Below are 57671 nucleotides of genomic sequence, written 5' to 3'. Positions count from 1 at the left end.
GGCAGTTGGCAGTTGGCAGTTGACTACTGACTACTGACTACTGACTACTGACTACTAACTAATGACTAATTACTAATGACTCAACGTACCTTAAAATCTGAATTTGAACTGTCGGGTATCGGTTTGCACAGCGGCGAACAAACTCGCGTCCGAGTTTTGCCTGCTGCGATTGGGGAAGGTCGCTATTTTGTCAGAATAGACTTGCCCGGTGCTCCGATAATTCCTGCAAAAATTGATGCGGTTTGTCAGACTGCACTTTCAACTGAACTGGCAGGTATGGATGCTCAAATTCGCACTGTAGAGCATCTATTAGCCGCTTTGGCGGGGATGGGAGCGGATAATGCTCGAATTGAGGTTGATGGGCCGGAATTGCCGCTGCTGGACGGTTCGGCTCTGGTTTGGGTAGAGGCGATCGCCCGTACCGGCTTAGTTCCTCAAGAACCGAAGCAAGACCCCACATCCTCCTGCGTCCTAGAACAGCCTATTTGGGTGCGTCACGGGGATGCTTTTGCAGCGGCTTTACCGTCAGTCGAAACTCGCTTTAGTTACGGAATTGATTTTGAGGAACAGGCGATCGGCAATCAATGGTACAGTTGGTCGCCAGAGGCAGAAAGTTTTGCTAGCGCGATCGCCCCAGCCCGCACTTTTGGACTTGCTCGCCAAGTTGACCAATTGCGACAAGCAGGTTTGATCAAAGGTGGTACCCTAGAAAACGCCCTAGTTTGCGATCGATCCGGCTGGCTCAACCCGCCTTTGAGATTTGCCAACGAACCGGTGCGCCATAAAATCTTAGACTTAGTAGGCGACCTCAGCCTGCTGGGAACTTGGCCAAAAGCTCACTACTTGGCTTACAAAGCCAGTCACAACTTGCACGTCCAACTCGCCTTAGCACTGAAATCCCAAGCTTGGGCCGTGAAGGAGACAAGTTAGAAAAGGTGGCAGCCAAGTCACCGTTACAATTCACAACCCAAGACGCGATCCCTCGCGTTTCTACCACACTCAAAAGTCTTCAAGCAATGTCCACGCTGACTGAAGTTAACACCCTCAATACTGCTAATTCTGAATCCGTTCCCAGCGATAACGGTGAGGATTCTCCAGCGGTTAAATCTACTTTTACTCTCGAAGAAATTCAAAAATTATTGCCTCATCGCTATCCTTTTGCACTGGTTGACAAAATTGTTGATTACGTGCCGTCCGAGAGGGCTGTAGGAATTAAAAATGTGACTTTCAACGAACCGCATTTTCAAGGGCATTTTCCCGGACGGCCGATTATGCCGGGGGTATTAATTGTTGAAGCGATGGCTCAAGTTGGCGGTATGGTTCTGGCTCAGTTGCCCGACATTGAGCAAGGATTGTGGATGTTTACGGGAATTGATAAAGTCAAGTTCCGCCGTCAGGTTGTACCGGGCGATCAGTTGCTGATGACTGTAGAATTGCTGTGGGTAAAACGCCGTCGCTTCGCAAAAATACAGGCTCTGGCTGAAGTAGACGGACAAAAAGTTTGTGAAGGAGAATTGATGTTTTCGATGGTAGATTAAATTGGGGAATTGGTGAGGGCTTGCGCGTAGTTTTGAGTTGTGAGTTTTGAATTTCAATTAAAACCGCGAAGCGTTCCGAGGAACGAAGTAATCTTAAAATTGGAAAAATTCCCTCTTCCCTCTTCCTTCTTCCTTCTTCCTTCTTCCTTCTTCCTTCTTCCCTCTTCCGTCAACATCCATCCGTTAAATCCGTTAAATCGGTTCAATCCCTTACACTGCGCGTTGCCGAACTTCCTTCCCACTTACCAGCAAAAAACTGACAAATGCTTACTTTGATTCACCCAACTGCTGTGATTCATCCCGGTGCTGAACTTCACCCGACTGTAGAAGTGGGAGCTTATGCTGTAATTGGAGAAAGAGTGAAAATCGGGCCGGAGACTAAGATTGGTGCTCATGCAATTATCGACGGGCTAACAGAAATAGGTGCTCGAAATCAAATTTTCCCCGGTGCGGCGATTGGTTTGGAACCTCAAGATTTGAAATACGAGGGTTCTCAGACTAGGGTGAAAATTGGCGACAGCAATCAGATTCGGGAATACGTGACAATTAACCGCGCTACAGGAGCGGGGGAAAGCACGACAATTGGCAATCATAATCTATTGATGGCTTATGTTCATGTGGGGCACAATTGCGCGATCGCCGATCGAGTAATTATAGCGAATGCTGTAGCCTTAGCCGGACACGTTAAAATCGAGTCTCAAGCCCGATTGAGCGGTGTTTTGGGCGTTCATCAGTTTGTCCACATCGGCCGCTTGTCTATGGTGGGCGGCTTGAGCAGGATCGATCGAGATGTGCCTCCTTATATGCTAGTCGAGGGGAATCCTTCGAGAGTGCGAGCAATCAACAAAATAGGCCTCGAACGCGCCGGTTTTACCGCAGAAGATTTGCTAGTTTTGAAGAAAAGTTTTCGTATTTTATACCGTTCTGGCTACACTCTAAATCAAGCTTTGGAAGAGTTAGATTTGTTGCAGGAAAACCCCCATTTGCAGCACCTGCGGAGATTTGTGCAGCAGTCTATAACGAAAGGGCGGCGCGGTTTGATTCCAGGGAAAAAATGAATCAGGTAGAATAAACCTAATGAACTTAGCAATTCTTGCCCTATGAATTTATCTACTTTAGCCAAATCTATATCTCCCGATGCAGGAAAAGATGGCTGCATGACTTTCAACGGCGTTAGCTGGGAGCAGTTTGAAGCGATAGAAGCAGCTTTTGAAGATATCGGCGGTGTGAAATTTTTCTATCTCGATCGAATACTGCAAATTATGACTGTCTCGCCCGAACACGAAATCATCAAAAAAACTCTCTGTATGCTCCTAGAGGCATATATGAGAGCAAATGGGATTCGATTTTACGGTAAGGGCGGGCCGACTCTGGGTAACAGAGAATTAGGCGGTAGAAAAGAGCCGGATGATTCCTATGACATAGGAACCCCAAAAACATTCCCAGATATTGCTATTGAAGTCGTAATTACCAGTGGGGGGATAAATACTCTAGAATTATACAAAAGGTTGGGCGTTCGGGAAGTATGGTTTTGGCAAAATAGTCAGTTATCTCTCTATTGCTTAACAGGTGAAAATTACGAGCAGATTGCCCGGAGTACATTCCTTCCCGCTCTGGACTTAGAATTACTGCTACGCTGTGCTAATATGCCCGATCAATATGATGCTGTTACCGAGTTATTAGCAAACATCTCACCTGTTTAAAGTCAGAATATGAAAATTTTTATCAGCACTGGTGAGGTTTCTGGCGATTTGCAAGGAGCATTGTTAGTTGCCGCCTTAAAACGTCACGCTGTCGCCGCTGGTTTGGAGTTAGAAATAACAGGATTGGGCGGGCCTCGTATGGCGGAAGCTGGGGCTACTATTTTAGGCGATACTGCGGGCATTGGTTCCATGGGCCTTATAGAATCTGTACCCTATATTTGGCCGACGATCAAAGTTCAGCAAAAAGCTAAACAATATCTAAAAAACTTCTCCCCTGATGCGGTTGTATTGATTGATTATTTGACTCCAAATCTCGGTATTGGCAGCTACATCCGCCGCTGTTTGCCGGATTTGCCGGTGGTTTGGTACATCGCACCTCAAGAATGGGTTTGGTCGATTTCTCCTCGCAATACCGATCTGATTGTCAATATTTGCGACAAACTTTTGGCAATTTTCCCCGAAGAAGCTTGTTATTATCAAAAAAAAGGAGCGGAAGTTAGTTGGGTTGGGCATCCTTTGGTGGATAGAATGCAATCTGCGCCCAGCCGGGAAGTTGCCCGCAAAACTTTGGGAATTGAGCCGGAACAGGTGTCGATCGCCCTAATTCCTGCTTCCAGACACCAAGAACTCAAGTACCTGATGCCGGTTATATTTGAGGCCGCTCAAATTATTCAAGCTAAATTGCCGGAAGTTCATTTTTGGATTCCGCTTGCTAACAAAGCTTTCCGCAGCAAAATCGAACAGGCGATCGAGAATTACGGTTTGCGGGCTACTTTGTTAGAAAATCAAACTCTGGAAATCTTGGCGGCTGCGGATCTGGCGATCGCTAAATCTGGTACTGTTAATCTGGAGCTAGCTTTGCTCGACGTTCCGCAAGTTGTCGCCTACCGCGTCAGTCCGATTACGGCGATTATTGCTCGCCACGTCCTGAAATTTTCGATTCCTTTTATGTCTCCGCCCAATTTGGTGCAAATGAAGCCGATCGTCCCAGAGTTGCTGCAAGACGACGCTACTGCGGAAAATATAGTGAACCACGCACTGGAATTGCTGCAAAATGCCGATCGACGCCAGCAAACTTTGGCAGGTTATCGGGAAATGCGCGAAAGTCTCGGAGATGTGGGTGTGTGCGATCGGGCCGCTGCGGAAATAATGAAAAATGTTAAATTAAATACAGCAAATTAAAGCAACTTTGTTATTGAAATGTTATGCCAAGCAATCGGAAAAAGCGACCGATCGCTGTTGATTTATTTGCAGGCGCGGGCGGCATGACACTGGGCTTTGAACAAGCAGGTTTTGACGTACTTGCATCAGTCGAAATTGACCCAATTCACTGCGCTACACACGAGTTTAATTTCCCGCTGTGCTCTATTGTGTGCAAAGATGTCGCAGACCTTACGGGATCGGAAATTCGGAAAAAATCGGCGATCGGGCGGCGCGAGATAGACGTAGTAATCAGCGGCTCCCCCTGTCAAGGATTCTCGATGATGGGCAAGCGCGATGTCGACGACCCGCGAAATTCTCTAATTTTTCACTTTCAGCGCTTAGTTTTGGAGCTAAAACCGAAGTTTTTTGTAATGGAAAATGTGCCGGGAATTGCATCAGGAGAACACAAAGAACTCCTGAAGCTTTTAATTAGCTCTTTTCTGGAAGCAGGCTATCAAGTAGAAGAAAACTATCAAGTTCTAAACGCCGTTCACTACGGAGTGCCGCAAGCTCGCAAACGCTTGTTTCTGATTGGCTGCAAAAAAGAGTATGAGCTGCCAAAATACCCTCAGCCAACGACTGTACTGCCAAAAATTAAAGTTCCTAAACGGTATAAAAAAGTTAATTTACCTGCTGTCCCGACAGTTTGGGATGCTATTGGAGATTTGCCGGAAGTGGAAAAATATAGCGAGTTGCTGCACCGAGATTGGGTAATGGCGGAGTACGGAAAGTGCAGCACTTATGCGAGTATAATGCGCGGAATTGATGATTTGGATGATGATTATTCCTACAATCGCGAGTACGATCGACAAATCCTCTCTTCTAGTTGGCGCACAAAACATTCTCTAGAATGTATGGAAAGGTTTGCTGTTGCCGCCTACGGCGAAAAAGAGCCGATCAGCCGTTTTTACAAGCTTCATCCCCAGGGAGTTTGCAACACTCTCAGGGCTGGAACCGACAGGGCGAGGGGGGCTTATACTTCGCCCAGACCAATTCACCCGATCGCGCCTCGGTGCATTACCGTCAGAGAAGCTGCGCGGCTGCATTCCTATCCTGACTGGTTTAGATTTCACGTCACAAAATGGCACGGTTTTCGCCAAGTCGGAAATTCTGTACCGCCGCTATTAGCGAAAGCTGTAGCAGCCCAGATTATTAGCGCTTTGGGCGTGACAGCAATTAAGCCGAATCTCAAGCTGAAATGGGGAGATGATTCGTTGCTTAAACTGAATTGGTCGGAAGCAGAACACTATTATCTAAAAAGTTAAGCATGAGATTTAACTATCTCTAATTGGGAATTGGTGAGTAGTAATTGGGACTTGAGAATTGCAGTCCTGGACGTATCGGGACCCAGAAACCGGGTTTTTTACCTTGAGTGCGGTCTACAGCGCGTATTTTCGTAAAAAAACCCGGTTTCTAAACAATCGTGCGTCAGTCCTAAATTGGTAATTGGTAATTGCTAATTGGTAAACAAGTAGTGATTTTTGCCTTTCATCTGCTTTTACAGACCGGGTTAGATCGAATCGCATCACTACTTATGCAGGACTACCCCCAATTAAGCGCGGGCTACCGTCCCCTGTATCAGTGGGCACAGTTCGACGATCGGCACGAGATGTCCCCGGTAATTAAACAAACCGGGAATGTATTCCGGCCCATTGTGCAGTTTTTTAAGGTGACAGTGGGGCAACTATTTCGACTACGCCTCTGCTATCCAAGGCGTAGCGATCGTCCTATACATCAAATAGCAACATCAACATCTAGATACTATTTAAGATTTTAGATTGTGAAAGTCTCCCGATAAAACATTTTGATAAATTTCGCTGAGTTTTGCAACAATTACGAGTCTTTTGGAATTCTAGAGCTATTGTGTAAAAAGTGTATTTTCAGGAGACTCAACTACTATGGGTTGGTTTAAAAGACTGTTCGGACTCGAAAAGCCTGAAGCCCCGGCTGAACCGATGGCACAAGTAGTACAGCAAGCTGCCCAAACGCAATCTATCGCTCCTGCTAAAGTCGGCCCAGACGGAAATTTTGACGAAAGTGGCTTAGCGAAGCGGGTTGCTTTAGCTTTTGACGGCGATGCCGAAGTTGCTGATATCGAGACTGTTTATGTGGCTCAGCTTAGCAGCACCGTTGTTCTCAAAGGTCAAGTTGCGAGTCAGGAAATTCTCGACAAGTTGGTGGCGATCGCCTCTGCTGAAGAAGGCGCAACAAACGTGCAAACCGATGGGGTGACAGTCGGCTAGAGCCTATTGGCTCACCTCTGCGATCCCTCCTCGCTTCCCTGTTTAAGGGGAGTTGAGAGGGGATGCCAGGGGCTGGTCAAAGCTGGGAAACTAGATCTCGAAAGTTTTTTAGCCATAACTTAGTTGCTGGAGTAGATCGAACTTGACCGCCAGCAAACCTTGAGATCCCGCTGTAGCGGGCTTTTTTGTGCGCTCTGACCGTGAAAATATTAATTTTTTTTAACTTGACTGGTTATTTGGTTAAATGGTAAAATAGAATACAGAAAGTAAAAAGTTTTTACTGACTAAAAAGCAAACCTGAGCTGACTGCCCTTTTTATCTCCATACATATAAGGATCAAAAAATATGAAACTTACTTATCGCGGCGTAAACTACGAGTACGACATTCCGACAGTAGATATGATCGAAGGCGAAGTCGCGGGCAAATATCGGGGTCAAAACTGGAACTATCGCTATCCGAGACACATTCCGGTGCCCCAAAAATCCGGCGGCCCAAACTATACCACAAAGGGAGATTCTCAAGCTGGCGATCGGGATGTCGCCGCAGCTAGCGCCCCAGCGGCGGTTAATTCTTACCCAACAGTTGTGGAAGTGGCGCAAGTGCACCGGGCGAATATTTGCAATATTCTCGATCGCAGAACGCAAGCAGCCAAAGCCAATGGCGATGAAAGACTGCTGCGCTTGCTAGAAATTGAGTGGAGACAAATGGTCTGTTAGAGAAAAGCTTCAGAAAACAAAGCGTTTGTCAAGAGGGGGAAGTTGAGTTAAGCTCAATTTCCCCCTTTTGATGCTGTTTGTGCGAGCGAATTCTCCTTTCCCCACAGCGCGCACGGCGATGTATTATTTATTTAGTTGCCCCTTAATTTTCAAACAAAACTTTATAAATTCTTGAAAACTAAGTAAGTGATCGGAATTGGCCTCAATTCTCGCTCTCAGTTGTTTAAGATAATGTTTTTCTTGTACTTCCATCGGTTTAGATTTACGGTAATAAAAATTCTTGTTTGACGCAGAACTACGCTCTTTTATAGCAGAATTACGCTCTTTGAAAATTTCTCTAAGATAACTTTCATGAAACAAAGCTTTTGTTTTATATCCAAAAATATCCTTTGTATTTTCTTCATCTTGCACAAATTCACTCGCTAAGTCTTCGGGATTACTTTTGCTTACATCAAAATATTCGATGTATTTTTTCAAAAGTGAATTATGTTGTGGATGTCTGACAAAGAAATCCCTATTGCCTAAAAACCAAGTTTCAATACAAACTTTCTGCACAATAATTTCTAGTTGGCAATTTTCCGGTAATGTTTTAAAAGGTTTATCTTCTAATTCTAAGTTAATTTGCTGATCAGCTTCCGCTTTTTTCTCTGCAACTGTAAAACGGTCTGCATCTGTAAATAGTACCAAGTAATTATATTTAGGAAAATCGTTAATTTCTTGGATAGCATTAGCAGCAACTCTGTAGCAACTAGGAACGCCCATATCACTTTCGTAATAATAGTTATTCTGATTTACAGCATCAAAACTATCCACTTCTGTCAAGTCTGGAAGAAGTACAGATAACCACTTCTTATAAACAATCGGTTCTGTCTTCCCTTCAAATACAAAATAGAAGTTCATACTATGATTGTTTTTCGAGAATTTTGGTTAATTGAATAAATGCGTCTTGTTTAGATTTACCCAAACGATAATCTGAAGCATTACAAATGCTAATATGTCCGCCCTGTCGAGTCACAATTTTCCAATATTCATACGGAATATTATTGATAATGTAAGGGTGATGGCTTGTAGAAATAAATTGTAAGGTTTTATTTTCGTGAATCAGATCCTCAGTCAAGATGTCAATACAATTTATGCCTAAACTATTTTCAAATTCATCAATCAATATTACCGAACCTTCATTTGCCAGAAAAATTTCGGCAATATGAATAATTGTACGCAACATCCCCGAAGACATCCTATCTTCTATAATCCATTTTGGTACAGATTTCTCTTTTATAGAGATACTAGGATTAAATTTATCAGCAATTGCTTTAGGCAAGTTGTCAGTTTTAAAAGGCTCAACTTTTATATCTCCGATTTGTGGAAAAATGTCAATAAATCTTGACTTAATTTTTTCATAAATATCTAACTTGTTTTCATAAGTCAGATAGAGTTTAGTTTTAATATCCTCATCACTATTTACTATACTGTCTAAGGTTTTGTATTTATTTTTGAGCGAGTGCAAAGATTTGTTTGAGTTTCTAAGACGCCGACCATTTATTGTATGATCGCGATATTCTATTTTATTTAGAGCATCAAAGGCTTCTTTAATCACACTTTCTTCTTTCAAAATATATATCATTGATTGATGCGAAGAAAGTTTAGGCATTCGTCTCTTATCAAACGTAATTCCTTCCTGATTTCGCTCAATTAAAACCTGATTGTTTGAGGTCAATTTTTCATAAGTTAAGGAAGATTTTTCTCGCTCATCTTGTTTTTCTTTTTCATCATCCTCAAAACTTAGTTCATTTTTTTCAACAGTATCAAAACTACCTTCCCAAATAAATTCAGTACCCTTTACCGTAGAAAATATGATTTTCCATTCAAACCCATTTATAGCTGTTCCATTTGCAATACGTCTTAAATCGATAATTGCACGCAGGATTTGGGTTTTTCCTGCACCTGATACGCCTACTAAAAGGGTTAAATTTGATGAAAACTTAATTTCCTCAAAATCCCAATCCAAAAAATTATTTTTGACCCGCAGTGAAAGAATCTTCATAATTAAAAATGGTTTTTATTGTTCATATGACCCAACGTATTTGCATTTTGGCAATCGAGTAATATTCGGGATTCTCCCAAGCTCTATACTTTCTTTATTTATAAACCATTAAGAATCCTTGTGTCAATACCGACTTTGGGAGATCCACTCCTGAAAAAAAAACCGTGTTTTTCACAAGCATTCAAGGCTCAAATGCAGTAATTTCGTAAAAAACCCGGTTTCTGATTATCACCATCAACCCTTGACACAAACCACCTGCTTCAAAGTCGCCACAACTTCCACCAAATCCGACTGCTGACTCATCACCTCATCAATCGGCTTGTAAGCCCCCGGAATTTCATCTAAAAATTGCTCATCTTTCCGGCACTCAACCCCCTCAGTCTGCCGCACAAAATCATCCAGAGTGAATACATTCTTCGCTTGATTTCGAGACATCAAACGCCCCGCACCGTGACTGCAACTACAGTAACTCTCAGCATTTCCCTTCCCTTTAACAATGAAAGATTTCGCCCCCATCGAACCAGGAATAATCCCGTAATCCTCTACATCCGCGCGCACAGCACCTTTGCGAGTCACATACACATCTTCGCCAAAATGCACCTCTTTTTCCGCGTAATTGTGGTGGCAATTCACCTCTAATAACGGCTTAACAGATTTGCCGCCCGCGACGTGCTTTTCCACAATTCGCTTAAACCGATTCATCATCACATCGCGATTAAAACGAGCATAATCTTGCGCCCACTGCAAATCGTGCCAGTAAGCAGCAAATTCCCGCGTACCTGCTACAAAATAAGCCAAATCTTTGTCAGCCAAACTAATTTCTGCCAGTTTAGCTAAATCTTTAGCAGTCTCGATGTGCTGCTGTGCGAGCAAATTTCCTATGCCGCGAGAACCGGAGTGCAGCATCAGCCAAACAAAGTTTTCAGTATCAACGCAAACCTCAATAAAATGATTGCCACCGCCGAGGGAACCCATTTGTTTTAAGGCTTTATTGTTTTGGTGCTGCACACCTTGATGAAGTTCCTTAAACTCGCCCCATCCTTGCCAGTTAGTGACAGTTGTTTCTACTTCTTTATTTTCGGAAAATCCTACAGGGATTGCGGCTTCGATATCGAGGCGAATTTGTTTGAGTTTGCCTTCTAATTTATTAATCTTGAATGGCATTTTAATGGCAGCCATCCCACAACCAATATCAACGCCCACCGCAGCCGGAATAATCGCTTCTTTTGTGGCAATTACGGAACCGACTAAAGCACCTTTTCCTAAATGTACGTCGGGCATTAGTGCGACGTGTTTGAATACAAACGGCAAAGATGCTACATTTTCTGCCATCTTGGTTTCTTTTTCGCCCAGGGCGTGATTTGCCCAAGATAATACTGGTTTTGGGGTTGATATGTCTAATTTTTCGTAGGGCATTTTTGTTTAAGTTTGTTTGACCTGGTTGGGTCGTGTAGTATTATTGTAACATAAAAGTTTTGAATGTCAAACACACCTTATTGACTAATTCTAGGCGTCTCAACTGAACATCAAATGCAGTAGCGGTATTGTTGGTAAATCCGACAGTCCGACAGGGAATGAATTCCCTGTCTCATAGCAAAAGTCCTCTGAAAGAGGACTAAAATCGATCGCACTTACCCTTGCTTTGTGGAACAGGCATCCTGCCTCTTCTCGATCATATTTTCTACAGTCGGTTAAAACTGATATCTTGCACCATTCTCAATAATCCTTTCAGGGCGGGCTCTCCTGCCCAACTCCTACTCGCCACAAGAAAACTGATTCTGTGTGGAACAGGCATCTTGCCTGTTCTTGAAAATGGTGAAAGATCTCAGGATTTTACAAATTCGGAGTCTTTCCCGCCGTCTTTTGCACGGGAATAGCAACCGCCTGCGGTTTCTTCTTCGCTGCCAACATCCCAAAGAAGTCGTGCAGCAAAATATAGAAACAGGGAATAATAAACAGCGTCAGCAAAGTTGCCAGCGATAAACCCGAAAACACCACCACACCCAAAGGTTGCAAGAATTCCGAACCTTCTCCAATTCCCAAAGCTAGGGGAAACAAACCCAAAACTGTAGTAATAGTTGTCATCAAAATCGGTCGCAAGCGCTGAGGTGCCGCCCTGAGAATTGCTGTTGTGCGATCGACCTTTTCATCTTCCTGAATTTGGTTCGCCAACTCCACCATAATAATCGCATTATTTACCACAATTCCCACCAGCAAAATCGCCCCCACAATCACCGTTGCGCCGATCGCAGTTTTAGTCGCATATAGCCCGAAAATCCCCCCAGCCAAAGCCAGCGGCACCGTTAACATAATCACCAGCGGATCGACAAGCGAATTGTACTGCACCGCCATCACCACAAATACCAAAAACGCCGCCAAAGATCCCAAAACAATCAGCGAACTTTGCAATTCCCGGTTAGTTTCCGCCGCCGAACTAGGTATCACTCGCACTCCCGGCGGCAATTTGATTTCCGACAAAACTGCATCCACTTGTTTCAAAGCATCGCCCAAACTCGATCCCTTATTAACATTCCCAGCAATCATGAAAACTTGGCGCTGGTTAAGCCTTTGAATTTCCCCAGGCGCTTTTCCCAGTTCAATATTCGCCACATCGCTCAAGCGGATAATGCTGTTATCCCTAGCAGTTAAAGGGATAAATTTTAGTGCGGAAATCGATTGAACAGCAGCGCGATCGAACTGTACCCGCACATCAACCAAACGGTTTCCCCGCTGCAATTGCGTAGGAACAGAACCTTGAATTGCTGTCTGAATCGCCTCTCCAATTTGCCTCGCATTCAACCCGTAGATTTCTGCTTGTTCCCAGTTGGGGCGAATCTGCACTTCCGTTTGCTGCGGGTCTGCATCCGGGCGAAAAGTAGCTAAATTTACCTTCTGATCCAAAGTTGCCAATATCTCGCGGCCGGCTTGCTGCAATATTTGTTCGTTTTCGCCCTGAAGCATGACATCAACTTCAGCGCCGCGCACAGGCGAATTAGTTAAAACCAAACCCCGCACATTTTCTGGATTCAGACGCAAACGAGTATTTTTGGGCAAATCAATTTTTTTATTCAATTCTTGCGTAACTCGCTGCACAAAATCCAATGTATTGGTGCCTGGTTTCAGCGTAATGTTGCAGCCGCCGCGCAGCACATTCTCAACAGTGTTGTTGCCGAACAACAGCCCGCCCACTGTCGTCAAAGTGTATTGAGTTTCTGGTTGGCTGAGGATAATTTTATCAGCTTCTGCCATGATTCTTTGGTTGGTTGCCAAATTTGTCCCTGCAGGAAACAAAGCGAACAATCTCGCTTGACCGGTATTAATTCTGGGCAATATTTCCTGAGGGATTTGACCGGCCATCAGCCAACTGCCACCGCCCAATCCAATAATCGCTACTGCAATTATAATCAACCGCCACCGCACTATGCCAGATAAAAATTTACCGTAACCGGCGGTAGCATTGGTAAAAGCTCGATCGAATGCGCGCAGTGGCCAAAAGTTGCTCAAACCGCTGGATACCCGCAGCGCTAGCAGTCGAGAAGCCATCATCGGTACAACTGTCAATCCGACAATCAGAGAGGCGGCGACGGAAAAGGTGATGGTGAGGATTAATTCGTTGAAAAGTAAGGAAACTAAGCCGCCTATTAGCAAAAATGGCAGTACGGCAACTAAGTTAGTGATAGTGGAAGCAAATAAAGCTGATTCTAATTCTTGGCTGCTTTTTTCTGCTTGCTGCATCAACTGCTTGTTACTTAAGCGCTGCTTGCCATTGGCACTGTTTTTATTGCTGGTTCCTTCGACAATATTCTCCAGCATCACGATCGAGTTATCGACCACAATTCCCACACCCAGCGCCAAACCTCCCAAACTGAAAACGTTCAGAGATAGGCCAAAAACTCCCATCAGGATAATCGCCATTAAAGTTGCGAGGGGAATTGCCAGGACAATAATCAAAGTTTGGCGAAGGGAAGCGAGGAACAGCAAAACAGATGCCCCGGCTAAAACAGCCCCGGTTAAACCCGAAAATAGGACATTGCTAATAGAATCGCGGATGAACTTAGACTCGTCGAAGGTATTGACGATAGTCGTGCCTTCGGGAATTGCCCCGGATTCTTTTAATTCTTCTAGCCGCTTTTTGATGCCGTCTACAACAGAGATTGTATTCGCGTCCGGCTGCTTTTGAATGCTAATTTTTACGGCTGATTTCTGATTGAGGAATACTTTAACTCGTTCTTCTTCTGTACCGTCAATTACCTGAGCAAAATCGCGCAAAAACACTCGTTTTGGCGGATTGGAACCCGATGCTTGAAAAGAAATTTCCTGAATTTCTTTTGCATTCTGAAAGCGCCCGACGGTGCGGGTTAAAGGTTCTGCTGCTTCTTGCCGCAGCCGCCCGCCAGAAGTGTCGAGGTTGCGGGCTTCGAGGGCTGATAAAACGTCGGAAATACTGACCCCTAAAGATTGCAAGCGATTTAAGTCAATATTTACTTGAATTTCTTCTTGCACGCCGCCGGCAACGTCAATTGCTGCTATTCCAGGAATTACGTTTAATTCCCTGGATAATTCTTCGTCGGCAAATACGCGCAAATCAACTCCTTGCAAGGAGTCGGAAGTGAGGGCAAATTCGTAAATTGGCTGCTGAGAAGGGTCAACTTTGGAGAGAGTGGGCGATTCAACTGTATCGGGAAGTCGGTTGCGGATGCGGTTGACAGCGGCGGTGGCGTCGTTGAGGGCCTGGTCGATGTTGCCCCCCGGTTTGAAGAATAAATCGACGCTGACTTGTCCTTCGCGAGTGCGGGAGAAAACTTGCATGACGCCTTCAGTGGCGGAAAGTCCTTGTTCGAGGGGGCGGGTAACTTCGTCTATTGCTACTTCTGGGGAGACGCCGGGCGCGTCTAGGCGCACGCCGATGCGGGGATATGTGATGGATGGTAGCAAGTCAACGGGCAGTTGGGTGATGTAAAAAAAGCCCACGATTATAATAGCAAGTGTCAGCATGAGGGTGCCGATATGGCGGCGAATGGCGGTCGCGCTAATGCTGAATCCGGGTTTGTCGGGGGTCATTTGATTTTAGATTTTAGATTTTAGATTTTAGAATTGAAAAATTTACCCAGTCAGTCAGCCTGCAAAGGAATGTATCGCGGAGCTGGCGACCAAATTGTTTTCGGTCAGGCTTTATTTTGTATAGGGAGCGATCGAATATTTACGCTCCGCACCTGACAAGTAGTATAATAAATTTTAATAAATTGTCAAAAATATTTTTTTTAATATTCCTTTAGAGGTAGTCGATCGCGCAAATGGGTTTATACTCAGCACAATCTATAACCGTGCTTTTAAAATAGCCCTAATTCCGGTAAAATATTGCCTTACGGCTTAGGCTTGTAACAGCAGCTAGAGCACCTAAAGCTCTGTAAAGCTTACTGAGGGAGTAAGAATCATGCTAAATGGAGACTGCTATGGGCAATCGCAGGCTCAAAGAAATTTGTGATGATATTTGGATATTTTTATTAAAAATCAGATTTAAATCTTGGTATTTTTGGGTGAGAAATAAATGTAATATTTTACTTTTTTTTATTAATCTTTTATTATACATTCTCAAATTGATTGCTTGGGCTGCCGTGGTTTTCGGTTTAATGTCAATTCTGGGTCATTTCTGCGAAGTTGACATACACATTAACCGATCGCGCATTACTCTCCACTATCAGTGTCCTGAACCAGTCATAAAGCCCGATCCTCCCGTTGCTTATATACCCAGCAGGGTTTCACGTTTTAGACCTTGCTGAGTATACACCACCATTTTTACCGTCAAACCGCTCCTAATGACTAATCACTAATGACTACTGACTTCTTTCACTGTACTTGAGATCCGTGGGCGCGGGGGTCGGAGCTACTTGTTTTCACAGGCCCTGTGGGGGGAGTAAAATTAGAAACTTGACCTGCTGCTTGGACGTGTGGCAGAGGTTTTCCTGCAATTAAAGCTTCTAAGTTAGCTTCCATAATAGTGCGCGGCATTTCGCCCATCGTTTCAGCAACGGCGCTACCTTTATCGCTCAAATAGACAAAGTGCGGAATGCCGTCTACTCGATATTTTGTGATTTCTGGCAGCCATTTGTCATTGTCTACATTCAGCATTACAAAATTCAGCGGTTCGGCATATTTCTCTTTGATTTCGCTCAGATCGTTAGCCATTGCCTGACAGCTACCGCACCAATTAGCATAAAATTCCATGAGTGTGGGTTTGCCGTTTACCAAAGCTGTTTCTAATGGCGTCGAAGCTTTTGCCATTTCAGTGAGACTGCTTGACGGCGTTTGAGTTCGCAGCCCCAAGAAGATAGATACTGAAAGGGCGATCGCTGCTAACACGATCGTTAAGTTTCTGATGCGCGTAGCGACTTTTGTATCAGGATTTTTTGGTGCGGGGGCAGCAGTTGAGTTGGGAGAATTCTGGGTCATATAATAGATTGCGGTTTTATTTCTATGTTTTTATTTTAAATAATAGATTCAAATTATACCACATTTTGAGATAATCAGACCCATATTATAAAAATTTTTACTAAGCCCAGTAATTAGACCAAGTGCGCTAAAACATAAGATAACAAAGATTGTTTGTAAATTATCGAGGACTTGCAGGGTGAAAAAACGGGTAACACTGACGTTTCCCCAACGATCGATCCAAATGCCTGTCACCTATCGACTGGCAAAGGATTTTAATGTTGCAGCCAACATTATCCGCGCTCAGGTGGCTCCGAACCAAGTGGGCAAACTGGTGCTAGAGTTATCAGGGGATATCGACCAACTAGAAGCGGCGATCGACTGGATGCTATCGCAAAACATCGGCGTTTCCCTAGCCAGCCGGGAAATACTCATAGACGAAGATATCTGCGTTCACTGCGGTTTGTGTACGGGGGTTTGCCCGACAGAAGCCTTGACCCTTGACCCAGAAAGCTTTAAACTAAGTTTTGCTCGATCGCGGTGTATCGTTTGCGAGCAGTGCATCCCTACTTGTCCGGTGCAAGCTATTTCTACTAACCTCTAGGCCCTGTACAAACTCATCGGGATCGTCATCTTTTTTTCCTGGTTCCCCTAATTTTGCCATCGGATGAAAAAAACCTCTTGGGTTTCCCTAACTCTACTTTTTGTTACTTATTTCACCTTTGGCTGGAAATTATCTGAGTTTGATGTTCCCCCGCACCAGACTTGGTTTTTAGCCATAGCTTCAATTTTCGTGTTGGCTATCGCCTTGTCGTTCCCGATGAGAAACACAAAAGCCTTAATTAGGGCGTGGTTTTCGAGCGATATCGGTGCTTTTCTTTCTATTATTGTAGGAGCTTTTGTGGCAGTGGTAGTTTTTGCCTGGATGCACCTTTTTGCTACTTGTTTACTCTTGATTTCAGCCGGAGCTTTGGCAAGACTGGATATTCAAATGTGTGGTTGGAAAAATTGGCGGGCTTTTGCAGTATTAATTACCATTTCTTTAGCAGGTGTGGGGTTGGGTGGAGCGATCGAGTTTTGGTTAAAAACAGGCAGGCTCGTATTCTCTTAATTGGGAACAGGCAATTCACCAAACCAAATTCTACAACTCGCAACGGATATTTAGCCGAAAGCTATCAGAGCGCCCATCAATAAATACAACTCATTTTTTTTGAATCCCCCACCCGGATTAATGCCCCGTTCCGCGGCGTAATCATAGCAGTTTTTAAGCCAGGTGAGGTACAGCTTGTCAATAGCCGATTCCCTGTTGCGCGTTACAAATTACCAATTCTCAATTACCAATTACCGACGAACCTGGAGTGGAAGTGAAAACCGCTATCGCAGTATTTGAGGTGTAGCGACTATTGCTCAAAATCTTATTCCCAAGATAAGATCCCGCAACTCCGGCAGCCAAAAACTCGATCGCAATAAAAAAGCAGCTTTAGGGAGCTGCTCGTCAGAATGCATGAGGTATTGTTTTTAGAATAGGACAGGTTGAATTCGATCGGTGCTGGGTTACATTTTTTGATACGAGAGAGTTGATGAGTGAATGGACGATCGTAAAATCGTCACATAGGAGGATAGCATCGATGCTAAATTTCCCGACAATCAAGTTAGCGTTTAACTGTCCTTGCGCCCTACAGCCCTTCAGCGGTGGGGCCATTTTATTTTTAGGGAGAACTCAAGAGCCGACTTTAACGCATCAGACGAGTCTGCGATTAGTTCTTGTATAAAATCTCCGCATCGCCACATCCTCATACTTATAAAGCTTACGCATCAGATCCGCTCAAACCCGGTTGATTCCCAAACATGGCGCGGTTAAACTGACACTCTCAGGCAAAAATAAGTATTTTTACTCAAGTTATACAATTGTAAATTTTAGATTTTAGATTTTAGATTTTAGATTTTAGAACGACTTATGAATATGCTGGTTTGGAGCTGGCGTATGGTTGCATTATTTTTTGGGAAGTGCGATCGCAAGTCCTCAAAAACCTGTTAATTTCTCAGAAACCCGGTTGCTTAATGTATCAATTGAGATCGGGCCCGGTTTCTGGTTTGATAACTTTTTTGATTTCCTCGATCGCCCTAGCCGCAACTTCTTCAGGCCTTTCCCCTCCACGGGTGGAGACTCGGACATCTGCTTGAGTGTAGAAACGCTCTCGCTCGTTCAAAAGGCTTTGCAGCTTAGATTTAATCTCGCCCTCGCGCAGTAAGGGTCGAGCGGTGTCCGAACGCAGTCGATCGTACAGTTGATCTACAGGCACATCCAGCCAAACCACTACACCGTAGTGCAAGTAACCCCAATTCATCGATCGCGCCACAATGCCGCCGCCCGTAGCCACGACGGAATTTTTATAAGCAGACAATTCGCCGAGCACTTTAGTTTCTAGTTCCCGAAAACCCTCTTCCCCTTCTCGCTCGAAAATCTCAGCAATTGACTGATTAGCAACTCGAACAATTAGTTCATCAGTATCAAAAAAACGGTATTTTAATTTTCTTGCCAAAATCCGCCCCACCGTTGTTTTTCCCGCACCCATCATCCCGACGAGATAGATATTTACTCCCCTCAACAAATCCACTGCCAAATCCTCCCATATTTTTCTATTTTTTCAGGTTAATCGATCCGTCACTGGGGCGATCGTCGTCCTCAAACTCATCACCCTCATCCAATCCCCAATCATCCTCTGTTTCTGCACTAGGATTTTTCGCTGCTTCATCAGCGGGTTTAGGTATCGCCTCTTGCGGGGGAACGATCACCCGATACTCTGCATCGTAGATAGACTCTGTTTGCCCCACCCCAGACTGGTTTGGATCTCGATAGCCGTAAGAGTATACCGAGCCAGCCCAAGACTTGCTTTTCGGTTCCTGTTTAGCTTCGTAATCCCTCGGATTTGCCTCTGCAACGTCATTTACCTGCGGTTGCTCTGGAAAATCGCGATCGTCCCCCCAATCGTCATCGCCACCTTGAGAGCCGGATTTTGAGCCATCTGAAACCCAATCGTCCTCATCGTCTGCTGCTTGATAAGTCCCCGGTTGAGCGTAATCCTTCGCCCCATCCGGGTTCGGAGTTTCTTGCTGGAAAGTCCGGGCACTGTAACCTGCCGGCGTGCCGTACTCAGTTCGGTAAGAACCAGCAGCCTGAGTTTGGCTATTTTCCCTATTCAGATCCGGGTCAATTTCCTGTTTTCTAGGAGGGGGAGGCGGCGTGTAAGGCGTTCTCCTGTCTTCTGCGAAAGTATCGGGACGGCTGCGACTGTCGCGGCCGGTGCGGCCTTGCGTTGAAGATAGATAATTTGAAAAAGCGACCAAACCAGAAATCAATAAAGACGTGACAGCTCCCACCGCCATGCTCAGCAAAATCCAGATAGATAAGGGCAAAGCAGGCGATCGAACTCCCAAAAACACCAGCGATAATGCCGGCTCCACATTTTGGAGGGCAAAAATAGTTAGCCCTACCACAATCACTAGCAAAAAAACACCACGCATATCGAATTTTAATTGGTAATTTGTAATTGGTAATTTGTAAATGACTAATAACTAATAACTCATGACTAATGATTAATTACTAATTACTACTCTTCTTCCTTCCAGCGTTTGATAGGAACGCAATCAATCCCCAACTGGTCTAAAGCGCGAGCCACCACAAAGTCTACCAAATCTTCAATAGTTTGCGGATTGTGATACCAAGCGGGAATCGCTGGTACAATTCTAGCTCCCGCTTCTGCCAAGGTAGTCAAATTCCGCAGGTGAATCAAACTAAAAGGCGTTTCCCGAGGCACGAGTACCAATTTTCTCCCTTCCTTGAGTTGAACGTCGGCCGCTCTTTCGAGTAAATCCGAGCTCAAGCCAGCCGCCAACTTGCCTAGTGTACTCATGCTACAGGGAATAACGATCATCCCTTGGGTGCGAAACGAGCCGCTAGCAATATTAGCACCGACATCTTGCCAGGGATGGCATCGGAGTTTACCCATTGTGGGTACTCCTGCTTTTTCTCGCCAGAATTCCTCTTGAAGTGTCGGTTCAGCAGGCATTCGGATGTTCTGTTCGCTTTGCCAAACCATGTAAGTAGATTTCGATGCTACCAGTTCCACAGCGCGATCGGCTTCCAACAGAAACTTGAGAGTTCGCACCGCATAAATCAGTCCCGATGCACCGGTAACTCCTACAATGAGGGGGTAGTTATTCGTCATTAATTATTTGTTAGTTGACGGTTGACTGTTGTTAGGAATTAGTTGTTATATCAAATCTGTTAGCATCGGAATTATTCATATATCTCTTCTCAACCTCTGCGTGAATCAGCGTTCATCCCTTGTCATCTGCGGTTAATAAATTCTCTTTTTTTCACCGCAGATACAGGCAGATTAACACAGATTAACGCAGATAAACTATATAAATTCCGGTTGCACCGTCCGTGATTGTTGAATTTTGACTGCATTTGACGCCCGACGATGCTACCGGATTGGATATTAGTCCTTAATTATTTATTGATAATTGCTGAGTATAGTTGGCAGCCCACTTCTCAATACTTAGTTGCCCGACAATGACAACTAAGTATTGAGAAAAGTTAACTGTCAACAGTCAACAGTCAACGGATTATTCATCATCATCAAAAGCTTGGCTGCCGCCGCCAACTGCAACTAAATCAATTTGCTGGCGGTAGTAGTCAACACTCTTGACTTGAACTTCTACCCGATCGCCCAAACGGTACTGATTGCGGTTTTTGCGGCCCACTAGAGTTTGCTGGCGCGATCGATATTCGTACCAATCATCCTTCAGCGAAGAAACGTGTACCAGTCCCTCAACACGCAGGATGTCGCTCTCGGGAGGCCGCACCTCAATTTCCACAAAGAAACCGTAAGACTGCACGCCTGTAATCAAACCTTGGAAAGTTTGACCGGTGCGTTCTTTCATCAATCCCGTTTTCTTCAATCCCTGCAAATCGCTTTCAGCGTCTTCAGCAACTCTTTCGCGTTCCGTCAGGTGTACCACGGCCGATGCAAACTCTGTCTCAAATTCGTGGTGCAAGTCTGGGGGGAGAACATTCCAAGTAATTTGACCGTGACAGGAGGAATGGTGCAAGTCAACTTTTTCCTTAGCCCGTGTTGTGCGGCTGCTGCGGCCTTGCTCGAACACCGCTTGCAACACCCGCAGCACCAACAAATCGGCGTAGCGGGAAAGCGGCGAAGTGCAGCGCGTGTAACCCTCCGACAGCCCCAAACCGAAGTGCGGCTTGGGAGTTGTGCTGTAAACAGCGGGCTTCATCGTGTCTTCGAGCAGGTAGGTGAGAACTCTTTCGGACTTCAAGCCGGCAAACTGCTGGGTAAATCGCTGAAAGTCAAAGGGCAGAACTTCTTCTTCGGTTTCGAGATACAGTTCGCCTCCGAGGTTGTTCGAGAGTTTGATGAACTCTTGAATGTCTGCCGGGTCTGGCATCGGCTGGACGCGGTAGATTGCTGGGACTCCCAAGGCTTGCAGGTGGGTGGCGACAGCTTGGTTGGCGAGTACCACCAACTCGGAGACAGCCGACTGGGCGGGGGGAGCCGTTGCAAAAGCTCCTAATTCGCCTTCGTCGTCGAAGTGAGAGTTCGCGTCGGGCAAGTTTAGTTCAAAAGCTCCCCGCTTGAGCCTTGCCTGTCTGGCTGCCTGTGAGGCGGCCCCCATTTGATCTAGGAAAGGACGGAGGGCGGATGATAAAGGGTGCTCTTCGGCATCGCCTGGTTCGAGAATTGCTTGAGCTTGCTGGTAGGTGAGGTGGTAGTCAATTTGAATGACGCTGGTTTGAATTTCGTATTCTAGGAGTTCTCCTGATTCGTCTAGGGTCAGCAGTATGCTGAAGGCCAGCCGTTCGGTATCGGGCAGCAGAGAGCAGCGCTCGTTGAGGATTTCTGGCAGTACGGCGATGATTTTGTCTCCCAGATGGGCGGCGGTGCCTCGCTTGCGGGCTTCGCGGTCGATCGGGGTTTCTGGCTGCACGTACTCGGCGGCGTCGCTGATGTGGATTCCTATTTGCCAGCGGCCGGGCTTCAGGGTTTCGATCGACAAAGCGCGTTCCACTGGCGGATCGGAGAGGAATGAGGTCGGGTCAAACTCGTTTTCGGCTGCTCCTTCGGAGAGATTTTCCTGCTCAGCTTGAGGGGCATCGTTTTCGCTGTTGATTGTTCCCGGTTCGTTTTTGCTGAAGGTAACTGTCAGGATGTTACGCAAGTCTAGCCGTTTTTTGATGTCGGTTTTTTTGACTTTGCTGGGCAAGTTTTCGGCTGCTTTGATGACGGCGGCGGGGAACGATCGCGGCAAGTCGTGTTTGCAGCATACGATGTCGAGGTCGTCAGCGGCTTCGGCGTCGGAACCGAGTACCTGTACTACTTTGCCGACTGGTCGATGAGTGCCGAGGGGGTAGCGTTTGACTTCGACGTGTACTAGGTGGTCGATCGCCTCTTGGAGATTTGTGCCATTTGCGAGCAAGTCTAGTTCAAACAACAGGCGATCGTCCAGTGGGATTGCTCTGTAGCTGACGCGGCCGGTGGGGGTGGCGGTTTGCTTGACTCGCGCCAGTACCGAGGGGTTGGCGCGTTCGAGGATGAGCATGACTTCGCCTTCGGGCGATCGGCGGCGGCTACCTTCTTTGATGATTTTGACTAAGACTCGATCGCCATTCCAAGCTGTCGAGAGGTGACTTTCCCGCACGTAAACGTCTTCTGAGCCTTCGGCGTCTTGAATTGCAAAGCAAAATCCTTTGCTCGAACAGCGCAGTTTTGCTTCTACTACGTCGTCTTCAGCTACTCGGCGATAGCGGCCTTTGTCTTTGACTAATATGCCAATTTTCTCTAGAGCTTCTAATGCGATTTGAAGTTTGAGTTGACTGGTGGCGTCGTTGCAGTCGAGTTTTTTCTCCAATGCTTTAGGAGCCACTAATTTGTCTTCTGTAAAATTTGCCAGCAGTGCAGCGATAGAAAATTCCATGTAGCGATCGATCCTCTTGTTTCCAGCAATTAGTCTAATTTTGGCGAAATCAGCCGCACTCCCTCGGGCCCTCGCAGTGCCTGCTTCCCAACAAATGCGCGGGTTAATAGGTGGAGACGCGAGCACAGCCACCTTGTTTGAGCGCGAGGATTTTTTGAGCTTCTCTCCCGACACGGGCTTCGTGCTAATTGTCTGCTGTCTGTCTTGAACTGACGGCTGACGGTGCAGAAAACTGTCCCGCACGCTATTCCCCAATACAATTTTTTAGCGTTGGTTTGTTTGCTTTTAGGTCAGCAGCGCCGAGCACTTCGCGAATTAGAAAGCCCCTGTCGGTTCTTAAAAGATGGCTCGATACTGAAAGCGACGGCTTGAGTCGAGGATGAGCCGATGGAGAGATGGAGAGGGAGAAAATTTGCATTTCTTCCTTCTGCCTTGTTCCTTCTGCCTTGTTCCTTCTGCCTTTTGAAGTGCCTCTTGCTTCTTGCTTTAGCAAAGAATTTACCGGCTCAAGGCAAAATTGCTAGTAGCTCGCTGCTGCGATGCCCCTGTTTTTTGCACGCGATCTGCCCTTGCGGACGGAGGTGCAACGAGCGGGTCGGGAGCAATCTGTGCTGTAGAAAGTGCAAGGTACACAAAACCGGAGACTTTTACTACTTTTGCTTAGTTGCTGTGTCATCTCCTATAGATAGAAATGACGCCCGATGCTTGTTAGCTTAAACCGCTGGATGTGGGATGGGGTTTAGTGGCGTGAAAGGTTGCGCGGATGACTCACCTTTAATTTATTGTATGTTGAATATGTGCTTTCAGAAAATTGTTTTCTTTGGGCTGTACTACACTTAAGTCATAAGCCCCTCCTGGTTTCGGGGTCAAAAAATTATGTTTGCTGAATTTCGCGCCCTTTATCCCGCTGGACAGTTAATCTGTGAGTTGCTGACTGTTCATCACGGTAAGTTTGTTGTTCGCTGTCTGGTTCAGGTTGACGGCAAAACTCTTGCTACGGCTATGTCGGCTGCTGAGTCTGTTGAGGATGCTGAAGACCGCGCCCGGTTGCGATCGTTCGCTGTCCTCGGATTTGCCGATCCCGCGAGTGCGATCGCGAGTGTTTCTCCGGCTCCGGTTGCTCCGGTTGCTCCGGTTGCTGCTGTTCCGGTTCCTGTTCCGCCGACAAGTGTTCCGGTTGCTGCTGTTCCCGTTCCCCCTCCTGCTGCTGTTCCCGTTCCTGTTCCGCCTGCTCTTGCTCCTCTTCCTGTTCTAGAAATGCCTGTTGCCGACAAAGTTTCTGTACCACATCAAAGCAGTTCTGTCAATACTGAAGCGAAATTAAATGAAGAGCCGATCGCACCTGTACCGGAACCGCTGCCGCCAACGGTCGATCGCGTGGAGGCTACTGGATTTGTACCGAAGCAGTTAGACTCGGACGCTTGGCTTTCTTCCAGCTACGGCGAACCGATCGCGGAACTGGATGTGCCGACTGCTAGCCCAAGTGAACTGCTACAGGGTGCGGCCGAAGTCAGGGAATTGCAACCGATCGCAGTGGGAATCCCGAGCGATGCGATCGAGGATAATTCTGATACGATCGCCCAAATAGACGCCATCCTCAAACGCCTGCAATGGAAGAAAAAACAGGAAAGCGACTGTCTCGAACAAAATTACGGCAAGTCGTCGCAGAGAGAGCTTTCTAGCGAACAGTTAGTAGATTTTCTAGAATATCTGGAAATCTACAGCAGAACCACTGAGGAAATCAAGCGGTTGGGCTGGACTCCCAACCAAGGAAAAGATTATCTCAAACAAGGTTACGGCAAAGAAGCGCGGCACTTCTTAAATCGAGAAGAATTGTTCGACTTCCTGCAATATCTCGAATCTTTGCCCTAGTAATTATGTAGAGTTTCTAGGTGTGATGTTTTTTAAGAAAAAGCTACATATAGCAGTTTTCAATTGTATGAAATACAGTAAGGACTTAACTATGACGCCGTATCATGCGCCCCAGCATCTGTAATTCACTCCACTGAAAACTGCTATATGACTGTTAAAAATTAAAAATCAAAAATGAAGAATATTTCCTCATTTTTGATTTTTAACTTTTCATTTAGACGACAGCGGCGATCGGGCGGCTGGCGGAAGGACGGCGATCGATCACTTGATCGACTAATCCGTAGTCCTTTGCTTCTTCAGCGGACATGAAGAAATCCCGTTCGGTATCTTCTTCAATGCGGGAAAGCGGCTGACCGGTATGGTTGGCAAGATGTTCGTTCAGGCGGCGTTTGTGGTACAAAATCTCTTTGGCCTGAATTTCAATATCGGTTGCCTGTCCTTGAGCTCCGCCTAGAGGTTGGTGGATCATAATCCGGGAGTGAGGCAAACTCATCCGCTTGCCTTTAGCGCCGGCACTCAACAGAAAAGCGCCCATGCTGGCTGCCAAACCGAGACAAATGGTGCAAACATCGGGGCGGATGTGGTTCATCGTGTCAAAAATGCCCATACCTGCTGTCACCGAACCCCCAGGGGAGTTGAGATAGAGGTAAATATCTTTCTCGGGGTCTTCGGCGTCTAAAAATAGCAATTGGGCAACGATCAGGTTAGCCAAGTCAGAGTCAACCTGTTGACCCAAGAAGACGATGCGATCGCGCAGGAGTCGCGAGTAAATGTCAAAGGCGCGTTCGCCGCGACCGGATTGTTCTATAACTGTTGGGATCATTGACCGGGCCTGCCTATTACGTATCTTTTTTTAATTTTAGCGATTAGGGCTCAGTTATAGTTAGCGATCGGTGGCGTGCGAGGGAGAAATAGGCGAAATCCTTGACCTGGGCGGGGTTGGGGCGGTAATTTGTGGAAGTTGTGGCGCGTGTGCGATCGGATTTCCGATCAAAGGGCGATCGATGTTGAGGAAGCGGACATCAATAAACGTTAAATGTTGTTATGTGGCGATCGTATCATTGCGACAACTGAAATCGCTCGATCGGGGCTGACACTAGGAAAAAAGCCTTTGAAACTCATTTAGCCAATCACCAGCTTCGAGACAATCAAGCACAGTCTTCATCGGGACGCGAGTACCCATAAAGACAGGATTTCCCCCTAAAATGTCGGGGTCGCTATGAATGATAGGTAGTGTGGATGTCATATAAAAATTTTTGGGAGTCATGAATCTGATGACGGTGGGCGATCGTCCAATTCTACTAAAGCTACTTTTACACAGGCGCGAACAGCACTCCAATCACGTTCGGATAAATGCCCTATCAAAATCAGGTTGGCAGAAGGCGGTAAAGTAAGAATTAAACTGCGGAAAACAGATACAATTCTCAAACCTGCGGATGCTCAATCTTGCAGAGTATAGTCAGTAGAGCCAAGATTTGTTGTCTGGGTAGTGATTAACCCAACTATGAAATCAGGGCGGTTTCTATGATAAGTAGTCGAGGACAAAACCACAACAGGGCGACGTTTAACACCTGTGACACCAGGAAAATCTGCTGTTACTACATCACCAGGATTGAATTTCACTAATCCATCTCCTCACTCTCCGGGAAAAGTGTAGCTGCGTATTGCAAAGAAAAGGTTGTTACATCGAAACAATCTTCCTCAGTCCAGGTATCACTTTGTTCGACGACAGCGACATTATGCTGCGATAACTCGTTGAGGATCAGAGTTGCCAAGCGTAACCGTTCCGTTGGTGACAAAGTGTGGACAACTTGAATATAGATTTCTTGAGCAGTAGTCGGCATAAAAAATCCTCCTGCCTTCAATTGTAACCTAAACAGGCGTCTCGATCGGAAGCTCGCCCTTTTCTCATATCATGAGAAGAGGTATATCCACTACAGACGAAACTACTTAAATTTTTATCGCCCAACCACGGCGGTACATTCCATACAAAATTAACCACCAAAATAATACCGCAGTCACGGCAAATGCTAGGGAACCATTCAGCGGCCCCGCCCACGGCACAAACCAGTTTTCATAAATCCAAGTGTATGTTGTTGGAACATTTCCACCAGTACCGATATGAGTTTTTAAGAGAATTCTGGCAACTATACCGGAAGCGACAAACAAAAAAATTGCATTCACTCCCATGATTTCAAACGGCCTCCCCCATTTCCAACCTCGCACTTCTATTGTTTCGTAGCAAGTGGCTAGCAATAGCAACGCCCAACCAGCCGTAAAAACTACATAAGAACTTGTCCAAAGTTGTTTGTTGATCGGAAATAAAAATCCCCACAAGTGACCGATTACCACGCAACTGAGGCCGCAGATTGCTAAGTTGATACTGGTGCGGGTTTTGATTTGCTGTACTCGCAGCCATTCTCCGGTAAAGTAGCCTGTGAGGACTGTTACAACTGCGGGTAAGGTACTCAACAATCCTTCGGGGTCGAAGGGGCCGCCTTTGTACAGGTGTTGGCTACCGAGAATTAGCCGATCGACATATCCTCCTAAATTTCCTTCTGGCGTGAGTTCGCCGGCAGTGTACCCCCCTACAGCAAATACGGTTAATGCACCCCAATAGCCCAAAAGCACGGCAACAGCGAGCAGTTTTTGATTGCGCGGGGAAAGGTTGAGAATGGCGATCGCACTCATAAAATAAGCTAAGCCGATGCGCTGCAATACTCCCATGATGCGGATTTTACCGAAGTTTTCCACTGGGGCGCTGTTGAGAAGTACGTCAAGGGCGATCGAAGATGTGTTTAGCAGCAATCCTAATACAAACAGAATAGCGGCGCGCCGTGCAATTCGCCAGTAAATATTTGTGTTTATTTTTGTAGTAGTTTGGCTATATTTTGACAGGGAAAAGGACATCGCGCAGCCAACGATGAACAGGAAAAACGGAAATACTAAGTCTGTGGGAGTGCAGCCGTGCCATTCTGCGTGTTCTAGCGGCCAGTAAATGTGTTTCCAACTGCCGGGGTTGTTGACTAAAATCATGGAGGCGATCGCAATTCCGCGAAAAACATCAAGGGATTTTAAGCGCATGGGGGAGAAGGAAGTGGTTCGAGGGAAGAAAGAAAAACTACTAATTACCAATTATCAATTACCCAGAACCCATTACCCCTTAATTAAATTTCAATTCCTTCCAGAGTCATAATGACTGCATTTTTCATCAACATATCGCAGCGTTCTGCATAAAAAGCTGCTGCCTTATCATACTTGTTGACTTGCAAAACGCGCAGAAACATTTGCCTTGCTTGCGCGAATTGCTGCTGGTAGTGAAAAAAAATTCCCTGTTCAAAATAAGTTTGAGTTTGTGCTTTTAGTTCGATCATTGTCGCCGAGTCGCCATCGTAAATTTCAAATACAGCAACAGGTGTTTGTTTACCTTTGACTTGAACGCGATCGAGAAACCGGCACTTGTAATGTTGAGGATCGTCTATCCGGCAAAGGGTTTGGACGCTAGCTACAATAGCAACTCCATAAAGCTTTGTCAATCCTTCCACGCGGGAAGCTAAATTAACGGCATCAGAAATTACCGTACTTTCCATTCGTTCCGCTTCGCCAATCGTACCTAACATTAAAGTCCCCGTATGCAAGCCAATCCCTATCGAAATAGGTTGATAGCCACTGTTTTGCCTGTGTCTGTTATAAATTTTCACTTGCTGCTGCATCTCAATTGCTGCTTGCACAGCATCTTCAGCCCTGTTAGGAAACAAAGCCATAATCCCGTCACCAATGTATTTATCTATAAAACCGTTGTACTCGCGGATAACTGGGCCAACTCGGCTTAAGTAAGAGTTAAGAAATTCAAAGTTTTCTCGGGGAGACATACTTTCGGACAGACTTGTAAATGAGCGAATATCGGCAAACATAATCGTCATTTCTGCTTGTACAGAGTCTCCTAGTCTGGCATCAACGATGCTTTCTCTTTTGAGAAACTTCAAAAATTCACGCGGTACAAAACGGGCTGATGCGGTGGCTATTTTTTCGAGTTCGCTTTTGCTGGACTCGATTTGATTGAGCGATCTAAATGCTCTCAGTGCGGTGACTACTGTGGTAAATAATTTTTTGTTAGTAAGTTCTGTTTTGGTTTTGTAATCATTGATATCGTAGCTGACAATTACTACATCTTCTGGTACTTGTCCGGGCTGTCCAGTGCGTAAAATAATTCGCACTACTTGATTATTTAAAATATCGCGGATGTATTTAACTACTTCCAAGCCTGCTTCTTCTGTTTCCATAACTACATCGAGTAAAATCAATGCTATGTCGTAGTTATTTTGGATTATTTCTTTAGCTTCTTTTCCTGAGTAAGCGCTGATAAATGTTATACTTTTACCTTCAAACTTAAAATCGTTCAAGGCTAGTTTAGTAATATTGTGAATTTCTATTTCATCATCGACAATTAATATTTTCCAACTTTCTTCAAGCGGTTTTTGTTCCGCCTCGTCTTCCTCGGCAAATATTAATTCATCGTCGCCCGCCGCGATTAATTCGTCATCGCCCGCAGCCAACAGGTTTTTACTAGCTTCTGACATTTATCGTTCTCCTAAATAAAACTTATATCCATGTTGGCGGCCTAATAACTAACTGCTCATTTTAGCGGGAAATTCAATCATAAATTTTGTGCCTTTTTTAACTTGACTTTCGCAGCGAATTGTGCCGTTGAGTTTTTGAGTAACAAGGTTATAAATAATGTGCAGTCCCAATCCGGTACCGCCCTGACCTCTTTTGGTGGTAAAAAACGGTTCAAAAATTTTACTGAGATTTTCTGGGGCAATTCCTTTGCCGTTATCGGAATATTCAAATATTAGCCGATCGCCCTCTAGTTTGAAATCAAAGGTCAGAATTCCTTCGTCTTCTCTATCGTAAGCGTGAATTAGGGAATTCAACACCAGATTTGTCACTATTTGACACAGCACGCCAGGGTAACTGTTCAGTAAAATATTTTCATCGCACTTAATCTCTATTTTGTGTTTAGTTCTTTTGAGTTTGGCACTTAAGGATGTCAAAATTTCCTCTAGATAGTTTTTTAAGTTAAACGTGCGTTTGAGTTCGCTCGACTGATCTACTGCGACTTCTTTAAAACTGTGAATCAAGTCTGCCGCCCGCGTGAGGTTCGATAAGATCATATTACTGCTTTGCATGGCGGTATCCAGAAACTTTTCTAACTCAGAGCGTTTAATTTGGCCGTTGCTGTAAAGCTCAAAAAATTTTGTGGCTTTTTCAGCGAGCAGAGAAGCGGCGGTGATGCCGATACCGATTGGAGTATTGATTTCGTGGGCAACACCTGCAACCAACCCTCCCAGGGCGGCCATTTTTTCCGATTCTACCAGCTTATTTTGAGCCGATTTTAGGTCTTCTAAAGTTTGGGATAGCTCGGAGGTACGCTGCTGTACTGAATTTTCTAGATTATGATTAAATTGGTGCAAATTGGCGTAAAGTTGAGCGTTTTCGATCGAGATAGAAATTTGAGAAGACAGCAGTTTTAATATTTCTAATCTGTCTGGCGTAAAAGCGCCTGTAGTCAGATTGTTTTCTAAATATAGAATGCCGCTGAGTTGACCTTGATTGATTAAAGGAGTGCAAAGAATTGATTTAGGTTGAACGGCAATTATATAGGGTGTGCGAGTAAATTGTCCTTCGCGGGCGGCATCGTTTAAAACTACGCTTTCCTGGGTACGAGCCACATAGTTGACAACTGCAACTGCCAGCAAAGTTACTTCTCGCTCCTCTGCTACAAAATCTATCGGAATTGATTGCATGACAGCAACGCGATCGACATCTACAGATCCTGATGCTTCAATCACCAATTGACCGGATTTTTCTAGTATTAAAAAGCCTCTTTGCGCCCCGGCATTTTCAATAACAATTTTCATCATTTTTGCCAGCAGTTTGTCTAGAACTATTTCGCCAGCTAAGGCTTGCGATGCTTTGACTGCTGTTGTCAAATCTAGCGCGCCTGCACTGCTGCTGGTAGTGGAAGCGCTGCTGATAGATTTGTGAGTTTCGATATTAGTTGAAATCAAGGCTGAAGTTAGCAACTGCGAGTATTTTGATTCTAAATGCGCTACCTTGGCTTTGGCTCCCCAGCGCTGATAGCAATAACGTGCCTCTATCAAGTAAGTCTTAGCAATTTTTGATCGCCCTATGGATAGATAAAATGCTCCGGCCAATTCTGCTGCAAGTGCTTGTACCTGTATGTATCCGTTTTCTTGGGCGCCTTGAATTGCGGAGTCGTAATATTCCATTGCTCTCACAATATTGCCCAAGACTCGCGCTTTTTCTGCGGTGATTAAGTCGCACTTGTGCTGAAGGTTCATAGGGGCAGAGAGCGCTTTCTTTTGCAAATTTTTTCTGTTACCTGTTGCGTAAAAAAGATGCTCTTCTTGTTCTTCTTTTGTGGCAGATGAATATGCTGCTAGTCGCACGAGAGCCTCGTAAAAATGGTATTCAGGAACATTAATAAAGCCTGCAACTCCGTCTAAATAAACTTCGGCTTGCGCTGCATATTCTAGCGCTCGCTCGACATCTCCAAATAAATACGCTAAAATTAATTTCTGTAAATAAAAGTGCTGGAGTCCAACCCGATCGTTAGCTGTCAACAGCAGTGGCAACAATTTTTCTTCGTTGTAAGCTTCACCTAATAAAACTTCAGAACTTGCTAAGTTTCCCATCAATTGCAAAACTGTTTGCCGATATATTTGATTCCAAGTCAATACCGTCTCTTGCTTTAGTTGATACAGCAAATGGTTGTAAGTCGCCATTTTTTGTTCTACTTGCGGCAATTCCTGACCGAGGAAATACAAAGACTGACAAATATTTACTGCCGAATATCCGACACCTTCTAAATCACCGTTTTCGAGCGCGCTTTGATAGGCTTCCTCTAACAGCGGCAAAGTGTCTTTAACATGATGCTTGCCGTGCATCAAAATGAATGCTACTAAATTAAGCGTCTTGCTTTTAAACTCTACAGCATTTAATTTATCTATCAACTTTAAAGCTAATTGACCGAAGCGCTCGCCTGATTCAATATCTCTAAATATTCCTTTTAAAATAGCTCCGTAATTAGCATAACCGAAGGCGGAAAAAGCAGAATTTCCGTAGTTAATAGATAAATTAACTTGCTCGCATACAATCAGCGGCAGCAGCACTGGCTCAACTATAAACGTAGCTGAAAACATACTGGAAAGCAGGCGCATTGTTGCTAGTTTTCGCAGCTCAGTCATCACAGGCAAGTTAATTAAATCTTCTATCTTTTTTTCGGTAAAATAAGCTGCGGTTTGGCTTAATACTTGCTGAATGTGGAGAGGACTCGGCGATTCTGGAAAGTTGATTCCTAACATTTTTAGTGCTTCTCGACCAATTTTTACCGATTCTTGGAGTTTGGTTTGCATCGCACAAGCTGTGATTCTAACTTCAAAAACTTTGATTTTGTCTAGTTCATTTTTTGCTTGTTGCAGGACAATTTTTGCCCATTTTTCCATTTGTTCAAAATCCGTATTTAGGTAAGCTGCTTCTGCCGCTGACTCGTAGAGCGCAAGAGTCAAATCGTAGTCAGTTTGCCAACTTTCCGGGGGAAGCAGCTCAATACCTGCGGTTAAATACTTGACGGCGAGTTCGTAAGCTGCACTTGCTTTTGCTTGGCGGCCTGCAATTAAATTTAATTGGCATAATTGAAATTTTTCTAATTCATCGCTGATAATTGTTTGGGCTGCATTTAGCTGATTGACCGTATCAAAAATATGCTTTTCTAATTGCTCTGGATGCGCATTTTGCAGCAAAAATCTGCCTATTTTGAGATGGGTTTCTTGTTTCTGAGAATCGGAGATTAAAGCATAAGCTGCTTGCTGCACTCGCTCGTGCAAAAATTTGTAACTCGCGCCAGCAGCATCACCAACAGGTAGGGACAATTCATCTGTAAACTCTCTAGATATTTGGTTTGTTAATTCTGTGTTTGCTGCTAGCGCTATCGGAATTTTGTAGGCGTTATTCACGGGCAAAATCAGACCGGACTGAAGTGCTTCCCAGAGGTCTGTTGCTGCGGAAGCGAGAGGTTTTTCGCAGATAGTCGAGAGAATTCCTAAATCAAATTTGTTGCCGATACAAGCGGCTATTTTGAGCAATTTCTGGGTATTATCTGAAAGTTTTTGAATATTATCTATCATTAATTCTACAACATTGTCAGTTATTCCCATTGCTTGTATTTGTTCGATATCCCACTGCCACTCGCCTTGAAGTTGGCATTTTTTAACTACTAGATCTGGGCTTGTTTGGGTAAATTCAGAAATGTTACGTTCGGCTCGGTCTAAAATTTTTTCCGACTGTTCAAATTTAAACTGGAGCAATTTTTTTGAGTAAAGAGACTTCATAAATTGCTTCAAAAAGAATGGATTTCCTGCGGTTTGTTTAAAGAGCAATTCTGCTAAAGTTAGCGATTTTTCTGGTGCGCAGTCCAGAGTGTCTGCAACGAATTGATTGACGCTGTTAATATCAAATGGCGAAAGGGCGATCGCACTTACAGTCACGCCTGCTTTGCTAATTGCTTCGGTCGTCAGCATCACGGGATGATTTGCATCTACTTCCTGTTCTCGATAGGCTCCAATTATTAATAAGTATTGACTTTCCAGGTCAGTTGCTAGCAGTTGTATTAACTTGAGTGATGCTGAATCGACCCACTGCAAATTGTCGAGGAATATTACCAGAGGGTGTTTTTTTTGAGTAAAGACGCGGATAAATTTTTGAAATACTAAATTAAAGCGGTTTTGAGATTCATTTGCTCCTAAATCTGGCACTGGGGGTTGCGGCCCGACAATCAGTTCTACTTCGGGAATAACTTCAATAATTACTTGGCAGTTGCCGCCGAGAGCATTTAATATTTTTTGTCTCCAAACTTGGACTTGAGCGGGAGTTTCTGTGAGTATTTGCCGCAATAAGTCTTGAAAAGCTTGGAACAAAAAACCGTAGGGAATATCGCGCTTAAATTGCTCAAATTTGCTGTCAATAAAATACCCGTTTTCCCGCACTATCGGCTTAGATAGTTCATAGGCTAACCACGATTTTCCCAGACCGGCACAACCGGAAATCAGCACGATTTCTGTATTGCCTCGCCTCATGCGCTCGAAGGCACTTAGCAGTAGATTAACTTCGGCTTCTCGCCCGTAAAGCTTTTGGGAAATTTGCAGGTGACTCGATCGATCTTGCTCGCCGAGGGTGATGTGAGAAATTTCGCCCGTTGTTTGGAGTTGTTCGAGACACTTCTCTAAGTCGCACCCCAGTCCGAAAGCACTTTGATACCTATCTTCGGCGGTTTTTGCTAGTAGTTTCATCACGAGATCGGAAACGACTTGAGGAATCTCCTCGGTTTCTGCTTGATTGATTATACCTTCTATTTTATGCTTTCTATTCTTACAAGGAGAAACTGGGTTTTTCGCAATATGGCAGTGTACTAACTCCATTGGATCGATCGCATTAAAAGGCAATTCGCCACAGAGCATTTCATAAAAAGTGACGCCTAAAGAATAAAAATCGGTGCGGTAGTCGATCGCCCGATTCATGCGTCCGGTTTGTTCGGGAGACATATAGGCCAGGGTTCCTTCGAGTAAATTGGGATGGCTGAGGGCTTGATTTTCGCCTGGTAGCAGCGAGGCGATCGCAAAATCAGCAATCTTGACATCTCCGGTCTCGATATTGACAATAATATTGCTGGGTTTAATATCTTTGTGGATGATGTGGTGTTCGTGGAGTTGCCCGATAGTTTCTGCTAGTTTTATGCCAATCTGCAGAAATTGTTGTAACTCTAGCTGGTTGTTGCTGAGAAAGTCTTTTAGGGAAATGCCGCCAAAATCTTCTAAAACTAAAACAGGAAAGTGATTATATTTTTCTATTTTGTAAAGCTTGACTATTCCTGGGAAATTTAATTTTTTAATGATTTCGGATTCGTGCAGGAGTTGGGCTATTTGCGCAGGGGTAGGGTATGGTGGCGTGAGAGTTTTGAGGATAACGGGTTTTTGTTCCTCAAGCTGTATCCCTCGATAAATAGCTGTGTGAGAGTTTGTATAAATTTTTCCGTCAATGCGGTATCCCGGAATGGTAATCATAACGATTTTAGATTTTAGATTTTAGATTTTAGATTGAAGATTGAAGATTTTAAATTTCCGATTGAAGATTTGAGATTGACGATTTGAGATTGACGATTTGAGATTGACGATTTGAGATTAAAGAAGTGAAAATGAATGATAACATAATGGTTTAGATATTGCCTCCAGTTGCAGGATTTTATGAAAGTGGTCTACTTGAGTAAGTGGGAATACATAACGCAGGAAGAGGGCTGTTTTTACGGCTGTAAACTGGCGGCTTTTATGGATATTAAGTAAGTGGTTACAAAAAAACATTAGATGGGGAGGGCGGGTTTTGTAGCACTATACTGGCTGGTATCTTGTGATATTAGCTAAACCCGCCCCGGAGGGCCCATCCTCGATATTATTGATTTTTGCGCTTACTTACTTATATATATCTTAGTCTTCAAAAAATCAGAAGTTGCACTTTGCTATCCCGGCAGTGCCAAAATAAACTGGTGCAGGCAAATCAACAGCTAAAATCTAAAAACAATCATGCAGAATATAACTGCTTCAAATCCAGCGACTGCGACCGATCGCGCTTTTGGCACCGCAGAGATTAAACTACTGGTACTGGATATCGACGGCACGATCGCAGGTTTGTCAAATGACATCGGAGAATCCGTCAAGCAGGCAATTCTGGCTGCCGAGTCGCGGGGAGTTAAAGTGGCCATCGCTACGGGCAGGATGTACCGATCGGCTTTGCGTTTTCATCGCGACATTGGCTCAACATTGCCGCTGATTTGCTACCAGGGCGCGTGGATTCAAGATCAAGCTACTCAAAAGCGGCTGCGGCACTTGCCGCTGTCGAAACAAACTGCTCTGCAACTGTTAGATTATTTTGAAGAACCGGATTTGCGACCGCTCCTTTCGATCCATTTCTACATTGACGACCAACTTTACGTGCCGGAAATTACCGAAGCTACCCGAATTTATGCCAAAAGATCGGGCATTGAACCAATTGTGATTAAAGATTTGCGGCGAGATATTCCGGGGGAACCGACGAAAGTTTTGGCTTTGTGCGAGAATCCGGGGGTACTCGACGGGTTGCTCAGCAGTATGCGGCTGCGCTACACGCCTGCTGAGCTTTATTTGACTCGATCCGTTGCTACTTTTTTTGAAGCTACGCATCCTTCGGCGAATAAGGGAGATGCCGTGCAGTATTTAGCGGAGGAACTTTTGGGTTTGCAGGCGGCGAATGTGATGGCGATAGGCGACAATTTTAACGATCTAGAAATGATTGCCTACGCGGGTGTGGGCGTGGCGATGGGCAATGCTCCTGATGGCGTGAAGGCTGCTGCTGATTGGGTGGCACCGGATGTGGAGGAAGACGGGGTGGCGGCTGCGATCGAACAATTTGTTTTGGGCGATCGTTGATATTTGTAGCCCCAATACCGCAGGGGCGGGTTTGCCAACATCTGGAAAAAATCTAGATCGACCCGCCCCAGCTCAGGGACAATATTTAAGTTATTATATAACTGTGTAGTTTTGAGTTCTATGTAATCAAGTTTTGATTAGAAAAAAAAATCTACACTTTCGGATTTTTTGAGTTCAAGTCCAGTCAATTACTTTTTTTGCAGCATCTGAAGATTAATTTAACGAACCGCGAAGACGCGAAGACGCGAAGGAAGAAATGAAGAAGGCGGGGCGGGCTTACAGATATGGGGGATGTGAATTATAGATAATTTAAAACTCTTAAAAATGCTTTTCAACAGAAAAAGCACCGACGACTGGCCGTGTTTCGTCTCGGTGCTTCTTCTGGTTCGCTCCTCACACGTCCATCACTATAGCCGACTCAGTAAATGGTGTCAATACTTTTTACAAAAATAGTTTTTTGAGTCGGCTGCTGCCGGGGTGCCGGTGGGGTGGAGTGAGGCAAAACTTTTGCACTGCAAGGGTTTGACTCGATCGCCCAAGGCTTGCCTCGATCGGAAAAATTTTACTTGACTTCCAGCAGCCAGTCCAAAATCAGAGTATTGACTTCACTGGGCCGCTCGTCGTGGGGACAGTGGCCTGTGTTGGGAATTGAAACAAATTTCACTGGTTTACCGTTGGCGGCCAATTGTTGATAAATCTGGCTGCCGGCGATCGGCGTCCAGGGGTCGTCTGCGCCCCAAAGTACCAATAACGGACGATCGACTTTGGGCAGCAATTCTGACGGTTGAGGGCCTGCTGGGGCCGTGAGAATTGAGGCAAACACCTGTTGAGCTCCCGGCTCGCAGGAGGGGGCGTGGAGGAGTTCTACGAGTTCGTCGGTGATGGCTTCGGGGTTTCTGTAGACTTGGCGCAGGGTGTTGCGGATGCGGTGTTTTTGGCGGATGTTGTTGAAAACAAACGGGCCGATCAGGGGCGATCGAACTAATTTAGTAAAAGTCCCCATCACTACTCGCAGCGGGAAATTCAGTTCGTCCGGCCGGTGGTTGAGCCCGCCGGCACAGTTGATTAAGACACCGCCTGCTGATATTTCTGGATGGTTGGCGACTACCATCAAACTCAGCAAAGCGCCGATCGAATTCCCGACAAATACAGCCGGTTCCTGCACCAGATCCGCCGAGAAATCTGTCAGCAATTCTTCCCACAATTCCAGAGTGTAATCTAGGGCTGGTTTGGCGGAAGCACCGAATCCCAGCAAGTCCAGAGCAAATACGCGATAGCCGCCGGCCGCGAGTACGGGAATATTTTGTCGCCAATGTCCGATCGAAGCCCCAAATCCGTGAATCAAGATCAGAGGGCGGCCGGCTCCTTGGACGGTATATTGGATTTTGTGACTTTTCCAAGTCCAAATTAGCTTTTCAAAACTCGTTGAAGATACTAGCTGTTGTGCTGTCACGACTCTTAATGTAAATTTTCGTTAACTTCTTTCATCATACCAGCACAATTCCTCTCTCGGCGGCGTCGGAGCAACGCCCCACAAGAACATTCAACTTTTGAGAAGGATGCAAGATATCAGGTTAAATAAATAAACATACTTCTTCCTTCTTCCTTCTTCCTTCTTCCTTCTTCCTTCTTCCTTCTTCCTTCTTCCTTCCTCCTTCAAAATCCCAATTTCCTATTTTTACTTGTTTTGTAGCAACCAATAAGTCATCATATCCCCCTTACCTTTTACCGGAATCACGCCTCGCCTCTCAAACAAATACTTATCTTTCAAAAGCTTATAAGTAACATCAGTAACTTGAATCCTGCCTGCAAAACCCGTAGCTTCCATCCTCGCTGCTACATTCACCGTATCTCCCCACAAATCATAGGTGAACTTGCTCACACCAATTACTCCCGCAACAACTGGCCCGGAATTGATGCCGACGCGAATTGCCAGTTTTTCCCCTGTCTCGGCGGACAACTTTGCTATTTGTGCCTGCATTCCCAGGGCCATTTGGGCGATCGCCTCGGCGTGGTCGTGTCTCGGCGTAGGCAATCCCCCGACTACCATGTAAGCATCGCCAATAGTTTTAATTTTCTCCACACCGTACTTTTCAGCTAACTGGTCGAAATGGGAAAAAATTACGTTCAATCGCTTTACCAACTCCGTGGGAGACATTCTCGCCGACAGCTCCGTAAAGCCCACTATATCCGCAAATAAAACACTTACTTCGGCAAAACTGTCAGCAATTGTAGTTTGCTCCGCCTTCAAGCGTTCTGCTATTGGTTTGGGTAAAATATTTAACAGCAACTTCTCGCTTTGTTCCTGTTGAATTTTCAGCTCTTCTTGCGCTAATTTCCGCTCTGTAATGTCAGAAACAGTACCCTCATAGTAGATCAGCTCACCTTTTGAATCCCGAACTGCCCGGACATTTTCTGACACCCAAATCCAGCTCCCGTCTTTGCGGCATACCATAGATTCAAACCCCAAAACGGCATTTTCAGCATCCATAGCAGCCACGAATTCGAGGCGGCGTTCCGGGTCAACGTACAGTTGCTGAGCAATATTTTTAATCTCGGACATCAGTTCTTCTGGCGACTCGTAACCGTACAATTTTGCCAAAGCTGGATTAGCGCTGAGATAGCGTTCTGAAGGTGTACTTTGAAAAATTCCTTCCATCGCATTTTCTACAATGCTGTGATATTTTTCTTGAGCAATACGCAGCAATTCTTCTGCTTGTTTGCGCTGAATTAAAGAACCTAATTGAGTGCCGACCGCATTAAAAATGTCTATAAATTGCGCGTTTTTCCGAGAAGACGAAACTTTAAAAAAAACGAGCACTGCCAATACTTCATCGCCTATCAAAATCGGTACGCCAAAACCCGCTTTGAATCCGAGTTCTAGTGCTATTTGACTTCGGCAAAAATCCGGGTAGCCCCTGGAAACATCTTCTACCCATTCGGGTTTTTTGGATGCCCAAACTCGTCCCGGCAGCCCTACATTCATAGGAAATGTCAGTTGTTCGCTTTTGCTGCGGAACGATTCCAGGCTGGCGCTGCTCGCATACCAGCCCCGGGCAGATTGCAGGAAAGTTCCTTCTGCATCGGGAATCCAAGCTTCTCCTACATCCCATCCGATGGTTTCGCCAACTTGGTGCAGAATTACTTCTAAAGCTGAGTGAAAGTCTACAGCTTCGCCGATCGCCCGCGTAGTTTCCAGCAAAAACCTGATTGATTCTTCAGCCCGCTGCCGTTCTGCGATTTCTTCATGCAATCTAGAATTGCGATCGTGCAGTTCTCTAGCTTGCTGTTGCAGTTTCGATTGCAGCGAACGAAGGGAAAGTTGGTTTTCGACGCGGGCCAAGACTTCTTCTACTTGAAACGGCTTAGTAATATAATCTATTCCTCCTACTTGAAAAGCTTTAACTTTTTCCAGCACATCATTTAGCGCACTAATAAAAATTACCGGAATATCTTTAGTTTTTTCGCTTAACTTTAACTGCTCACAAACTTCATACCCGTTCATTTTCGGCATATTTATATCTAGTAAAATTAGATCGGGAGGGGATATTTGCGCCCCTTGCAGAGCCAGTTGTCCGTTAATAGCTTTCCTGACATGATACCCGTAAGATGTCAACATAGTGGATAAAAGTCGCAAATTGTCCGGCATATCGTCAACGATCAAAATGTCTTTAGGAGTCGCTGGCAATGGATAATCATTCATCATAATATAATTGAGTTAAATCGATAATGATATCTATCCGAAAATTATCGACTAAATCTGTTAAAGTGTTAGCGAGATTTGCCTCAGTTTCGGGAATTTGCTCGATGAGTTCGAGGATGCGGTTGTCGTCAACGCAAAGTGCTGCTCGGTGCAACTCGACAACCCAGTCTGTGGGCATTACACTCAAATCCTCAGCGGTCAAACTTTTAAGTAGCGTCCCTGATGAAAAAGAAGTAGAGGAGTTTTCTTCCTCATAAATATAACGCAGGTTCAGGTGATGCGCTATCTTTTCAAAGAGTACCTCTTCCCGAAACGGTTTACAGATCAAATCGTTACAACCAGCAGACAAAATCATCTGCCGCTGCTCGTCAAAAGCACTGGCAGTCAGGGCAATAATTATTGTTTGTCTACCTTCTAGAGTTTGCTTGATCTGTCTGGTCGCTTCGTACCCATCCATTACTGGCATCAGCATATCCATTAATATCAGGTGCGGCTTCCAAGTTAACTGCAAAGCAATTCCTTCTTGACCGTTAGTTGCTTCGCGGACTTCAAACCCCAGCGGTACGAGGAGCTTAAGTAGCAGTTGGCGATTTTCCGCTACATCTTCAACTATTAATATCCGATAAGTTTGTTGTCCGGCTTCTAAAGCAATAACTTGTTTAACCGCCGATTTTTCTTGTCGATCGCTTTCTGTTACTAAGTTAACCGAGATATTAAAGCTGAAAGTTGTGCCTTGGTCTAGTTGACTTTCAACAGCAATATCACCTCCCATAATCCGGACAAACTGTTGGCTGATCGGTAATCCGAGACCAGTTCCCTGCATTGATTTTCGACCAGTTTCGGTTTGTACGAAGGGCTTGAATAATGTGGATATTTCCGAGGGAGAAATGCCGGGACCCGTGTCGGCAATTTCAAAATACAATTGGGATTTGTTTTCTTCGGTGGCGTTATTTTCAGCTTGGCTGCTGACGCGCAAAGTAACTGTTCCGTGCTGAGTAAATTTAATCGCATTGCCGAGCAGGTTAATTAAAACTTGTCGCAATTTAGCTTCGTCTGTTTGAATGTACTGCGGCAAATTGCCGATATTTTCAAATATGAGGTGCAAACCTTTTGAGTGGGCTTTTAGTTGCAGCATTTCTTTTAGACTGTTGAGAAGCCTGTAGAGATTGAAGCGATTTTCATTAATTGTAATTTGACCTGCTTCTATTTGAGACATTGACAAAACATCATTGATAAGTTCCAGCAAATGTTCGCCGCTGCGGTTGATAATTTCAATGTATTCTTTTTGTTCTTCCGTGATAGAACTGTTGCGAGCCATGACTTGGGAAAAACCGAGAATGGCGTTGAGAGGCGTGCGGAGTTCGTGGCTCATGGAAGCGAGAAATTGGCTTTTGGCACGGTTGGCAACTTCGGCGTTTTCTTTGGATTTAATCAGTTCCATTGACTGCCTTTGAGTCCGGGCAAGCAATTCCGCTTGCTGTAATGCAACTCCTAGCTGAGTGCCTACATCAACTGCAACGTTGATTTCCGCCTCGGTCCACTGGCGGGGATCTGAGTTTTGATAAGAGGCTAGTAATCCCCAGAGCTTTTTGCCGCAGAAAATCGGCACAATAACGTAGGATTTAGCTTGAAATTTTTCTAGCAATTTGATGTAACAATTATCGAAGCCTTGCTTGTAAATATCTGGGACACAAAGGTAAGTTCTACCTCGGCTGTAGACTCCGCCTTTGGTTTCTTGTAAATAGGTATCGCGGACTTCTTGTAAAGTGCGATCTAATTTTTTGACTACGCAAAGTTCGTTGTCTAAAACGCATTCAGTAAGGCTAGAATCGAATTCCTGTGCTTGGATGAAAGAAACCCACTTGCGGTCTAGGGATTCGGCTACAAATTCGCCGCTCCAGTCTGGATTGAAACGGTAAATTGCGACTCGATCGCACTTCATGGTTTCGCGCAATTCTCGGGTTGTGGCGTAAAAAATGTCTCGGATCTCTAAAGTCTGCCGCATTCTTTCAATGATGCGGGCGATCGCTCTTTGTCGTAAAGCACTTTCTTGCAGTTCGGTTTCTGCTTGCTTGCGTTCGGTAATATCTACAGCCATTAAAGCAATGCCGATCGCTGTACCGTTATCGTCAATTAGCTGAGTATTGTACCACTCGCAGATGATAATTCTGCCGTCTTTGGTCAGATTTTCGGAAGTGCCGCTGGATTTGGCGTTCCAGCCGTGATTGAAAATCTCAGATACTTGCTGGTGGTAGCTTTCAGGTACGATCAAATCGGAGGCGACTCTCCCTTTCGCTTCTTGCTCGCTGTAGCCAAAAATAGCAACGGCCGCGGGATTCCAAGTGATAATTTCTAAATTGAGGTTTAACTCGATAACTGCGATCGGCGTTTGCTGCAATAAAAATGAGATTCTTTGCTGCGATGCTAGCAGTTTCTCTTCGGCTAATTTGCGGTCTGTGATGTCATTAGCGGTGCCGAGAACTTGTTTGGGTTTACCATCACTTGTTCTGAGAAATACTGTATCCCAACTGTGCATCCAGCGCCATTCACCGTTTTTGTGTCTCATCCGGTATTGACATTCAATGACATCGCCGTCTTTGGCTCGCTCCAGTTTTTGGACGCTTTGAAAATACTTTGGCAAATCGTCCGGGTTGAGCAGCGTTGCCATCATTGCTGTACCCATGTCTTGTATTTCTTGGGTGCTGTACCCTAGTATCGCCGCAATTTGTCGGTTGCTGTAGACATTGCGCCGTTCAATTAAATCGTAAACGTACAATAGGTTGGGATTGGAATCGGCGATCGCCTGAATGAAGTGCTGGGTTTCTCGGAGTGCAGATTCTGTTTGTTTGCGGTCGCTAATATCTCGCGCTACGATAATCACTGATTCTGGAGAAAGCGGAGAAATTTTAGCGTCGAGGCAAACTTCCCGAGCTCCGACTGTAAAGCTATATTCAACATTGATACTTTGCTTCGTTTTCAGAACTTGTTGGATGGCATTTAATACCAAATCTGCCACAGGTTCCGGCAAGACTTCGTGAGCAGTTTTGTTAATCATTTCGCTTGGAGGTTTCACCAAATTCGCCGTTCCTGTCGGGGCGATTTTGATGCAGCGCCCTTCTGCATTTCTCACTAAAACTGTGTCAGTCATGGCGGCAAAAATAGCCCGCAATTCTGCTTCAGATTCTTGCAGAGCTTGCTCAGCGCAGATGCGGGTGCGAATTTCTGCTTGCAGCAGTTTATTTTGCCGATCGAGCTGCACAAGCCGGTTTTTTTCTCGATCGATCAGTTTAGTTTGAGCGATCGCAATCCCTACTTGAGCCGCCACAGCTTCTAACAAGTCGATTTCATCGCAGGTCCATTCCCGGTAGCGATCGCACTGGTGCAAGCAGATAGCGCCGTTTGCCCTGCCTTGATAGGAAGTGCGAATTGCCAGCATTGATTTCAACCCAATCTTGTGGCAAAGTGGTTGAACAGCTTGCAAAAGATGGTCTGAATAAACATTGTTGGAGGCGATCGCCACATCTTGTATCATCATTTGTACGACGTGAGGATTGCCCCAAATTGGAATGGGTACATTCCAAATAGATTCGCACGCGGGTTCGAGATACTCAGCCGCCAGAGGAATATCGACTTGGGGGGTAGTAACGTAAGTATGAATCAAACAGCGATTGACGCAGAATGCCAGACCAATTTGAGTTGCAGCTATTTGAAATATTTTTTCTGGCTGCAAACTTGAGCGAATTTCTTTAGTTATTTTTGCAATCAGCAATTCTCGCTGAACTTGCCGTTCTAAAGCTGCTTTAGCTGCTGCCATTTCTATTTCTGCTTGCTTGCGATCGCTGATATTAAAAAGTACGCCATACCAAACAATGTCGCCATTATCGCGCATTTCTGGTCGAGAATTAGATTGCAGCCATTTGAGTTGACCCGAGGGCGTAACAATCCGCCATTCAAAGGCAAAAGGTTCTAAACTTCGAGCACTAGCGGCAAGTTTTTCTTCCAGATATTGACGATCGTCTGGATGATTTTGATCGAAGCACAAGTCAGGATTTTTTAAGATATCCTCACTCTCGAATTCGTAAATTTCCCGACAAGCATAACTGATATATTCAAATTTAAAAATTCCCTCGACCGTCTTTATAAATTGATAAATAACCCCTGGTATATTGACAGCCAATTTTTGCAACTGCGCTTTGCTTTCCCGGAGTGCTTGTTCTGTATGCTTGCGAAATTCTACCTCTCGTTGCAGTTGAGCATTTTGCTGTTTTAATTGTTTCGATAGCTGTTGTATAGTCAGTTGACTTTCGATCCGCACTAAAATTTCTTCCACTTCAAAAGGCTTAGTAATGTAGTCAACACCGCCGACTTCAAAAGCTTTAACTTTGTGAAAAGTTTCATTAAAAATGCTCAAGAAAATCACCGGAATTTCCCGAGTCTCTTTGTTAGCCTTCAGTCTTTCGCAGACTTCGTAGCCGTTCATTTTGGGCATGGCAATATCTAGCAAAATCAAGTCTGGGAGAACAGCAAACTTAGCCTTTACCGCCATTTGTCCAGAAATCGCCCGCTGAACTTTATACCCTTCTTTCGTCAAGATATTTGATATAAATCGAAGGTTGTTGGGCTCATCGTCAATAATTAAAATGTGAATATTTCCTTTTTCTATCAACATTTTTTGTCTTGCCCTTCTGATTTTTTTATTGTTAGCAGCAAATTAATTATTTAATAAATTTAGTGATTCTCTTCCAGGGACAATCATTCATAAAACCTTGTTAATTTTCGCAAACATAGGATTAATTTTAGATATTAGCCCATCGACTAACGAATTTTCTCTGCGTCCAACTTTTTGCCTGCTTGTCTTAAGTTCGCAACTCAAATTAACCGCATTTTGGTCATCTTTTATTGCAAAAATAAACCTCATCATTCGCTGCAAGAATTAACTATGCCGAAAAAAAGTCATGACTGAGGCACTCCCGACCAAAGAAACCGGATTTTTTAACTCTGTTCAAGGGCTGCGGCGAAGTATTTTTGTGCATAAAACCCCGTTGATGCGCCCGCAACAGTTTTTTGCTTGACTTTAGCATTAAAATTCCCAGGAGCATAACGCAAGCTTCTTGACATTTTTCTGCCACCTTCAAATAGTTTTAGCAAAGATACACACCTGGACGCACCCCGAGGCGAAGAAACCGGGTTTTTTACTCTTGCCCCGGGCTGCAACGAAGTATTTCTGTGAAAAAAAACGGTTTCGACGCATCCGCCCATAAGTCTTAAGATATTTATAGGTAACTAAGACTATAGATCCGTCAACCCGCATGCAAAGGCTGCCGTATAAATTCTTTTCTATGTCTTTTCTAGGCAAGCAATTCCTTAAGTTTTGCAATATTTTCATTGGTGAGCAAGATTTTAATTTCCAGTTCTTGATCGGCCTCCCACAGCAGTAGAATATTATCTTCGCTCAAGGCGATTTCGGGATTATTTAATTCAAGTGTTTGATATTTAACTTCTGGAAATCCTATGCGAATTACCAATTCGGATTCCAATTGAGGATAAATGTACAATTGCTGTTGCAGGTTGTCTAGTTCTAGTTTGTGAACTGTGTTGTTACGTTGGATAGGAAAATCGGCTTTGTACCAATAGAGAGTTTCCTCGCGAATTTCGGGATTGACTATCACAAATGTTTCGTCAAAACGCTGAGGATGCCAGTGAATTTCGCTCAGACCGCCGATTTGCGGAATCAGTCGCTGTACCCAGCTAATTTCTTTGCCGTTGAGGTTTCCCCACCACTGACTGATATTATCGAGATTGTCAGCATTTTCGGGGTCGGTGCTGCCGGACTGCCAGACTGTTTTTAATGGTTGCATATAATACAGGTTCTCCTAAAAATTTAAATTTGAGATTGCAGGCTTTCCATTGGAGATTCATTCGTTCTACAATAATCTTAATGGACTTACCAATTATTTACCACGAAAATTACGTGGCACCCCTGCCACCGGATCACCGCTTCCCGATGGCAAAGTTTCGGATACTTTACCATATGCTGCTCGCGGACGGGGTAGCAGATAAATCGCAATTTCACGCTCCCGAACTTCCGCCTCAAGAATGGATTGAATTAGTCCACGACCACCGCTACGTTCAAGCTTACTGCAACGGGACGCTAGACGACAAAGCTCAGCGGCGAATTGGTCTGCCTTGGAGTCTGGCTCTTGCTAACCGCACTTGCACTGCGATTGCAGGAACGGTACTAACTGCCCAGCTCGCTTTAAAATGCGGTTTGGCTTGCAATACGGCGGGGGGAACTCATCATGCCTTTCCTGCTTTTGGATCTGGTTTTTGTATTTTTAATGATTTGGCGATCGCCTCCCGCGTCCTCCAACAATTGGGTTTAGTTCGCAAAGTTTTAATTGTCGATTTAGACGTGCATCAAGGAGATGGAACCGCTGTAATTTTCCAAGATGACAGCAGCGTTTTTACTTTCTCGATGCACTGCGAGGTAAATTTTCCCGGCACTAAACAAAAAGGCGATTTAGATGTATCTTTGCCTGTCGGTATGGAGGACGACGAATATTTACAAACATTGGATAAATTCTTACCAGATTTGCTTTCAAATGTCAAGCCAGATTTAGTTTTGTACGATGCCGGAGTAGACCCTCATCACTGCGACAAACTGGGAAAATTAGCTTTAACTGATACGGGCTTATTTCGCCGGGAAATGCAAGTTTTGACTGCGTGTTTGGCTGGCGGCTATCCCGTTGCCTGCGTGATTGGCGGTGGCTATTCCGACGACATGAATGGGTTAGTTTACCGACATTCGCTGCTGCACCGAGCCGCAAGTCAAGCCTACAGGCAATATAAACTTTAAGATTTGTAAATTATGCGACAAAAATCTAGATAAATTTAGTTAATACCACATAAATGAACGGCAGACAGCGCGAGCGATCGCACAAATTTTGGAGCCAGACAATTTATAGTTCATTATAGACTAGCGTTTAATCAATAAATAGGATGTCACGTATGCAAGTTAATTCAAACAACTAAGACTAGGAAAAACACAGAATTTAGAGTTTCTAGAACCTATTACCAAGCGTTATTTGATGGTCATTAACGCCAGCTCCACCTGCGATAAAAAAGGTGACAGGTATCTCGATCCGCTGTGGGCAAAAAAAAGACCTAACGGAACACTTCAGGTATCTTAAAGACTTCACCTTAGCAACTCCCTGCCAACAAGAAACATCCCCAGGAAATGCAATTGTCGTCACCCGCGAACCATCGTTTTCTAACGTTAAAGCAGATATTGTACATAGTTGCGTAGCAGGCTGGCCCATTCCTATGGGGTGGTTAGTGACACCAATAGCCCTGATTCAGGGAAAATTCTACGTACTCGCAGTCCAGTCCGCACCGTGGCGTCTGGAACCAGGCAAAACCATAAAAATTAAAGACAGAATCATCGCTTACGTATCGGAAATAGTGAATCGCTGGTGCGTAAATAATGCTAACCTGACAATCTTCACACAATCGCAATACCAGCAGAGTTTACTGACAAAGCGACAAGAACGAGGTCACGTCATCCATGCTTCTTGGATAGATGAAGAAAATATCATTTCTAAAGCCGATGCAGAGGAAATATGGCACAAAAAGCTATCCCCCTCAACCCAAAAACAGAAACTTCTATTGGTTGGTCGAGTGGAGTCCAGTAAAAGCGTGTTAGTTATATTAGAAGAAATGAAAATTTTTGACAAAAAAATATTTTTGTCAATCTCGATATACTCGGCAATGGCAAAGTGTTGAGCGAATGCAAAAGACTTAGCAATCAACTGCAAAAATCGGTTAAAAATCCAAATTTTGGGAACGGTTGCTTACGGCAAATAATTCTTTCGGTTGCTGCAAGAATATCATGCTATTGTAGTTCCCAGTCTTTCATAGGAGCAGCCCCGGATTGTTTACGATGCTTATTCCCAAGCATTACCGATACTCGCAAGTAACACAGACGGACTGCGCGACTGCATCCACAACCATAAAACTGGTGTAATTGTTAATTCTAACGACCCTGTAGCCTTAGCAGATTCGATCGAATGGTCGGGGCAAAACTTGCCTCAGCTTCAAAGTATGGGCAAGGCATCTCTCCAGCAGGCTCACAGCATGACGCACCAATAAATGCACCGTTCGCGGTAGCAGCTTTTATTGAGGATGTTGCAGTCATCCAAAGTTTGAATTTAGCTCGTGATTTTAGGGAGTGCAACTTTCAATTTTAGTTTTTGTATCTTGTTGAGGGTTCGGTTGGTGGCAGGGTGTTCCAGTCCGTGCCGAAAATTTTGATGCCCCACTGCAAAATCTACTGCACGTCCCTTGACTGGTGCTAAAGTAGGAGGCGGAGATAAAAATAGCGATCGCCCTAGACTTGTCAAAAACCACAAGCTGAGCTAAAAAAGTTCATAAAGAGTATTGCCCTTATGTCGAATGCAAGTGCGTCTAGTCAGCCGTACTCCTTACTCGTAGTCATTGTTAATTACAGGACGCCCCGCCTGACAATCGACTGCTTGCACTCTCTAGTAGACGAAATTAGATCGCTCCCAAATACCCGCGTTGCAATTGCCGACAACGCTTCAGGCGATACCTCAGTCGCAGAAATTGCCGCAGCCATCGCCGCAGAAGGCTGGAGCGAATGGGCATCCTTCGTGCCCCTAGACCGCAACGGCGGCTTCGCCTTCGGCAACAATGCCTTGATCCGTCCCGTACTGCAATCGGCCAATCCCCCCCCTTACTTCCTGCTGCTCAACCCAGACACTGTAGTTCGCCCCGGCGCATTGAAAGCTCTCGTCGATTTCATGGATACTCATCCCGAAGCAGGAATCGCCGGCAGCCGCTTAGAGAACCCCGACGGCACCCCCCAAGAGTCAGCTTTTCGGTTTCACAACATTTTGACCGAACTCGATTTCGGCTGGCGTCTTGGCCCTGTGTCGAAGTTATTGAAAAACAGGGTCGCCGTCCCTCCGATTTCTCAAGAAATCTGCCAAACTGATTGGGTGGCTGGAGCCAGCATGATCGTCCGCCGCGAAGTATTTGAACAGGTTGGCTTGATGGATGAAGCTTATTTCATGTACTGCGAAGAAATGGACTTTTGCCTGCAAGCAAACAAAGCTGGCTGGAGTTGCTGGTATGTACCTGAAAGTCGCGTTGTCCACTTAGTCGGTCAAAGCTCGGGCGTCACCGACACCAAAGCCGCCCGCAAGCGAATGCCCCAGTATTGGTTTGATTCCCGGCGGCGCTACTTTATCAAAAACTATGGCTTTCTCTACGCCGCCTTAACTGATATCTGCTGGGCTTCGGGTTTTGCTGCGTTCCGGGTGCGCCGCGCCGTACAAAACAAGCCAGACAACGACCCGCCAAACTACCTCCAGGATTTCTTGCTCAATAGTGTATTTTTCAAAGGAGGTTCGATAGAAGAATCGAAAATTTTTTAAAGGATTTTTGCAAACAAGTCTCAGCTCGATCGACCGTGTTAAATATGGCCAGTAAATCATTCCCTGAGAGAGCAAAAAGCTTGGTATTCCTCATAAAATAAACTCGTGCATCCGACATTGAAAATCTCAAAAACAGCCGATTATTGTCGGGAGCAAGAAACAGCTAAAACCACCAGACAGAGTGTTGAGAAAAGCTTATGGTAACGCAGACGGACTTAATAAGTGAAAATCAAGTAGAAGCTCCTGCACTAGGATTGTGGCAACAGATTCAAGAAGATTGGATCGCTCACGGTCGCGATTGGACGAAGCCGGGATTTAGGGCCGTAGCTGTTCAGCGCTTTGGTGCTTGGAGAATGCAAGTTGAACCGAAATTACTTCGCGCTCCTTTGAGCATTCTTTACCGATCGCTATACCGAAAAGTTCGCAACACCTACGGCATAGATTTGCCTTACACTGTAAAGCTCGGTCGCCGCGTGGTGATCGAACATCAAGGCGCTATTATTATTCACGGATATTGCACGATCGGCGATGACTGCATTATCCGCCAAGGCGTAACCCTGGGAAATCGCTACTTGGACAAGCCGCTAGAATCTCCTCAATTGGGCGATCGGGTTAACGTCGGCGCTGGTGCAAAAATCCTCGGAAAAGTAAACCTGGGAGACGACGTAAATATCGGAGCAAACGCCGTAGTTTTATCAGACATTCCTGCCGGTCAAACTGCCGTTGGCATTCCGGCGAAGATGATTGCAACGAAAAAAATTCCCGACAAAAATACTTAAATTATTAGATAGCATTGATTATGTCTCAATTGCACAAAGTTGGATTGGTGGCGATCGGACGCAATGAAGGCGATCGCCTCCGAGCGTGTTTGCAATCAGCGAGAGTCCAAGTAGCTCTGGTGGTTTATGTCGATTCTGGCTCAACAGACGGTAGCTTGGAATTAGCCGGATCGATCGGAGCGGATACAGTAGAACTCGACCTATCTACACCTTTTACCGCAGCACGCGCCAGAAATGAAGGCTTTGCCCGCTTGCTACAATTAGCTCCCGACATTGAATTTGTCCAATTTGTAGACGGCGACTGCGAAATAGTTGACGGCTGGCTCGATCGAACCCAGGAAGAACTCGCCGCCAAACCCGACGTAGCCGTAGTGTGCGGGCGCAGACGCGAAAGATTTCCCAACGCCACACCATACAACCGACTGTGCGACATCGAGTGGGACACGCCTGTCGGCGAAGCCAAAGCTTGCGGAGGCGACTCCATGATGCGAGTCAAAGCATTCGAGCAAGTCGGCGGTTTCAACCCCGCCCTCATTGCCGGCGAAGAACCGGAACTCTGCGTGCGGCTGCGCCAAAACGGTTGGAAAATTGAGCGCTTAGATGCAGAAATGACCCTGCACGACGCCCAAATGACTCGTTTTGACCAGTGGTGGAAGCGCTCTCAAAGAGCCGGTCACGCCTACGCCGAAGGTTCCTGGCTGCACGGCAACACCCCCGAACGCCACTGGGTCAAAGACACGCTCCGCATCTGGTTCTGGGGATTCGTTTTGCCAGCGCTAGCATTGGGTACAGCCTGGTTCACCCACGGGTGGAGCCTGTGGTTGCTGGCCGGCTACCCGGTACTTACTTACCGAATTTACCGCCAGATGCAGCAACGGAATTTGCCAGCCAAGGATGCTGCGCTTTATGCTATATCTTGCGCGATCGGGAGATTTCCCCAGTTGCAGGGTCAGATTCAGTTTCACCAGCGCCGCTTGCTCGGACAGCGCAGCAACTTGATCGAATACAAGACATCAAACCCATCAATTGAGCAAGTTAGAATTAGTGCTAAGTCTACTAAGTAGGTTAGCAATTCTCAACTTAACTTGTTTTTTTTTGCAACTTCTCCCCTGTACTCCCGAATCCGGTGTTGGTGTAGAGGCGGGTTTTCTCCCCAACCTCTACAGCCGACGCCCGCACCTCAAAAAAAACGCAGCCGATCGAGTAATTTCTGCAAAACTCAACTTACAAATATCGATTTATAAACAAAGGCTTCCAACGAATAAACAACCCACAATTAAAAGTTTTATTAATTATAGAGCAGTGCAACCCCGAGGCGGCATCTGTACTTTTAGTATGTTACAAATTTTTCCAAGCAATTAGGAAACTCGTAGATGCAACTCTTGTTACCCAGGAAAAAAATAAAACGCCCTGTCAAAGTTAAAAGAACACAAAAACGTTATTTGTAGAGTTCAAAGCGAACAAAATAAATACTTTACTTACTGGAAATGCTACTGGTAATTAAAGGCACAAGTAATGGCTTTTTAGCTCAGGTTTTAAGCTATCCAGTTTATTTATGCAAAATTCAATCAATGATTGGCGAAAAAGCAGGTTTTTAGTTTAAATTGTCTATGAATGCAGTTGGGTTCAAAACCACTTATGCGAATTGTAATTGTTGGTCAAAATGCCTCAACTCAATTCGGCGGCGAGGCATTGCTGCCGCTGAACTACTTCAGGATACTTCGATCGCGCCAAAAAGAGATCTGGTTAGTAGTCCACGCCCGCACCCAGGCAGAACTCACAGCGCTGTTTCCAGAAGCCCGCGATCGAATGCACTTTGTACCCGACACTTGGCTGCACCGGCTGCTTAACAATTGCGGGCTATTTATCCCTGCAAGAGTAAATGAATTTACTTTTGGGCTGCTCAGTCACCTCTACACCCAAGTCCTACAGCGTCGCATTGTCCGGCGGCTGGTGAGCGAACACCAGATTGATGTTGTACACGAACCGACACCAGTCTCGGCAACAGTTCCTTCGTTGATGTTCGGATTGGGAGTGCCAGTAGTTATCGGGCCGATGAACACGTCGGTTAAATTTCCTCTGGCTTTTCGATCGCGCCAAAATCCGATCATCGATCTTTTAATCGCGATCGGTTACCAGTGCGTCGATTTCTTCAATCGTCTTTTTCCTGGTAAAATCAAAGCGGAAACGGTCTTAGTGGCAAACGATCGCACGAAGCAGGCACTTCCGGCTGGGGTGCAGGGTAAAATTATTGAACTTGTGGAAAACGGTGTAGATTTCTCGGTGTGGCGATCGGAATCTACCGTATATAAGGAACCCAACCCGCAAGTTCATTTTGTGTTCTTGGGGAGGCTGGTAGACTGGAAGGGTGTAGACTTACTGCTAGAAGCCTTTGCACCCGTTGTTGCTCAAACCAATGCAGTTTTGGAAATCATCGGTGATGGGAAGATGCGAGAGGAACTAGAAGCTCAAACAGCTCGTTTGACGATCGATGATAACGTCATATTTAGTGGCTGGCTGTCTCAGGAACAGTGCGCTATCAAACTGCAACAAGCTGATGCAATGGTGATGCCGAGTTTGCGAGAGCCGGGGGGAGCCGTGGTTTTGGAAGCAATGGCCGTGGGGCTGCCGGTCATAGCGACGAACTGGGGCGGCCCAGCGGATTATATGGATTCCACTTGCGGTATTTTAGTAGAACCAGCTTCTAAAGAAGGCTTTGTCAAGGGACTGGCAGATGCGATGCTGAAGCTCGCTCATTCACCCGAATTGCGACAGAGTATGGCTTGTGCGGGACGGGAGCGCGTCCGGCAGCATTTTGATTGGGAACGGAAAGTCGATCGAATACTTGAAATTTATCAACAAACGATCGACCCTTGCCCGAAGCATTAGGTAGCCGACCATTAAAGCAGCAGCTCTGACGTTGAGAGCTGCTGCTTGGGGGTGCTAAAAAAGTATGTGGCGGCCCAAAAACCCCACTCTACTTCCTAGCTAGCTAAAAACGGGTTAACCCGTTTGGTTAACCCGCGAGCTTGGGAACGCGCAGAGCGATTAATTTTGCACTACCAGCTTGACGTTGGCGTTTTGCAAACCGCGCTGCTTGACTGCTGCCAAGGTCTTGTTAACTGCGTACTTCTGGTTGATGGAGTTGATTAACTCAGTTTGATTGTGCTTTTTGGCGACGCCCCAGAGGTCAGCAATCAGGTCAAAGGAACCATCGCTATTGCGAGACCAACCCAGGTCATATTCGCCTTCCAGAATCGCCACGATGTCGGAGCGAACGCGCTGACCATTATAGCCACGAACATCAGCTTCTGACTTGACTGAAATGCCCAAGTCGCGCAGGGAAGCTTTCAGGATTTCGGCATCGGTGATTTTGGTACGCAGAGTGCTAAAGTGAGACATTGGATTTCCTCCTAATAAAACTGAGAGAGAAACAACAACGGTCTGGATTTAACGGTGCCGCTGGGCGGCTCTTCAATCGAACTGCTAGCTGTTGCTAGCCTTTGCTCCTGTTTGGACCAGGAGAAAGCTTTTAGAATTCCATTCGCTGGTATTCAGCGACGGAAGACGCAGCGGGCCGTGCACGCTGTCTAGCCCAATCTCGCAGGGCGGTGACCTGTTCGGTCATTGTTTTAGACAGTGGCATTGTGGATTTAATGGCCGCGATGATGTCTAGCTGCGTAAACTCTCGATCTTGAGCGAAGGCTTCGTACATTGCTGCTACTAGCGCTTGCTCAATCTCTGCACCTGAAAAGCCGTCGGAAACGTTGGAAAGTTGCTCTAAATCGAAGCGAGTAATTTCCCGACGCCGCTTTGACAGGTGAATCTTAAATATATCTTGGCGTTCTTCTTTGGTAGGCAGGTCAACAAAGAAGAGTTCGTCGAACCGGCCTTTCCTCAAGAATTCTCCCGGCAACCGCTCGATTCGGTTGGCTGTTGCCATTACGAAGACTGGCGAAGTCTTTTCTTGCATCCAAGTGAGGAAGGAACCGAAAATCCGGCTGGAGGTGCCTCCGTCTGAGTCGGCCGAACCAGTGCCTCCTGCAAAGGCTTTGTCTAGTTCGTCAATGAAGAGGATGGCTGGAGAGATGGATTCTGCGGTTTTCAGGGCGTTGCGGAGGTTGGCTTCCGATCGACCCACCATCGAGCCGTCGTAGACTCTACCCATATCTAGCCTCAGCAGGGGCAGTCCCCAGAGGCGGGAGGTTGTCTTGGCAATCAGCGATTTTCCGCATCCCGGTACGCCGAGAATTAACATCCCTTTTGGTTGAGGCAGACCGTATTCTCTCGCCCTTTCTGTAAAAGCGTTGGAACGCTGCCTGAGCCACCTTTTTAGCTCTTCTAAACCTCCGACTGCATCCAGGGTTTCGTCTTCTTCAATGAACTCTAGAATGCCGTTGCGGCGAATTAATTGCTTTTTCTCCGACAGAACGATGTCTACTTCTTCTTCTGTTAGGCGCCCAGTAGAAACTTGGGCTTTGCGATAAACCTTTTCAGCTTCGTCCTTGGTCAATCCCAAGGCTGCTTTTAAAAGTTTTTCTCGCGCTTCTGTAGTAATGCGTCGCGATTTCGTTTGCTCCAACTGACCAGACAATACTTGGTTGAGTTCCTTCATGTCTGGGAGCGCGAAGTCTAATACCACTACTTCCTTTTCTAGCTCGATCGGAATTTGCTGCAAAGGAGACATCAGTATAATTGTCTTTTGCGTTCCTTTGAAGTTGGCGATCGCATCGCGCAACCACCTCGTTACCGGAGGAGAATCTATAAAAGGATGGAGATCTTTGAAAATGTAGATGCTAGCGTTACTGTTGGGTTCTCGCTGCCTGATCACCCATTCAATTGCTGCCTCTGGCGAGACGGTGTTGTGCTGGGTGGTGGTGCGGGGTTGACCGTACTCCACAATGCCGTGAGTTACAGTCCAGATAAATACTCGTCGCTGTGGTTTGGCTTGAGCTATTGTCGAAATTGCTTGCTCACACCGCTCTTCCTCGGATGTCACGAGGTAGATCAGAGGATATTGAGCTTGGATTAGAATACTGATCTCTTCTTGCATAGTCCTCGACCCACTAGAGACGGTGCTATCTTTGCTGAATCTCAATGCTGCCCTTGGCTCTGTCACTGAAAATTTCAGTTCTAGCTTTTTGGGGAAGCAAGGCATTCTTAGCAGGGAACCAATTCTTCCTCTCCCGGTTTAGCCGTGCTGGCGCTGACGCCCGACACCTGCTTTACTGGAAGATCCTGCTCAGCCAATAGGCTCGGCTGACTTGTTACGGATGCCAGTTCTCCATCTCGCATTACTACTGAACCCGTGCATTCTGGACAGTTGTATACCCGATGGGTTTGTCCGTAGGAGGCTTCCACTTCGTCAACCAGTTCGGGGTTTCCTAGGTAGAAGACAATTGCCCTTTCTGCAATTGATGACATCGGTTCAGTTTCGACTGCGGCTCTGATTTTGAGCTGGCGATGCAGTTCAGGTGGAAGATACAATGTAACTTTTTGCTTTTCTTGCATATGACAGTGAATTGACTTACCCGGGTATGTATATCAGATTAGCCGCTTCTTTCTTTGCTGTCAAGCCTCTATGCTGCTTTAGCGTCATCTTGTAATATCTCGTTACATTTGACGTGACTCTGGGTCAGTTAACAACGGAAAACTGAGGAGTGTAGCTGATGAGGCATCGGTGCAGCGGCAGGTATGGGTAGCGTCAAGGACGATCGACCAACTATAGAACCCATTTGAGATCTTTTTACGTGGTGGCTAGTCTTTTAAGCATCAGTCTGATAAAGCAAAGCTTGAGTTTGGCATTTGAACGAGCGAGTGTGCGATCAAAGTTTTTGACGCCAGCTTTTGCATCTTTCCACCCAAGCGTTTGAACGTTCTCTTCCCCCATCTAGCCGCCGAGGGCACAAATCCAGATTGCCCTTTAGCGTGCTTTTCGGCTTTTGATGGCTTAGCCCAGAGTTCAAATTGAATCTTAGCCATAATCGAGCGGATAAATCTCCTCCAAGGCAAGAGTTGCGTTTCTCAGGGTGGTACCCGTTGTCTAACAAGATGGTAGTTTTGGGAAGTTCGGCAGGTTTAGATTTGAAGTAATCGATGTTTTGTCCAAGCATTTCAATCAGCTTGCAGATCATCAGATAAGCTAGCTTTGGAGAGGGTGAGTAAAGAAGGGAAAGCCAAGTATATCGACAGCTAGATGTCTTTTGATGCCAAAGCGTGCATTTGTAGAAACAAAACCCTTTAGACTCCTCACTAGCATAGAAGCGTGTTTTTAACCCATGAGTGAGTCAATCATGATTAGGGTTGTCCACTGCGGTTTTTTTGAGCAAGTTCCGCGCACCTTACTATGTAACTCCGTCATGATCCGATCAAGTACACCGTCCTCACACCAATTTTGGTAATGCCAGAAGACAGTAGAATATGGTGGTAGATCTCTGGGCAAGTCAGACAATTACAACCGTTCTTGAGTTGATAAAATATCCCCGAAAAGGATTTGCCGCGCAAGTCCACACCGGAGGTCTGGTTTTCTTCTTCTGGGGCAGTAATGGCTCAATAATTTCCCACTCCTTGTCCATGACATCGCTGGAATAACCCATTTTCAACCCCAATCTGATTAAATTTACCTCTTTTTGTCAATTTTACTCGCTCGCCCAAAAGATCTCAAATGGGTTCTATAAATATGAACAATAGATATATATAGCCTTTCTTAGAAAGATGAGGTTGAGGTATCATGTTACTGACACTCACTCGTGAGGGTCAAACAGAGAAGATAAGATCAAATGAACTATAATTACATGGTTGAGTAAAGCCACGCGAAAGCGATACCACACATAAGAGCATTTTTTGACAGCACGAAGAAGTTGACTCACAACACGTTTACTTGTACCAAACTTCACACATTGTTAAAAATGCAAGCTTATTCGATTGATTTTAGGCAAAAAATCCTTGATACTTATCATGCTGAACCTATTTCACAAAAACCAATAGCTAAGCGTTTTTCTGTAGCCTTGAGCTTTGTACAAAAATTGCTTAAACAATATCGTGAAACAAAAAATATTACTCCGAGAACAGACCGATGTGGAGTCAAAGGCAAACTAAATGCGGAGCAACTACTCATCGAGTACCCAATTGATTGAAGAAAATAATGATGCAACTCTTGAAGAACTCCGTTATTTACTTTATGGGAGAATTGGATTTTTCGTTAGTAGAGCGACAATAGGAATAATGATAAAACTCTTAAACATTACTGTCAAAAAAAACTCTCTTTCTTTCAGGCAAAGGCACGGAGCGAGTTCAAATCCTGCGATGTGAGTTCTGGAAAACAGGGCGAACGCATCTAAACTTTATGTTAACAAAATATGGTATATTGGAGGATTATTATTGAGTACCTACAAAACATTTAATTAGAGTTTACCCTGTATGAGACTCAAACCTAAAAGTACCATTGCT

The 57671-nt window shown here is 45.3% G+C and carries 48 protein-coding genes; 20 read left to right on the top strand and 28 right to left on the bottom strand.

The window, feature by feature from the left end:
* Positions 1–75: 75 nt before the first annotated feature.
* Positions 76–930, top strand: a complete 855-nt coding sequence (lpxC, locus tag QUA13_RS03005; protein ID WP_333196505.1) for a UDP-3-O-acyl-N-acetylglucosamine deacetylase — start codon at positions 76–78, stop codon at positions 928–930.
* 86 nt (positions 931–1016) lie between these two features.
* Positions 1017–1538, top strand: a complete 522-nt coding sequence (gene fabZ, locus QUA13_RS03000; protein WP_333196588.1) for a 3-hydroxyacyl-ACP dehydratase FabZ — start codon at positions 1017–1019, stop codon at positions 1536–1538.
* Positions 1539–1591: 53 nt separating this feature from the next.
* Here fabZ and QUA13_RS02995 read toward each other — a convergent pair whose 3' ends face one another.
* Positions 1592–1744 carry a hypothetical protein gene (locus QUA13_RS02995; protein ID WP_333196503.1) on the bottom strand — a complete coding sequence of 51 codons (153 nt, stop codon included), beginning with the start codon at positions 1742–1744 and terminating at the stop codon, positions 1592–1594.
* A 57-nt stretch (positions 1745–1801) separates the two neighbouring features.
* Between QUA13_RS02995 and lpxA the strand changes: the two genes are divergently transcribed.
* The 6 genes from lpxA to QUA13_RS02965 all read left to right on the top strand — a co-directional run bounded on the left by lpxA (position 1802) and on the right by QUA13_RS02965 (position 7404).
* On the top strand, positions 1802–2596 hold the full coding sequence (lpxA, locus tag QUA13_RS02990; RefSeq protein ID WP_172188620.1) for an acyl-ACP--UDP-N-acetylglucosamine O-acyltransferase: 795 nt from the start codon (positions 1802–1804) through the stop codon (positions 2594–2596).
* 42 nt (positions 2597–2638) lie between these two features.
* On the top strand, positions 2639–3241 hold the full coding sequence (locus tag QUA13_RS02985; RefSeq protein WP_333196501.1) for a Uma2 family endonuclease: 603 nt from the start codon (positions 2639–2641) through the stop codon (positions 3239–3241).
* Positions 3242–3250: 9 nt separating this feature from the next.
* Positions 3251–4423 carry a lipid-A-disaccharide synthase gene (lpxB, locus tag QUA13_RS02980; protein WP_333196500.1) on the top strand — a complete coding sequence of 391 codons (1173 nt, stop codon included), beginning with the start codon at positions 3251–3253 and terminating at the stop codon, positions 4421–4423.
* Positions 4424–4446: 23 nt separating this feature from the next.
* Complete coding sequence (locus QUA13_RS02975; RefSeq protein WP_333196498.1) at positions 4447–5709, top strand: DNA cytosine methyltransferase; 1263 nt, start codon at positions 4447–4449, stop codon at positions 5707–5709.
* A gap of 633 nt (positions 5710–6342) precedes the next feature.
* Positions 6343–6687 (top strand): BON domain-containing protein, encoded by a 345-nt coding sequence (locus QUA13_RS02970; RefSeq protein WP_333196496.1) that lies wholly within the window; start codon positions 6343–6345, stop codon positions 6685–6687.
* Positions 6688–7032: 345 nt separating this feature from the next.
* On the top strand, positions 7033–7404 hold the full coding sequence (locus QUA13_RS02965; RefSeq protein WP_333190757.1) for a DUF4278 domain-containing protein: 372 nt from the start codon (positions 7033–7035) through the stop codon (positions 7402–7404).
* A 123-nt stretch (positions 7405–7527) separates the two neighbouring features.
* On the opposite strand, the gene QUA13_RS02960 is transcribed toward QUA13_RS02965, so the two are convergent.
* The 5 genes from QUA13_RS02960 to QUA13_RS02940 all read right to left on the bottom strand — a co-directional run bounded on the left by QUA13_RS02960 (position 7528) and on the right by QUA13_RS02940 (position 15898).
* Positions 7528–8304 (bottom strand): hypothetical protein, encoded by a 777-nt coding sequence (locus QUA13_RS02960; RefSeq protein WP_333196494.1) that lies wholly within the window; start codon positions 8302–8304, stop codon positions 7528–7530.
* A gap of 1 nt (position 8305) precedes the next feature.
* Complete coding sequence (locus QUA13_RS02955; RefSeq protein WP_333196493.1) at positions 8306–9448, bottom strand: AAA family ATPase; 1143 nt, start codon at positions 9446–9448, stop codon at positions 8306–8308.
* A gap of 234 nt (positions 9449–9682) precedes the next feature.
* Positions 9683–10864, bottom strand: coding sequence for an RtcB family protein (locus QUA13_RS02950; protein ID WP_333196491.1), 1182 nt, complete (start codon positions 10862–10864; stop codon positions 9683–9685).
* A 417-nt stretch (positions 10865–11281) separates the two neighbouring features.
* A complete protein-coding gene (locus tag QUA13_RS02945; RefSeq protein WP_333196489.1) occupies positions 11282–14509 on the bottom strand; it encodes an efflux RND transporter permease subunit in 3228 nt (1075 codons plus the stop codon).
* A gap of 786 nt (positions 14510–15295) precedes the next feature.
* A complete protein-coding gene (locus QUA13_RS02940; RefSeq protein ID WP_333196487.1) occupies positions 15296–15898 on the bottom strand; it encodes a thioredoxin family protein in 603 nt (200 codons plus the stop codon).
* Between the two features lie 178 nt (positions 15899–16076).
* On the opposite strand from QUA13_RS02940, the gene QUA13_RS02935 reads away from it, so the two are divergent.
* On the top strand, positions 16077–16481 hold the full coding sequence (locus tag QUA13_RS02935; protein WP_333196485.1) for an NIL domain-containing protein: 405 nt from the start codon (positions 16077–16079) through the stop codon (positions 16479–16481).
* 63 nt (positions 16482–16544) lie between these two features.
* Positions 16545–16988 carry a hypothetical protein gene (locus QUA13_RS02930; protein ID WP_333196483.1) on the top strand — a complete coding sequence of 148 codons (444 nt, stop codon included), beginning with the start codon at positions 16545–16547 and terminating at the stop codon, positions 16986–16988.
* Between the two features lie 955 nt (positions 16989–17943).
* Here QUA13_RS02930 and QUA13_RS02925 read toward each other — a convergent pair.
* The 5 genes from QUA13_RS02925 to QUA13_RS02905 all read right to left on the bottom strand — a co-directional run bounded on the left by QUA13_RS02925 (position 17944) and on the right by QUA13_RS02905 (position 23369).
* Positions 17944–18495 carry a shikimate kinase gene (locus QUA13_RS02925; RefSeq protein WP_333196482.1) on the bottom strand — a complete coding sequence of 184 codons (552 nt, stop codon included), beginning with the start codon at positions 18493–18495 and terminating at the stop codon, positions 17944–17946.
* A gap of 22 nt (positions 18496–18517) precedes the next feature.
* Positions 18518–19402 (bottom strand): LapA family protein, encoded by an 885-nt coding sequence (locus tag QUA13_RS02920; RefSeq protein WP_333196480.1) that lies wholly within the window; start codon positions 19400–19402, stop codon positions 18518–18520.
* An 86-nt stretch (positions 19403–19488) separates the two neighbouring features.
* Positions 19489–20106: a flavin prenyltransferase UbiX gene (locus tag QUA13_RS02915; protein ID WP_333190766.1), complete on the bottom strand. Its 618-nt coding sequence runs from the start codon at positions 20104–20106 to the stop codon at positions 19489–19491.
* A gap of 403 nt (positions 20107–20509) precedes the next feature.
* Positions 20510–22876 (bottom strand): ribonuclease R family protein, encoded by a 2367-nt coding sequence (locus QUA13_RS02910; RefSeq protein WP_333196586.1) that lies wholly within the window; start codon positions 22874–22876, stop codon positions 20510–20512.
* Positions 22877–23120: 244 nt separating this feature from the next.
* The gene (locus QUA13_RS02905) at positions 23121–23369 is read right to left on the bottom strand and encodes a hypothetical protein (RefSeq protein WP_216670489.1); all 249 of its coding nucleotides are present in this window, start codon (positions 23367–23369) and stop codon (positions 23121–23123) included.
* A 383-nt stretch (positions 23370–23752) separates the two neighbouring features.
* Here QUA13_RS02905 and QUA13_RS02900 point away from each other — a divergent pair, with 383 nt between their 5' ends.
* Entirely contained in the window at positions 23753–24748 is a 996-nt protein-coding gene (locus QUA13_RS02900) for a hypothetical protein (RefSeq protein WP_333196476.1), read from the top strand.
* A 214-nt stretch (positions 24749–24962) separates the two neighbouring features.
* On the opposite strand, the gene clpP is transcribed toward QUA13_RS02900, so the two are convergent.
* From clpP to QUA13_RS02870, 7 genes are all read right to left on the bottom strand, one after another.
* Entirely contained in the window at positions 24963–25595 is a 633-nt protein-coding gene (clpP, locus tag QUA13_RS02895) for an ATP-dependent Clp endopeptidase proteolytic subunit ClpP (protein ID WP_333190783.1), read from the bottom strand.
* Between the two features lie 249 nt (positions 25596–25844).
* The gene (locus QUA13_RS02890) at positions 25845–25994 is read right to left on the bottom strand and encodes a DUF433 domain-containing protein (RefSeq protein ID WP_333196475.1); all 150 of its coding nucleotides are present in this window, start codon (positions 25992–25994) and stop codon (positions 25845–25847) included.
* A 194-nt stretch (positions 25995–26188) separates the two neighbouring features.
* Entirely contained in the window at positions 26189–26371 is a 183-nt protein-coding gene (locus QUA13_RS32680) for a type II toxin-antitoxin system PemK/MazF family toxin (protein WP_445242671.1), read from the bottom strand.
* Positions 26371–26592, bottom strand: coding sequence for a hypothetical protein (locus tag QUA13_RS02885; RefSeq protein WP_333150284.1), 222 nt, complete (start codon positions 26590–26592; stop codon positions 26371–26373). The genes QUA13_RS32680 and QUA13_RS02885 overlap by 1 nt, the downstream gene beginning before the upstream one ends.
* Positions 26593–26698: 106 nt before the next feature.
* Positions 26699–27832 carry a heparan-alpha-glucosaminide N-acetyltransferase domain-containing protein gene (locus QUA13_RS02880; protein WP_333196474.1) on the bottom strand — a complete coding sequence of 378 codons (1134 nt, stop codon included), beginning with the start codon at positions 27830–27832 and terminating at the stop codon, positions 26699–26701.
* An 83-nt stretch (positions 27833–27915) separates the two neighbouring features.
* Complete coding sequence (locus tag QUA13_RS02875) at positions 27916–29328, bottom strand: adenylate/guanylate cyclase domain-containing protein (RefSeq protein WP_333196472.1); 1413 nt, start codon at positions 29326–29328, stop codon at positions 27916–27918.
* 48 nt (positions 29329–29376) lie between these two features.
* Positions 29377–34890, bottom strand: coding sequence for an ATP-binding sensor histidine kinase (locus QUA13_RS02870; RefSeq protein ID WP_333196470.1), 5514 nt, complete (start codon positions 34888–34890; stop codon positions 29377–29379).
* A gap of 513 nt (positions 34891–35403) precedes the next feature.
* Between QUA13_RS02870 and QUA13_RS02865 the strand changes: the two genes are divergently transcribed.
* Positions 35404–36285, top strand: a complete 882-nt coding sequence (locus tag QUA13_RS02865; protein WP_333196469.1) for a Cof-type HAD-IIB family hydrolase — start codon at positions 35404–35406, stop codon at positions 36283–36285.
* 562 nt (positions 36286–36847) lie between these two features.
* On the opposite strand, the gene QUA13_RS02860 is transcribed toward QUA13_RS02865, so the two are convergent.
* The 5 genes from QUA13_RS02860 to QUA13_RS02840 all read right to left on the bottom strand — a co-directional run bounded on the left by QUA13_RS02860 (position 36848) and on the right by QUA13_RS02840 (position 45846).
* Positions 36848–37738, bottom strand: coding sequence for an alpha/beta fold hydrolase (locus tag QUA13_RS02860; protein WP_333196468.1), 891 nt, complete (start codon positions 37736–37738; stop codon positions 36848–36850).
* Positions 37739–37859: 121 nt separating this feature from the next.
* A complete protein-coding gene (locus QUA13_RS02855; RefSeq protein WP_333196466.1) occupies positions 37860–37985 on the bottom strand; it encodes a hypothetical protein in 126 nt (41 codons plus the stop codon).
* A complete protein-coding gene (locus QUA13_RS02850) occupies positions 37964–39991 on the bottom strand; it encodes an adenylate/guanylate cyclase domain-containing protein (protein WP_333196465.1) in 2028 nt (675 codons plus the stop codon). The genes QUA13_RS02855 and QUA13_RS02850 overlap by 22 nt, the downstream gene beginning before the upstream one ends.
* Positions 39981–44657, bottom strand: coding sequence for a response regulator (locus QUA13_RS02845; RefSeq protein ID WP_333196463.1), 4677 nt, complete (start codon positions 44655–44657; stop codon positions 39981–39983). The genes QUA13_RS02850 and QUA13_RS02845 overlap by 11 nt, the downstream gene beginning before the upstream one ends.
* Positions 44658–45336: 679 nt before the next feature.
* Positions 45337–45846, bottom strand: a complete 510-nt coding sequence (locus QUA13_RS02840) for a hypothetical protein (RefSeq protein ID WP_333196461.1) — start codon at positions 45844–45846, stop codon at positions 45337–45339.
* 80 nt (positions 45847–45926) lie between these two features.
* Between QUA13_RS02840 and QUA13_RS02835 the strand changes: the two genes are divergently transcribed.
* The 7 genes from QUA13_RS02835 (at position 45927) to QUA13_RS02810 (ending at position 53111) form a co-directional block, all read left to right on the top strand.
* Entirely contained in the window at positions 45927–46844 is a 918-nt protein-coding gene (locus QUA13_RS02835) for a histone deacetylase (protein ID WP_333196459.1), read from the top strand.
* Positions 46845–47113: 269 nt separating this feature from the next.
* Positions 47114–47770, top strand: coding sequence for a hypothetical protein (locus QUA13_RS02830; RefSeq protein ID WP_333196458.1), 657 nt, complete (start codon positions 47114–47116; stop codon positions 47768–47770).
* A 147-nt stretch (positions 47771–47917) separates the two neighbouring features.
* On the top strand, positions 47918–48136 hold the full coding sequence (locus QUA13_RS32675; RefSeq protein WP_445242672.1) for a glycosyltransferase: 219 nt from the start codon (positions 47918–47920) through the stop codon (positions 48134–48136).
* A 296-nt stretch (positions 48137–48432) separates the two neighbouring features.
* Positions 48433–49443: a glycosyltransferase family 2 protein gene (locus QUA13_RS02825; RefSeq protein ID WP_333196457.1), complete on the top strand. Its 1011-nt coding sequence runs from the start codon at positions 48433–48435 to the stop codon at positions 49441–49443.
* Positions 49444–49640: 197 nt separating this feature from the next.
* Positions 49641–50222 (top strand): serine acetyltransferase, encoded by a 582-nt coding sequence (locus tag QUA13_RS02820; protein WP_333190060.1) that lies wholly within the window; start codon positions 49641–49643, stop codon positions 50220–50222.
* A 29-nt stretch (positions 50223–50251) separates the two neighbouring features.
* Positions 50252–51286, top strand: coding sequence for a glycosyltransferase (locus tag QUA13_RS02815; protein WP_333196583.1), 1035 nt, complete (start codon positions 50252–50254; stop codon positions 51284–51286).
* 574 nt (positions 51287–51860) lie between these two features.
* On the top strand, positions 51861–53111 hold the full coding sequence (locus tag QUA13_RS02810) for a glycosyltransferase family 4 protein (protein ID WP_333196456.1): 1251 nt from the start codon (positions 51861–51863) through the stop codon (positions 53109–53111).
* Between the two features lie 159 nt (positions 53112–53270).
* Here the strand turns inward: QUA13_RS02810 and QUA13_RS02805 are convergent, their stop codons facing one another.
* The 5 genes from QUA13_RS02805 to QUA13_RS02785 all read right to left on the bottom strand — a co-directional run bounded on the left by QUA13_RS02805 (position 53271) and on the right by QUA13_RS02785 (position 56818).
* Positions 53271–53624, bottom strand: coding sequence for a DUF1257 domain-containing protein (locus tag QUA13_RS02805; protein ID WP_006635781.1), 354 nt, complete (start codon positions 53622–53624; stop codon positions 53271–53273).
* 130 nt (positions 53625–53754) lie between these two features.
* Positions 53755–55275, bottom strand: a complete 1521-nt coding sequence (ycf46, locus tag QUA13_RS02800) for a stress-responsive protein Ycf46 (RefSeq protein WP_172188738.1) — start codon at positions 55273–55275, stop codon at positions 53755–53757.
* 107 nt (positions 55276–55382) lie between these two features.
* The gene (locus tag QUA13_RS02795; protein WP_333196454.1) at positions 55383–55733 is read right to left on the bottom strand and encodes a hypothetical protein; all 351 of its coding nucleotides are present in this window, start codon (positions 55731–55733) and stop codon (positions 55383–55385) included.
* A 261-nt stretch (positions 55734–55994) separates the two neighbouring features.
* Complete coding sequence (locus QUA13_RS02790) at positions 55995–56204, bottom strand: hypothetical protein (protein ID WP_333196453.1); 210 nt, start codon at positions 56202–56204, stop codon at positions 55995–55997.
* A gap of 461 nt (positions 56205–56665) precedes the next feature.
* Complete coding sequence (locus QUA13_RS02785; protein ID WP_333196450.1) at positions 56666–56818, bottom strand: hypothetical protein; 153 nt, start codon at positions 56816–56818, stop codon at positions 56666–56668.
* A gap of 312 nt (positions 56819–57130) precedes the next feature.
* Between QUA13_RS02785 and QUA13_RS02780 the strand changes: the two genes are divergently transcribed.
* Positions 57131–57358: a hypothetical protein gene (locus tag QUA13_RS02780; protein WP_333196448.1), complete on the top strand. Its 228-nt coding sequence runs from the start codon at positions 57131–57133 to the stop codon at positions 57356–57358.
* Positions 57359–57671 lie beyond the last annotated feature (313 nt).

The organism is Microcoleus sp. S28C3 (assembly GCF_036700785.1).
Taxonomy (GTDB): domain Bacteria; phylum Cyanobacteriota; class Cyanobacteriia; order Cyanobacteriales; family Microcoleaceae; genus Microcoleus; species Microcoleus asticus.
This window is presented reverse-complemented; position numbering and strand designations above follow the sequence as displayed.

What these genes read in the sequence shown, in the direction of transcription:
- QUA13_RS02795 (WP_333196454.1), bottom strand. Translation starts at nt 55,733, where the DNA reads ATGCAAGAAAAGCAAAAAGTTACATTGTATCTTCCACCTGAACTGCAT.
- QUA13_RS02920 (WP_333196480.1), bottom strand. Translation starts at nt 19,402, where the DNA reads ATGCGTGGTGTTTTTTTGCTAGTGATTGTGGTAGGGCTAACTATTTTT.
- QUA13_RS02915 (WP_333190766.1), bottom strand. Translation starts at nt 20,106, where the DNA reads ATGACGAATAACTACCCCCTCATTGTAGGAGTTACCGGTGCATCGGGA.
- QUA13_RS02805 (WP_006635781.1), bottom strand. Translation starts at nt 53,624, where the DNA reads ATGTCTCACTTTAGCACTCTGCGTACCAAAATCACCGATGCCGAAATC.
- lpxC (WP_333196505.1), top strand. Translation starts at nt 76, where the DNA reads ATGACTCAACGTACCTTAAAATCTGAATTTGAACTGTCGGGTATCGGT.
- QUA13_RS02965 (WP_333190757.1), top strand. Translation starts at nt 7,033, where the DNA reads ATGAAACTTACTTATCGCGGCGTAAACTACGAGTACGACATTCCGACA.
- QUA13_RS02930 (WP_333196483.1), top strand. Translation starts at nt 16,545, where the DNA reads ATGAAAAAAACCTCTTGGGTTTCCCTAACTCTACTTTTTGTTACTTAT.
- QUA13_RS02840 (WP_333196461.1), bottom strand. Translation starts at nt 45,846, where the DNA reads ATGCAACCATTAAAAACAGTCTGGCAGTCCGGCAGCACCGACCCCGAA.
- QUA13_RS02910 (WP_333196586.1), bottom strand. Translation starts at nt 22,876, where the DNA reads ATGGAATTTTCTATCGCTGCACTGCTGGCAAATTTTACAGAAGACAAA.
- lpxB (WP_333196500.1), top strand. Translation starts at nt 3,251, where the DNA reads ATGAAAATTTTTATCAGCACTGGTGAGGTTTCTGGCGATTTGCAAGGA.
- QUA13_RS02945 (WP_333196489.1), bottom strand. Translation starts at nt 14,509, where the DNA reads ATGACCCCCGACAAACCCGGATTCAGCATTAGCGCGACCGCCATTCGC.
- fabZ (WP_333196588.1), top strand. Translation starts at nt 1,017, where the DNA reads ATGTCCACGCTGACTGAAGTTAACACCCTCAATACTGCTAATTCTGAA.
- QUA13_RS02875 (WP_333196472.1), bottom strand. Translation starts at nt 29,328, where the DNA reads ATGTCAGAAGCTAGTAAAAACCTGTTGGCTGCGGGCGATGACGAATTA.
- QUA13_RS02975 (WP_333196498.1), top strand. Translation starts at nt 4,447, where the DNA reads ATGCCAAGCAATCGGAAAAAGCGACCGATCGCTGTTGATTTATTTGCA.
- lpxA (WP_172188620.1), top strand. Translation starts at nt 1,802, where the DNA reads ATGCTTACTTTGATTCACCCAACTGCTGTGATTCATCCCGGTGCTGAA.
- QUA13_RS02955 (WP_333196493.1), bottom strand. Translation starts at nt 9,448, where the DNA reads ATGAAGATTCTTTCACTGCGGGTCAAAAATAATTTTTTGGATTGGGAT.
- QUA13_RS02900 (WP_333196476.1), top strand. Translation starts at nt 23,753, where the DNA reads ATGTTTGCTGAATTTCGCGCCCTTTATCCCGCTGGACAGTTAATCTGT.
- QUA13_RS02845 (WP_333196463.1), bottom strand. Translation starts at nt 44,657, where the DNA reads ATGTTGATAGAAAAAGGAAATATTCACATTTTAATTATTGACGATGAG.
- QUA13_RS02865 (WP_333196469.1), top strand. Translation starts at nt 35,404, where the DNA reads ATGCAGAATATAACTGCTTCAAATCCAGCGACTGCGACCGATCGCGCT.
- QUA13_RS02950 (WP_333196491.1), bottom strand. Translation starts at nt 10,864, where the DNA reads ATGCCCTACGAAAAATTAGACATATCAACCCCAAAACCAGTATTATCT.
- QUA13_RS02820 (WP_333190060.1), top strand. Translation starts at nt 49,641, where the DNA reads ATGGTAACGCAGACGGACTTAATAAGTGAAAATCAAGTAGAAGCTCCT.
- QUA13_RS02960 (WP_333196494.1), bottom strand. Translation starts at nt 8,304, where the DNA reads ATGAACTTCTATTTTGTATTTGAAGGGAAGACAGAACCGATTGTTTAT.
- QUA13_RS02785 (WP_333196450.1), bottom strand. Translation starts at nt 56,818, where the DNA reads ATGGGTTATTCCAGCGATGTCATGGACAAGGAGTGGGAAATTATTGAG.
- QUA13_RS02985 (WP_333196501.1), top strand. Translation starts at nt 2,639, where the DNA reads ATGAATTTATCTACTTTAGCCAAATCTATATCTCCCGATGCAGGAAAA.
- QUA13_RS02885 (WP_333150284.1), bottom strand. Translation starts at nt 26,592, where the DNA reads ATGCCGACTACTGCTCAAGAAATCTATATTCAAGTTGTCCACACTTTG.
- QUA13_RS02835 (WP_333196459.1), top strand. Translation starts at nt 45,927, where the DNA reads ATGGACTTACCAATTATTTACCACGAAAATTACGTGGCACCCCTGCCA.
- QUA13_RS02890 (WP_333196475.1), bottom strand. Translation starts at nt 25,994, where the DNA reads ATGACATCCACACTACCTATCATTCATAGCGACCCCGACATTTTAGGG.
- ycf46 (WP_172188738.1), bottom strand. Translation starts at nt 55,275, where the DNA reads ATGCAAGAAGAGATCAGTATTCTAATCCAAGCTCAATATCCTCTGATC.
- QUA13_RS02780 (WP_333196448.1), top strand. Translation starts at nt 57,131, where the DNA reads ATGCAAGCTTATTCGATTGATTTTAGGCAAAAAATCCTTGATACTTAT.
- QUA13_RS02870 (WP_333196470.1), bottom strand. Translation starts at nt 34,890, where the DNA reads ATGATTACCATTCCGGGATACCGCATTGACGGAAAAATTTATACAAAC.
- QUA13_RS02970 (WP_333196496.1), top strand. Translation starts at nt 6,343, where the DNA reads ATGGGTTGGTTTAAAAGACTGTTCGGACTCGAAAAGCCTGAAGCCCCG.
- QUA13_RS02825 (WP_333196457.1), top strand. Translation starts at nt 48,433, where the DNA reads ATGTCGAATGCAAGTGCGTCTAGTCAGCCGTACTCCTTACTCGTAGTC.
- QUA13_RS02850 (WP_333196465.1), bottom strand. Translation starts at nt 39,991, where the DNA reads ATGATGAATGATTATCCATTGCCAGCGACTCCTAAAGACATTTTGATC.
- QUA13_RS02880 (WP_333196474.1), bottom strand. Translation starts at nt 27,832, where the DNA reads ATGCGCTTAAAATCCCTTGATGTTTTTCGCGGAATTGCGATCGCCTCC.
- QUA13_RS02940 (WP_333196487.1), bottom strand. Translation starts at nt 15,898, where the DNA reads ATGACCCAGAATTCTCCCAACTCAACTGCTGCCCCCGCACCAAAAAAT.
- QUA13_RS02810 (WP_333196456.1), top strand. Translation starts at nt 51,861, where the DNA reads ATGCGAATTGTAATTGTTGGTCAAAATGCCTCAACTCAATTCGGCGGC.
- QUA13_RS02790 (WP_333196453.1), bottom strand. Translation starts at nt 56,204, where the DNA reads ATGGCTAAGATTCAATTTGAACTCTGGGCTAAGCCATCAAAAGCCGAA.